At 66.6% G+C, this 42,437-nt stretch carries 44 protein-coding genes and 1 pseudogene; 12 read left to right on the top strand and 33 right to left on the bottom strand.

Annotation, left to right across the window (positions count from 1 at the left end; translation table 11 throughout):
• The 5 genes from HMPREF2924_RS32155 to HMPREF2924_RS32135 form a co-directional block, all read right to left on the bottom strand.
• On the bottom strand, positions 1-667 hold a 667-nt coding region (locus tag HMPREF2924_RS32155; protein WP_177344968.1), incomplete at its 3' end, for a thioredoxin family protein.
• Positions 668-811: 144 nt separating this feature from the next.
• Positions 812-1,375 carry an alkyl hydroperoxide reductase subunit C gene (gene ahpC / locus HMPREF2924_RS32150; RefSeq protein WP_003083828.1) on the bottom strand — a complete coding sequence of 188 codons (564 nt, stop codon included), beginning with the start codon at positions 1,373-1,375 and terminating at the stop codon, positions 812-814.
• Positions 1,376-1,539: 164 nt separating this feature from the next.
• Positions 1,540-2,466, bottom strand: coding sequence for an ABC transporter permease (locus HMPREF2924_RS32145; protein ID WP_003083821.1), 927 nt, complete (start codon positions 2,464-2,466; stop codon positions 1,540-1,542).
• 21 nt (positions 2,467-2,487) lie between these two features.
• On the bottom strand, positions 2,488-3,585 hold the full coding sequence (locus HMPREF2924_RS32140; protein WP_003128344.1) for an ABC transporter permease: 1,098 nt from the start codon (positions 3,583-3,585) through the stop codon (positions 2,488-2,490).
• On the bottom strand, positions 3,585-5,156 hold the full coding sequence (locus HMPREF2924_RS32135; RefSeq protein ID WP_003128343.1) for an ABC transporter ATP-binding protein: 1,572 nt from the start codon (positions 5,154-5,156) through the stop codon (positions 3,585-3,587). The genes HMPREF2924_RS32140 and HMPREF2924_RS32135 overlap by 1 nt, the downstream gene beginning before the upstream one ends.
• Before the next feature lie 1,110 nt (positions 5,157-6,266).
• Here HMPREF2924_RS32135 and guaD point away from each other — a divergent pair.
• Entirely contained in the window at positions 6,267-7,637 is a 1,371-nt protein-coding gene (gene guaD / locus HMPREF2924_RS32125) for a guanine deaminase (RefSeq protein WP_003128340.1), read from the top strand.
• A 112-nt stretch (positions 7,638-7,749) separates the two neighbouring features.
• Here the strand turns inward: guaD and bauR are convergent, their stop codons facing one another.
• Positions 7,750-8,667, bottom strand: coding sequence for an HTH-type transcriptional activator BauR (gene bauR / locus HMPREF2924_RS32120; RefSeq protein WP_003083805.1), 918 nt, complete (start codon positions 8,665-8,667; stop codon positions 7,750-7,752).
• Between the two features lie 135 nt (positions 8,668-8,802).
• On the opposite strand from bauR, the gene bauA reads away from it, so the two are divergent.
• The 4 genes from bauA to gabP all read left to right on the top strand — a co-directional run bounded on the left by bauA (position 8,803) and on the right by gabP (position 13,609).
• The gene (bauA, locus tag HMPREF2924_RS32115) at positions 8,803-10,149 is read left to right on the top strand and encodes a beta-alanine--pyruvate aminotransferase (protein ID WP_003101231.1); all 1,347 of its coding nucleotides are present in this window, start codon (positions 8,803-8,805) and stop codon (positions 10,147-10,149) included.
• Positions 10,149-10,436 (top strand): beta-alanine degradation protein BauB, encoded by a 288-nt coding sequence (gene bauB, locus HMPREF2924_RS32110; protein ID WP_003083790.1) that lies wholly within the window; start codon positions 10,149-10,151, stop codon positions 10,434-10,436. The genes bauA and bauB overlap by 1 nt, the downstream gene beginning before the upstream one ends.
• Before the next feature lie 83 nt (positions 10,437-10,519).
• Entirely contained in the window at positions 10,520-12,013 is a 1,494-nt protein-coding gene (locus tag HMPREF2924_RS32105; RefSeq protein WP_003101230.1) for a CoA-acylating methylmalonate-semialdehyde dehydrogenase, read from the top strand.
• A 168-nt stretch (positions 12,014-12,181) separates the two neighbouring features.
• Entirely contained in the window at positions 12,182-13,609 is a 1,428-nt protein-coding gene (gene gabP, locus HMPREF2924_RS32100) for a GABA permease (RefSeq protein WP_003083784.1), read from the top strand.
• Positions 13,610-13,690: 81 nt separating this feature from the next.
• Here gabP and HMPREF2924_RS32095 read toward each other — a convergent pair whose 3' ends face one another.
• Positions 13,691-14,032 (bottom strand): zinc ribbon domain-containing protein YjdM, encoded by a 342-nt coding sequence (locus tag HMPREF2924_RS32095; protein WP_003101229.1) that lies wholly within the window; start codon positions 14,030-14,032, stop codon positions 13,691-13,693.
• A 72-nt stretch (positions 14,033-14,104) separates the two neighbouring features.
• The gene (locus tag HMPREF2924_RS32090) at positions 14,105-14,605 is read right to left on the bottom strand and encodes an LEA/WHy family protein (RefSeq protein WP_003128336.1); all 501 of its coding nucleotides are present in this window, start codon (positions 14,603-14,605) and stop codon (positions 14,105-14,107) included.
• 100 nt (positions 14,606-14,705) lie between these two features.
• On the opposite strand from HMPREF2924_RS32090, the gene HMPREF2924_RS32085 reads away from it, so the two are divergent.
• From HMPREF2924_RS32085 to HMPREF2924_RS32070, 4 genes are all read left to right on the top strand, one after another.
• Positions 14,706-15,326: a hypothetical protein gene (locus HMPREF2924_RS32085; RefSeq protein WP_003101226.1), complete on the top strand. Its 621-nt coding sequence runs from the start codon at positions 14,706-14,708 to the stop codon at positions 15,324-15,326.
• A gap of 175 nt (positions 15,327-15,501) precedes the next feature.
• Positions 15,502-15,729, top strand: coding sequence for a CopG family ribbon-helix-helix protein (locus HMPREF2924_RS32080; protein ID WP_003083775.1), 228 nt, complete (start codon positions 15,502-15,504; stop codon positions 15,727-15,729).
• Entirely contained in the window at positions 15,726-16,007 is a 282-nt protein-coding gene (parE, locus tag HMPREF2924_RS32075) for a type II toxin-antitoxin system toxin ParE (protein WP_003083773.1), read from the top strand. The genes HMPREF2924_RS32080 and parE overlap by 4 nt, the downstream gene beginning before the upstream one ends.
• A gap of 299 nt (positions 16,008-16,306) precedes the next feature.
• On the top strand, positions 16,307-17,215 hold the full coding sequence (locus HMPREF2924_RS32070) for a LysR family transcriptional regulator (RefSeq protein ID WP_003083769.1): 909 nt from the start codon (positions 16,307-16,309) through the stop codon (positions 17,213-17,215).
• Between the two features lie 31 nt (positions 17,216-17,246).
• Here HMPREF2924_RS32070 and HMPREF2924_RS32065 read toward each other — a convergent pair whose 3' ends face one another.
• The 7 genes from HMPREF2924_RS32065 to HMPREF2924_RS32035 form a co-directional block, all read right to left on the bottom strand.
• A complete protein-coding gene (locus HMPREF2924_RS32065; RefSeq protein ID WP_003110659.1) occupies positions 17,247-17,657 on the bottom strand; it encodes an aegerolysin family protein in 411 nt (136 codons plus the stop codon).
• A 179-nt stretch (positions 17,658-17,836) separates the two neighbouring features.
• Positions 17,837-18,571 (bottom strand): GntR family transcriptional regulator, encoded by a 735-nt coding sequence (locus HMPREF2924_RS32060; protein ID WP_003128333.1) that lies wholly within the window; start codon positions 18,569-18,571, stop codon positions 17,837-17,839.
• A gap of 100 nt (positions 18,572-18,671) precedes the next feature.
• Positions 18,672-19,358 (bottom strand): FadR/GntR family transcriptional regulator, encoded by a 687-nt coding sequence (locus HMPREF2924_RS32055; protein WP_003083762.1) that lies wholly within the window; start codon positions 19,356-19,358, stop codon positions 18,672-18,674.
• A gap of 48 nt (positions 19,359-19,406) precedes the next feature.
• The gene (locus tag HMPREF2924_RS32050) at positions 19,407-20,756 is read right to left on the bottom strand and encodes a C4-dicarboxylate transporter DctA (RefSeq protein WP_003119513.1); all 1,350 of its coding nucleotides are present in this window, start codon (positions 20,754-20,756) and stop codon (positions 19,407-19,409) included.
• A 229-nt stretch (positions 20,757-20,985) separates the two neighbouring features.
• The gene (locus HMPREF2924_RS32045; RefSeq protein ID WP_003128323.1) at positions 20,986-21,573 is read right to left on the bottom strand and encodes a 2-hydroxychromene-2-carboxylate isomerase; all 588 of its coding nucleotides are present in this window, start codon (positions 21,571-21,573) and stop codon (positions 20,986-20,988) included.
• A gap of 24 nt (positions 21,574-21,597) precedes the next feature.
• On the bottom strand, positions 21,598-22,326 hold the full coding sequence (locus tag HMPREF2924_RS32040; RefSeq protein WP_003083755.1) for an SDR family oxidoreductase: 729 nt from the start codon (positions 22,324-22,326) through the stop codon (positions 21,598-21,600).
• Between the two features lie 216 nt (positions 22,327-22,542).
• A complete protein-coding gene (locus HMPREF2924_RS32035; protein ID WP_003128320.1) occupies positions 22,543-23,055 on the bottom strand; it encodes a winged helix-turn-helix transcriptional regulator in 513 nt (170 codons plus the stop codon).
• Positions 23,056-23,186: 131 nt separating this feature from the next.
• On the opposite strand from HMPREF2924_RS32035, the gene HMPREF2924_RS32030 reads away from it, so the two are divergent.
• A complete protein-coding gene (locus tag HMPREF2924_RS32030; protein ID WP_003083750.1) occupies positions 23,187-23,639 on the top strand; it encodes a GNAT family N-acetyltransferase in 453 nt (150 codons plus the stop codon).
• Between the two features lie 39 nt (positions 23,640-23,678).
• Here HMPREF2924_RS32030 and senC read toward each other — a convergent pair whose 3' ends face one another.
• From senC to HMPREF2924_RS32005, 5 genes are all read right to left on the bottom strand, one after another.
• A complete protein-coding gene (senC, locus tag HMPREF2924_RS32025) occupies positions 23,679-24,314 on the bottom strand; it encodes a cytochrome c oxidase copper chaperone SenC (RefSeq protein WP_003083748.1) in 636 nt (211 codons plus the stop codon).
• Positions 24,315-24,339: 25 nt separating this feature from the next.
• A complete protein-coding gene (cyoE, locus tag HMPREF2924_RS32020; protein ID WP_003083746.1) occupies positions 24,340-25,254 on the bottom strand; it encodes a heme o synthase in 915 nt (304 codons plus the stop codon).
• Positions 25,255-25,279: 25 nt separating this feature from the next.
• A complete protein-coding gene (locus HMPREF2924_RS32015; RefSeq protein ID WP_003128317.1) occupies positions 25,280-26,353 on the bottom strand; it encodes a COX15/CtaA family protein in 1,074 nt (357 codons plus the stop codon).
• 64 nt (positions 26,354-26,417) lie between these two features.
• Positions 26,418-26,996 carry a hypothetical protein gene (locus HMPREF2924_RS32010; RefSeq protein WP_003110655.1) on the bottom strand — a complete coding sequence of 193 codons (579 nt, stop codon included), beginning with the start codon at positions 26,994-26,996 and terminating at the stop codon, positions 26,418-26,420.
• Positions 26,971-27,765, bottom strand: coding sequence for an SURF1 family protein (locus HMPREF2924_RS32005; protein WP_003128316.1), 795 nt, complete (start codon positions 27,763-27,765; stop codon positions 26,971-26,973). The genes HMPREF2924_RS32010 and HMPREF2924_RS32005 overlap by 26 nt, the downstream gene beginning before the upstream one ends.
• Before the next feature lie 15 nt (positions 27,766-27,780).
• On the opposite strand from HMPREF2924_RS32005, the gene HMPREF2924_RS32000 reads away from it, so the two are divergent.
• The gene (locus tag HMPREF2924_RS32000) at positions 27,781-27,990 is read left to right on the top strand and encodes a twin transmembrane helix small protein (protein WP_003110653.1); all 210 of its coding nucleotides are present in this window, start codon (positions 27,781-27,783) and stop codon (positions 27,988-27,990) included.
• A gap of 15 nt (positions 27,991-28,005) precedes the next feature.
• Here the strand turns inward: HMPREF2924_RS32000 and HMPREF2924_RS31995 are convergent, their stop codons facing one another.
• From HMPREF2924_RS31995 to coxB, 4 genes are read right to left on the bottom strand one after another with little or no spacing between them, the layout of a single operon-like run.
• Positions 28,006-28,893 (bottom strand): cytochrome c oxidase subunit 3, encoded by an 888-nt coding sequence (locus HMPREF2924_RS31995; RefSeq protein WP_003083728.1) that lies wholly within the window; start codon positions 28,891-28,893, stop codon positions 28,006-28,008.
• Between the two features lie 10 nt (positions 28,894-28,903).
• Entirely contained in the window at positions 28,904-29,458 is a 555-nt protein-coding gene (locus tag HMPREF2924_RS31990; protein ID WP_003110652.1) for a cytochrome c oxidase assembly protein, read from the bottom strand.
• Positions 29,459-29,468: 10 nt separating this feature from the next.
• Entirely contained in the window at positions 29,469-31,061 is a 1,593-nt protein-coding gene (ctaD, locus tag HMPREF2924_RS31985) for a cytochrome c oxidase subunit I (RefSeq protein ID WP_003083723.1), read from the bottom strand.
• A 9-nt stretch (positions 31,062-31,070) separates the two neighbouring features.
• Entirely contained in the window at positions 31,071-32,195 is a 1,125-nt protein-coding gene (coxB, locus tag HMPREF2924_RS31980) for a cytochrome c oxidase subunit II (protein ID WP_003101203.1), read from the bottom strand.
• Positions 32,196-32,566: 371 nt separating this feature from the next.
• Between coxB and HMPREF2924_RS31975 the strand changes: the two genes are divergently transcribed.
• On the top strand, positions 32,567-33,205 hold the full coding sequence (locus tag HMPREF2924_RS31975; RefSeq protein WP_003083705.1) for a hypothetical protein: 639 nt from the start codon (positions 32,567-32,569) through the stop codon (positions 33,203-33,205).
• Here HMPREF2924_RS31975 and HMPREF2924_RS31970 read toward each other — a convergent pair.
• The 9 genes and pseudogenes from HMPREF2924_RS31970 to vgrG1b all read right to left on the bottom strand — a co-directional run.
• Positions 33,192-34,763 carry a SulP family inorganic anion transporter gene (locus HMPREF2924_RS31970; protein ID WP_003128311.1) on the bottom strand — a complete coding sequence of 524 codons (1,572 nt, stop codon included), beginning with the start codon at positions 34,761-34,763 and terminating at the stop codon, positions 33,192-33,194. The two genes, HMPREF2924_RS31975 and HMPREF2924_RS31970, sit on opposite strands and share 14 nt — an antisense overlap.
• Positions 34,764-34,973: 210 nt before the next feature.
• The gene (locus HMPREF2924_RS31965; protein WP_003083701.1) at positions 34,974-35,702 is read right to left on the bottom strand and encodes a carbonic anhydrase; all 729 of its coding nucleotides are present in this window, start codon (positions 35,700-35,702) and stop codon (positions 34,974-34,976) included.
• A gap of 375 nt (positions 35,703-36,077) precedes the next feature.
• On the bottom strand, positions 36,078-37,310 hold the full coding sequence (locus tag HMPREF2924_RS31960) for a TIGR02270 family protein (RefSeq protein WP_003128308.1): 1,233 nt from the start codon (positions 37,308-37,310) through the stop codon (positions 36,078-36,080).
• A 6-nt stretch (positions 37,311-37,316) separates the two neighbouring features.
• Positions 37,317-38,231, bottom strand: a complete 915-nt coding sequence (locus HMPREF2924_RS31955; RefSeq protein WP_003110650.1) for a WD40/YVTN/BNR-like repeat-containing protein — start codon at positions 38,229-38,231, stop codon at positions 37,317-37,319.
• 10 nt (positions 38,232-38,241) lie between these two features.
• Positions 38,242-39,189, bottom strand: a complete 948-nt coding sequence (locus HMPREF2924_RS31950; RefSeq protein WP_003123791.1) for a DUF4150 domain-containing protein — start codon at positions 39,187-39,189, stop codon at positions 38,242-38,244.
• Positions 39,190-40,227: a 3-oxoacyl-ACP synthase gene (locus tag HMPREF2924_RS31945; RefSeq protein WP_003110648.1), complete on the bottom strand. Its 1,038-nt coding sequence runs from the start codon at positions 40,225-40,227 to the stop codon at positions 39,190-39,192.
• On the bottom strand, positions 40,224-41,336 hold the full coding sequence (locus HMPREF2924_RS31940) for a DUF2169 family type VI secretion system accessory protein (RefSeq protein WP_023081672.1): 1,113 nt from the start codon (positions 41,334-41,336) through the stop codon (positions 40,224-40,226). Before HMPREF2924_RS31940 ends, HMPREF2924_RS31945 begins: the two co-directional genes overlap by 4 nt.
• A 16-nt stretch (positions 41,337-41,352) precedes the next feature.
• Positions 41,353-41,802, bottom strand: a complete 450-nt coding sequence (locus HMPREF2924_RS31935) for a DUF6484 domain-containing protein (RefSeq protein WP_003083695.1) — start codon at positions 41,800-41,802, stop codon at positions 41,353-41,355.
• 27 nt (positions 41,803-41,829) lie between these two features.
• Positions 41,830-42,437: pseudogene (vgrG1b, locus tag HMPREF2924_RS31930) on the bottom strand (type VI secretion system spike protein VgrG1b); the annotation flags it as partial.

The raw sequence follows: 42,437 nt of genomic DNA, 5'->3' as shown, positions 1-42,437 counted from the left end.
CGGCCGGGCCGCCGCCGACCACCAGCACGTCGAAGGCTTCGCGAGCGGTCAGCTTCTCGGCGTCGCGGGCGGCGGCGCCGGTGTCGATCTTGGCGAGGATCTCTTCCACGCCCATGCGGCCCTGGCCGAAGACTTCGCCGTTGAGGTAGATGCTCGGCACCGACATGATCTGGCGCGCCTCGACCTCATCCTGGAACAGCGCGCCGTCGATGGCGACGTGACGGATGTTCGGGTTGAGCACGGCCATCAGGTTCAGCGCCTGGACCACGTCCGGGCAGTTCTGGCAGGACAGCGAGAAGTAGGTTTCGAACTCGAAGGTGCCCTCGATTCCCTTGACCTGCTCGATCACGTCCGCGTCGAGCTTGGAGGGGTGGCCGCCTACCTGCAGCAGGGCCAGCACCAGCGAGGTGAATTCGTGGCCCATGGGGATACCGGCGAAGCGCAGGCCGATGTCCGCACCGGGGCGGTTCAGCGAGAACGACGGTTTGCGCGCATCGCTGCCATCGGTCTTCAGGGTGATCTTGTCGGTCAGGCCGACGATGTCTTGCAGCAGGCCCAGCAGCTCGCGGGATTTGTCGCTGTCATCGAGGGACGCGACGATCTCGAACGGCTGGCTGACCTTTTCCAGGTAGGCCTTCAACTGGGTTTTAAGATTGGCGTCCAACATGGTTCAGCTCCTCGAAATTCGGGCAAACGTATCCCCGGCGGATGGGACATCCGCCCTGCACGGCGCGTTGGCTGGGTGAAGGACGGACGATCCGCGAGGGATCGTCCGCCGGAGAGGCTGGCGGCGAATGCCGCCGGCGCGGTCTTAGATCTTGCCGACCAGGTCCAGGGACGGAGCGAGGGTCTTCTCGCCTTCCTTCCACTTGGCCGGGCAGACTTCGCCCGGGTGGGCGGCGGTGTACTGGGCGGCCTTCAGCTTGCGCACGGTCTCGCCGACGTCACGGGCGATCTCGTTGGAGTGGATCTCGACGGTCTTGATCACGCCTTCCGGGTTGATCACGAAGGTACCGCGCAGGGCCAGGCCTTCTTCCGGGATGTGCACGCCGAAGGCGTTGGTCAGCTGGTGGGTCGGGTCGCCGATCAGCGGGAACTGGGCCTTGCCGACGGCCGGGGAGGTTTCGTGCCAGACCTTGTGCGAGAAGTGGGTGTCGGTGGTCACGATGTAGACCTCGGCACCGGCTTTCTGGAACTCGCCGTAGTTGTTGGCGGCGTCTTCGATCTCGGTCGGGCAGTTGAAGGTGAAGGCAGCCGGCATGAAGATCAGGACCGACCACTTGCCCTTCAGGGATTCCTCGGTCACCTCGATGAACTTGCCGTTGTGGAAAGCGTTGACCTTGAACGGTTGGACTTGAGTGTTGATCAGGGACATCAGTCGTTCCTCTCTCAGTTGAATGGGGTGTTTCAAATCGACTGGGAGAATCTTAACGGGGTTCGGCAAAAATGCCCCATTGATTTAGGCCATCAGTGAAATTATCTAAATCTATCGAAGAATATATAAATAGTTAAAACAAATAATCGAAGAACCTGCCCTCGTCAGTGCCCGGCCTTCCACGGCTGGCCCAGGGAAACCGGGGCATACAGCCGGGTGCGCAGGGCATCGCGGGAGAGCAGGACCAGCACCAGGATGGTCGCCGCATAGGGCAGCATCGCCAGCAGGTTGGCCGGAATCGACAGCCCGATCCCCTGGGCCACCAGGTGCAGGATGCTGGCCAGGCCGAACAACCAGGCACCGAGCAGCACGCGGAACACCCGCCAACTGGCGAAGACCACCAGCGCCAGGGCGATCCAGCCGCGTCCGGCGGTCATGTTCTCCGCCCACATCGGCGTGTAGGCCAGCGACAGGTAAGCACCGGCCAGGCCGGCCATGGCGCCGCCGAAGAGCACCGCCAGGGTGCGCACGCGCAGCACCGGCAGGCCCATCGCGCTGGCCGCGTCGGGGTTCTCGCCGACCGCCTGGAGAACCAGCCCGGCGCGGCTGCGCAGGAGCATCCAGGCGACCGCGGCGAACAGCGCCAGGCTCAGGTAGACCAGCGCGTCCTGGGCGAACAGCATGCGCCCGAGCAGCGGCAACTCGCCCAGCACCGGCAGCGCCAGCGGGGCGAACCCTTGCAGCGGCTTGCCGACCCAGGCGGCGCCGACGAACGACGACAGGCCGACGCCGAAGATGGTCAGCGCCAGGCCGCAGGCCACCTGGTTGGCGTTCAGGTACAGGGCGACCCCGGCGAACAGCGCCGCCAGCAGCATGCCGGCGAGCACCGCGAGGAGCACGCCGAGCCACAGGCTGCCGCTGGAGAAGGCGACCATGAAGCCGATCACCGCGCCGAACAGCATCATCCCCTCCTGGCCCAGGTTGAGCACTCCGCTTCTCTCGCAGACCAGTTCGCCCAGGGCCACCAGCAGCAGCGGAGTACCGGTGCGGACCATGGCGAACAGCAGGTTGTCGAGCAGATCGATATCCATCGTGGTTCCTCGGCGGTTCGGTCAGGCCAGGGCGTCGCGCAGCGCCGGGCGCTTGCGCCAGCGTCCGTGCAAACGTGGGCGGTAGAGGATCAGCACGTCGCAGGCGAGGAGGAAGAACAGCATCATCCCCTGGAACAGCCCGGTCAGCGCCAACGGCAGGTTGAGGCTCATCTGCGCGGCCTCGCCGCCGAGGTAGAGCAACGCCATCAGCAGGCTGGCGCAGAGGATGCCGAAGGGATTGAGACGGCCGAGGAAGGCCACGGTGATCGCCGCATAGCCGTAGCCCGGCGAGACCTGCGGCACCAGTTGGCCGATCGGCCCGGCGACCTCGCAGACGCCGGCCAGGCCTGCCAGCGCGCCGGAGAACAGCAGCACGAACCAGACCAGGCGCTTCTCGCGGAAACCAACGAAACCGGCGGCGCGGCGGTCGAGGCCGAGCACGCGGACCTGGAAACCGAGGAAGCTGCGCTGCGCCAGCACCCAGACCGCCGCCAGCGCCAGCAGGCCGAACAATGCGCCGAGGTGCACCCGGCTGCCCTCGAACAGCGCCGGCAGGCGGCTGGCCTCGCCGAACAGCGCCGACTGCGGGAAGTTGAAGCCATCCGGGTCCTTCAACGGCCCGTGCACGCCGTACAGCAGCAGGTTCAGCGCGATGTAGTTGAGCATGATGGTGGTCAGGATCTCGTTGGCGTTGAAGCGCGTTCGCAGCCAGGCGGCGAACCCGGCCCAGAGCGCCCCGGCAGCGGTGCCGGCGAGCAGCACCCAGGCCAGCGCCCAGCGGCTCTGCCAGTCGAGCAACTGGATCGCCACCGCGCTGCCGGCCAGGGCGCCGACCAGCAACTGGCCCTCCGCGCCGATGTTCCACACGCGCGCCTGGTAGGCCAGTGCCAGGCCGAGGGCACAGAGCAGGATCGGCATGGCCTTGACCAGCAGCTCGCCGAGCCCATAGAGGTCGCTGAGCGGCTGTACCAGCACGGTATGCAGGGTCTGCCAGGGATCGTGGCCGAGACAGGCGAACAGCAGCGCGCCGCAGACCAGGGTCAGCAACCCCGCCAGCAGCGGAGAGGCCAGCAGCATCCAGCGCGACTGCCGGCCGCGCGGTTCCAGGGACAACAGCATCACAGGCTCCCTTGGGCAACGGCGCCGGCGACCGCCGCCGGCGCCTCGAATTGACCGGCCATCCAGCCGCCGACCTGCTGCGGCGAAGCGCTAGCGGTGGCGACCGCCGGGCACACCCGACCCGAACACAGCGCGGCGATGCGGTCGCTGAGCAGGAACAGCTCGTCGAGGTCCTCGGAGACCACCAGGATCGCCGTACCGGCATCGCGCAAGGCGATCAGCGCGCGGTGGATCAGCGCCGCCGCGCCGACGTCCACGCCCCAGGTGGGATGCGCCGCCACCAGCAGGCGCGGGGCCTGGAGGATCTCGCGGCCGAGGATGAACTTCTGCAGGTTGCCGCCGGAAAGGCTGCGTGCCGGCGCCCCGGCACCCGGGGCCTTCACGGCGAAACGGCGGATGATCTCCTCGGCCAGCGCCAGCACCTTGCGCCGCCGGACCAACCCACGCTTCACCAGGCCCTGCTGGAAGGCGGTGAGCAGCGCATTGTCCGCCAGGCTCATCTCCGGCACCGCGCCGTGCCCCAGCCGCTCGGCGGGCACGAAGGCCTGACCGGCGCGGCGCCGCGCATCCGGCGCCAGGTGCGCGCCGGCGCAGCCGCCGAGGCGGATGCGCTCGGCCTGGGCGCGCGGCAGGCGCACTTCGCCGCTGAGCAGAGCGAGCAACTCGTCCTGGCCGTTGCCGGCGACCCCGGCGATACCGAGGATCTCGCCGCTACGCACCTCCAGGTCGAGGCCGGCGAAGGACACGCCGAAGGGGTCCGGGTTGCGCCAGTGCAGGTCGCGCACCTGGAGGAAAGGCGCGCCGCCAGTGACCTTCGGATACTCCGCCGCCAGGCCCTCGGCGTCGCCCACCATCAGCCGCGCCAGCTCGAGATCGGAACATTGCGCCGGCACGCACTGTCCGGCCACCCGTCCGCCGCGCAGCACCGTGGCGCACTGGCAGAGCGCACGGACCTCGGCCAGCTTGTGGCTGATGAAGAGGACACTGCAACCCTCCTCCGCAAGACGGCGCAGGGTGACGAAGAGATCCTCGGCCTCGCGCGGGGTCAGCACCGAGGTCGGCTCGTCGAGGATCAGCAGGCGGATGTCCTGCATCAGGCAGCGCACGATCTCCACCCGCTGACGCTCGCCGATGGACAGCCCATGGACCAGCCGGCGAGGCTCCAGCGGCATGCCGTAGCGCTGCGACACCTCGCGAATACGCGCCTCCAACCGGCGCGGGCTGCCCGCCTCGGCGCCGAGGGCGAGCGCGATGTTCTCCGCCACGCTGAGCGTCTCGAACAGGGAGAAATGCTGGAACACCATGCCGATCCCCAGCGCCCGGGCGCGAGCCGGGTCGCGCACCTGCACCGGCTCGCCCTGCCAGCGGATCTCGCCGGCATCGGGACGGGTCACGCCGTAGATGATCTTCATCAGCGTGCTCTTGCCGGCGCCGTTCTCACCGAGCAGGGCGTGGATCTCGCCGGCGTCGATGCACAGGTCGATGCGGTCGTTGGCCAGGCAACCCGGATAGCGCTTGCTGATCCCGCGTAGTTCGAGGCGCGGCGGCGCGAAGGAGGAAGGTGCGGACATGGCGGACCCGGTCGGTTGCTCGACGATGCCGCGGCCGGTGCAAATACCTGGCCAGGAGGTCAGGAAAGCCCTGGAACGCGGCTTGCGCCGGGAGCCACGGGCCAGGCTGCCGCGCCGAGCGGCACCAAGCCGGGGCACGCCTGGGACGCCGCGGCACATTTGCGGGCAACCCTGCGGCGCACCCGCGTGAGCATTTGTCGCAAAACAGTCATCACCACCTTGCTCACAGAGTTATCCACAGCGTGTCGGGAGCCCATCCGGGACCTTGGGAAGCCTCCCGCGCCGACCGTCCCGGCAATTTTCGCAACATCGGCGATGGACAGAAAACAGCCAACCCGGCAGGCCATGAGCGCGACCTGGCAAGGCATTTTCTCCAACACTTTGCCAACAGCTTTATCCACAAGATATCGACAGCCGTTCGGAGGAACCCGGCAGAACGACCTCTCCCGGCCAAGCCATGGCTCGGCCGAATCCCTGGGGCAGCCCCGGCGGCCCGCTTCCGGCACAGTTTGCCAACAGCTTTTCCACAGGAAACCCGCGGAACGGGAATGCCCGTGAAAATGTCTCCAGGACTTCCTCTTTAGACGCCAGGAAGCCCATGAATACTGGGTTTTCCGGCTTTCCAGGAAAGCCCGCGGCGATCGACGGAAGCATGCTCGGCGGCGCCATGGGTGGATCCGCTGTCCACAGTTTCGCGATGCACCGTCGTGGCGCATTCCACAGCACCTTTTCCCTGGCTCTTTCGCCAACCGGGAGAAATCCTGCGGCTCCGTCCAATGCCTTTCCCCCGACCGCCGAAGGCATTTTTTCAACGGGGAATGCGAACAGCTTTTCCACAGACAAACCCACAGAAGCGCCAGTTGCCGACCGGGCATTTCGCAAGGCGGATTCAAGGTGCCGGAACGCTTTCCGCGGATCGCCTGCCGGAAGCCAGATGGGCACATCCCGCAATGGCTCGTGCAATCTTTCCGCACACGCCCTACACACAGACTTATCCACAGCATGCGCACAGTGCATAATGGCGGAAGCGAGATCACGCGCCAAAGACGGGATATTTCCGTCGATTTCCCGGACTAAAGAGGCGAAAGCGCCGTTCCGGCAGCAGAGGAGATGAACGATGCAGTACCTGCTGGCAACTTCGTCCCCCCACTTATCCTGCACTCCGACCACGGCGGGAGCGCGATGAGCAGTTCGGCCCATCGCGGGCGGATCCTGCATTTCCTCGGCGACCCGGCGAAGCTCGGCGACAAGGCCTGGGAGTATTTCGAGGACGGCCTGCTGTGGATCGAACACGGCCACGTGCGCGCGCTCGATCACGCAGCCTACCTTCTGCCGCAACTGCCCGCCGACCTGCCGCTGGAGGAGCATCCGCAGCGCCTGCTGCTGCCCGGCTTCGTCGACTGCCATGTGCATTACCCGCAACTCGGAGTGATCGCCTCCTACGGCACCCAACTGCTGGACTGGCTGGAAACCCACACCTTTCCCGCCGAGCAGCGCTTTGCCGATGCCGGCTACGCCGCCGCCCAGGCCGAGCTGTTCCTCGACGAACTGCTGCGCCACGGCACCACTACCGCGCTGGTGTTCGGCACGGTCCATGCGGTATCCGCCGAGGCATTCTTCCAGGCCGCGCAGAAGCGCCGCCTGCGGATGATCGCCGGCAAAGTTCTGATGGACCGCAACGCGCCGCCGGCGCTGTGCGATACCGCGGCCAGTGGCTACGCCGAGAGCCGCGCGCTGATCGAGCGCTGGCACGGCAACGGGCGCCTGCAATACGCGGTCACCCCGCGCTTCGCGCCGACCTCCTCGCCCGAGCAACTGGCCGCGGCGGCGCGCCTGCTGGACGAGTATCCCGGCGTCTACCTGCACACCCATCTTTCGGAGAACCTCAAGGAAGTCGCCTGGGTCGGCGAGCTGTTTCCCCAGGCGCAGGACTACCTGGACGTCTATCATCGCGCCGGCCTGGTCGGCGAACGCAGCGTGTTCGCCCATGGCATCCATCTCTCCGAACGCGAATGCCGCTGCCTGGCGCACAAAAACGCGGCGCTGGCGCACTGTCCCAGTTCCAACCTGTTCATCGGCTCCGGCCTGTTCGACCTTGGCCGCGCCCAGCAATACGGCATCCGCGTCGGCATCGGTAGCGACGTCGGCGGCGGCACCAGCCTGTCGCTGCTGGCCAACCTCGCCGACGCCTACAAGATCCAGCAATTGCGCGGCACCAGCCTCGATCCGTTCCAGGCGCTCTACCTGGCCACCCTCGGCGGCGCCAGGGCGCTCGACCTGGACGGCCTGGTCGGTAACTTCCTGCCCGGCCGCGAGGCCGACTTCGTCGCCCTCGACCTGGCCGCCACGCCGATGATCGCCCAGCGCATGGAGCATGCGCGCGGCCTGGCCGATACCCTGTTCGTGCTGAACACCCTGGGCGACGACCGCGCGGTGGCGGAGACCTGGGTGATGGGGGAGCGGCGCCATGCGAAGGGGTGAGAGCCTCTTTCCCGCGTTGGCTCGGCCCGTCGCTGCATGCCACCTCCTCGCGCCGTAGAGAAAAGACGCCGTTCGGCGGGCGGCCGAAGCTCGCGTCACTCCATCCGCGCCCTCACGACACCGCCACCGCCTCCAGGAACCGTTCCAGCACCAGGTTCGGCCGGCGTCCCTTGCGGGTCACGATGGTCAGCGCGATGGCGTAGTGGAAACGCTCCGGCAGCAGGGGCCGCAGCATCCCGGCGGCGACCCAGTCGGCAGCGTAGTGCGACGGCAGGTAGCCGATGAAGTTGCCGGTCAGGATCAGGAATGCCATGCCCTCGCGGTCCGAGGCGCTGGCGCTGTTGTTCAGCTCCTGGTGGCGCGCCTGGGCTTCGGCGGGCAGGCGGTAGCTGGGCGCCACGGCGTCCGCGGCGAGCACCTCGTCCACCGCGATATCGCCGTCGGCGCGCTCGAACAGTGCGTGGCCGCGGCTGCAATAGAGCTGCGCGTGCTCGTCATACAGCGGCAGGTACTCGAGCCCCGACAGCGGACTGATCAACGGCACCACGCCGACATGCAGGTGGCCGTCGAGCACGCCCAGTTCGATCTCGTTGGGGGTGGTCATGCCGATGTTGATCCGCACCTGCGGTCCCTGCCCCTTGAGCGCGCTGAGGGCGTGGGTGATGCGCATCTGCGGCAGGGTCACCAGGTTGTTGATGATGCCGATGTTGAGTTCGCCGCGCAGGTGCTGGTGCAGGTCGTTGACCTCGGCGCGGAACCCCTCCAGCGCCGCCAGCAGGGTCTGGGTCGCGCGATAGACCTCGCGGCCCTCGTCGGTCAGGGCGAAGCCGGCGCGGCCGCGCTGGCACAGGCGCATGCCCAGGCGCTTCTCCAGGTCGCCCATGTGCAGGCTGATCGCCGAGCGGCTGAGGCCGAGAGTGCTCTCGGCGGCGGAGAAACTGCCGCACTCGACGATGGTCTTGAAGATGCGCAGCAGGCGGATATCGAAATCGCTGACCTGGCCGAGCGACGGGTTGCGGGATTTGGCCATTATTGTTTTACCCAGTCGAAACTAAACGTGAGAAGAATAAGCTTTATCTAACCTTTCGTCAGGGCCAAGCTTGATCCCAACGCTCCGCCGCCGCGTGCGCGGAACCTTCCAACAAGAAAGCCCGAGGATCGAACGATGAACCAGCCGCTCAACGTGGCCCCGCCGGTTTCCAGCGAACTCAACCTGCGCGCCCACTGGATGCCCTTCTCCGCCAACCGCAACTTCCAGAAGGACCCGCGGATCATCGTCGCCGCCGAAGGCAGCTGGCTGACCGACGACAAGGGCCGCAAGGTCTACGACAGCCTGTCCGGCCTGTGGACCTGCGGCGCCGGCCACTCGCGCAAGGAAATCCAGGAGGCGGTGGCTCGCCAGCTCGGCACCCTCGACTACTCGCCGGGCTTCCAGTACGGCCATCCGCTGTCCTTCCAGTTGGCCGAGAAGATCGCCGGGTTGCTGCCAGGCGAACTGAACCACGTGTTCTTCACCGGTTCCGGCTCCGAGTGCGCCGACACCTCGATCAAGATGGCCCGCGCCTACTGGCGCCTGAAAGGCCAGCCGCAGAAGACCAAGCTGATCGGCCGCGCCCGCGGCTACCACGGGGTCAACGTCGCCGGCACCAGCCTCGGCGGGATCGGCGGCAACCGCAAGATGTTCGGCCAGTTGATGGACGTCGACCACCTGCCGCACACCCTGCAACCGGGCATGGCGTTCACCCGCGGGATGGCCCAGACCGGCGGCGTCGAGCTGGCCAACGAACTGCTCAAGCTGATCGAACTGCACGACGCCTCGAACATCGCCGCGGTGATCGTCGAGCCGATGTCCGGCTCCGCCGGCGTACTGGTACCGCCGGTCGGCTACCTGCAGCGCCTGCGCGAGATCTGCGACCAGCACAACATCCTGCTGATCTTCGACGAGGTGATCACCGCCTTCGGCCGCCTGGGCACCTACAGCGGCGCCGAGTACTTCGGCGTCACCCCGGACCTGATGAACGTCGCCAAGCAGGTCACCAACGGCGCCGTGCCGATGGGCGCGGTGATCGCCAGCAGCGAGATCTACGACACCTTCATGAACCAGGCGCTGCCCGAGCACGCGGTGGAGTTCAGCCACGGCTACACCTACTCCGCGCACCCGGTCGCCTGCGCCGCCGGCCTCGCCGCGCTGGACATCCTGGCCAGGGACAACCTGGTGCAGCAGTCCGCCGAACTGGCGCCGCACTTCGAGAAGGTCCTGCACGGCCTGCAAGGCGCGAAGAACGTCATCGACATCCGCAACTGCGGCCTGGCCGGCGCGATCCAGATCGCCCCGCGCGACGGCGATCCGACCGTGCGTCCGTTCGAGGCCGGCATGAAGCTCTGGCAACAGGGTTTCTACGTGCGCTTCGGCGGCGATACCCTGCAATTCGGCCCGACCTTCAACGCCAGGCCGGAAGAGCTGGACCGCCTGTTCGACGCGGTCGGCGAAGCGCTCAACGGCATCGCCTGATGAGCGGCCGCCCGCAAGCCGTACCCACCGTGCAGGTGGACAACGCCGAGGTGATCGTGACCGAATGGCGCTTCGCCCCCGGCGCGGAAACCGGGCGCCACCGCCACGGACACGACTATGTGGTGGTACCGCTGACCGACGGCACGCTGCTGCTGGAAACCCCCGAGGGCGACCGCCACGCGCCGCTGGTCGCCGGACAGGCCTACTTCCGCAAGGCCGGCGTCGAGCACAACGTGATCAACGCCAGCGCACACGAAGTGGTCTTCGTCGAGACCGAGATCAAGTAATCCGCACCCGCTCCCCAGGGAGCGGGTAAAGGGAAAGGGCCACGGCCCTTTCGTCACCCCTAGCGAAGAGAGAACAAGACAAGATGGGCACCCTCCACCACCTGATCAACGGCGAAATGGTCGCCGACAACGGCCGCAGCGCCGACGTCTTCAACCCCTCCACCGGCGAAGCCATCCACAAGGTCCCGCTGGCCGACGGCAAGACCCTGCAGAAAGCCATCGATGCCGCCAGGGCCGCCTTCCCGGCCTGGCGCAACACCCCGCCGGCCAAGCGCGCACAGGTGCTGTACCGCTTCAAGCAACTGCTGGAGCAGAACGAGGCGCGGATTTCCAAGCTGATCAGCGAAGAGCACGGCAAGACCCTGGAAGACGCCGCCGGCGAACTCAAGCGCGGCATCGAGAACGTCGAGTACGCCTGCGCCGCCCCGGAAATCCTCAAGGGCGAGTACAGCCGCAACGTCGGCCCGAACATCGACGCCTGGAGCGACTTCCAGCCGATCGGCGTGGTCGCCGGGATCACCCCGTTCAACTTCCCGGCGATGGTGCCGCTGTGGATGTACCCGCTGGCCATCGCCTGCGGCAACACCTTCATCCTCAAGCCCTCCGAGCGCGACCCCAGCTCCACCCTGCTGATCGCCGAGCTGTTCCACGAAGCCGGCCTGCCGAAGGGCGTGCTGAACGTGGTGCACGGCGACAAGGAAGCCGTGGACGGCCTGCTCCAGGCGCCGGAAGTGAAAGCCATCAGCTTCGTCGGCTCGACCCCCATCGCCGAATACATCTATGCCGAGGGCACCAAGCGCGGCAAGCGCGTGCAGGCCCTGGGCGGCGCGAAGAACCATGCGGTGCTGATGCCCGACGCCGACCTCGACAACGCCGTCAGCGCGCTGATGGGTGCCGCCTACGGCTCCTGCGGCGAGCGCTGCATGGCGATCTCGGTGGCGGTATGCGTCGGCGACCAGGTGGCCGACGCGCTGATCGCCAAGCTGGTTCCGCAGATCAAGGCGCTGAAGATCGGCGCCGGCACTTCCTGCGGCCTCGACATGGGCCCGCTGGTCACTGCCGCCGCGCAGGCCAAGGTCACCGGCTACATCGACAGCGGCGTGGCCCAGGGTGCGGAGCTGGTGGTGGACGGCCGCGGCTACCAGGTCGCCGGCCACGAGAACGGCTTCTTCCTCGGCGGCAGCCTGTTCGACCGGGTGACCCCGGAAATGACCATCTACAAGGAAGAGATCTTCGGCCCGGTGCTGTGCGTGGTTCGCGTCAACAGCCTGGAAGAGGCCATGCAGTTGATCAACGACCACGAATACGGCAACGGCACCTGCATCTTCACTCGCGACGGCGAGGCCGCCCGCCTGTTCTGCGACGAGATCGAGGTCGGCATGGTCGGCGTCAACGTCCCGCTGCCGGTGCCGGTGGCCTACCACAGCTTCGGCGGCTGGAAGCGCTCGCTGTTCGGCGACCTCCACGCCTACGGCCCGGACGGCGTGCGCTTCTACACCCGGCGCAAGGCCATCACCCAGCGCTGGCCGCAGCGGGCCAGCCACGAGGCCTCGCAATTCGCCTTCCCCAGCCTCTGAAGGCTGACGACAACAGGCATGGTCGGTAACGACCATGCCTTTTTTCTTTTTCCGCAATCAGGAGTCCGCAACGTTCCACCGCCGTGAAACCTCACCCACGGCCGCACCCATGGCGTCGCCCACAAGGCGGCCCAGACCTTGCCCAAGAACAATTAAAGGGTCTCAACGATGTCCAAAGTCGTACTGGCTTCACAACTGCCGAACAAGCGCAACGCCTCGCTCGCGCCCGGCCTGAAACAACGCCACGTCACCATGCTGTCGATCGCCGGGGTGATCGGCGCCGGCCTGTTCGTCGGCTCCGGCCATGCCATCGCCGCCGCCGGCCCGGCCGCCCTGCTCGCCTACCTGATCGCCGGCACCCTGGTGGTGCTGGTCATGCGCATGCTCGGCGAAATGGCGGTCGCCTCCCCCGATACCGGTTCCTTCTCCACCTACGCCGATCGCTCCATCGGCCGCTGGGCCGGTTTCACCATCGGCTGGCTCTACTGGTGGTTCTGGGTGCTGGTGATCCCCCTCGAAGCGATCGCCGCCGCGGCCATCCTCAACGCCTGGTTCCCGGCCATCGACACCTGGATCTTCGCCCTCGCGGTGACCTTCCTGCTCACCGTCACCAACCTCTTCAGCGTGGCCCGCTACGGCGAGTTCGAGTTCTGGTTCGCGCTGCTCAAGGTGATCGCCATCATCGCCTTCATCGTGCTCGGCGCGGTGGCCATCGTCGGCGGCCTGCCGGAACGCGAGGTCAGCGGCCTGTCCAGCCTGATGGCGAGCCACGGCGGCTTCGTGCCGAACGGCTACGGCGCGGTGCTCGGCGCCCTGCTGACGACCATGTTCAGCTTCATGGGCACCGAGATCGTCACCATCGCCGCCGCCGAGTCCAAGGACCCGGCGAAGCAGATCACCCGCGCCACCAACTCGGTGATCTGGCGGATCGGCCTGTTCTACCTGGTGTCGATCTTCATCGTGATCTCCATCGTGCCGTGGAACGACCCGCTGCTGATCCAGGTCGGCTCCTACCAGCGCGCCCTGGAGCTGCTGGACATCCCGCACGCCAAGCTGATCGTCGACCTGGTGGTACTGGTCGCCGTGGCCAGTTGCCTGAACTCGGCGATCTACACCTCGTCGCGGATGGTCTTCTCCCTGGCCAAGCGCGGCGACGCCCCGAGCGTGCTCAAGCTGACCAACACCGCCCACGTACCACGCCCGGCGGTGCTGGCCAGCACCGCGGTGGGCTTCCTCACCACCATCGTCAACTACTTCGCACCGGAGAAGGTCTTCACCTTCCTCCTCGCCAGCTCCGGCGCCGTGGCGCTACTGGTGTACCTGGTGATCGCCGTGGCCCAGTTGCGCATGCGCAAGCAATTGCAGGCCAGCGGCCAGCCCATCGAGTTCCGCATGTGGCTATATCCCTGGCTGACCTGGGCGGTGATCCTGTTCATCGTCGCCGCGCTGAGCATCATGCTGATCATGCCGGAGCACCGTCACGAGGTGTTCGCCACCGCTCTGCTGACGATCTTCACCGTCTGCCTCGGGCTGCTCAACGCGCGACGCAAGCCGCGCCTCGGCGAGGACTACGCCGGGAAGACGGCGCGGGTCTGAGTCCACCACCGGGGGAAGAACCCAGACAGCCCTCCAAAGAAAAGCCCGGCCAATGGCCGGGCTTCTTCAGGCAAGGTCGTCTCAGACCTTCCTGACGAATTCCGATTTCAGCTTCATCGCGCCAATGCCGTCGATCTTGCAATCGATGTCGTGGTCGCCGTCCACCAGGCGGATGTTCTTCACCTTGGTGCCGACCTTCACCACCAGCGAGGAGCCTTTCACTTTCAGGTCCTTGATCACGGTGATGGTATCGCCGTCCTGGAGAACGTTGCCCACCGAATCCTTGATCACCTTGCCATCATCGGATGCCGTAGCGGCCTCGTTCGGCGACCATTCATGGGCGCACTCCGGGCAGACCAGCAGCGCACCATCCTCGTAGGTGTATTCGGAGTTGCATTGGGGACAGGGCGGCAGCGTGCTCACGGCATTCTCTCTTCAGCAGGGGAACGAAAACCGCAGATTATATAGGGTTTATCGCTCCCCTGCCGAACCGCCTCAGAGCCCCTTGGTCTTCGGCGCGCCGACGGCCGGCCCGAAGAAGTCGAGGGTGCCCTTTTCGCTGAAGCGCACGGTGCCGAACAGGCCTCCTGCGAGCTTGCCCTTCACCACGTAGGGCATGCCCCGGGTCGGCGCGTTGTTGCTCAGGCCCCAGGCCTGGCGGAAGGCGGAAAAGGCGGAGACGGTCAGCGGCACGCTCACCACCCGCTCGCCGAAGCGCGGCACCTCGCCGGTCTGGTCGCTGACGCCGCTGGCCAGGGGCTGGCCGTTGACGTCGAGGTCGAGGGCGATGCCGTTGTATTCGATCGGCTCGTCGTTGGGGTTCTGTACCCGCAGCTTGACCATGAAGCGCATCTCCATGCCTTGCCCCGGCAGGGGTTCCAGGCCGACCAGGTCGATACGCAACGGATCGCGCTGGCCGAAGGTGCTGCAGGCGCTCAACAGGACGCCCAGGCACAGGGCCGGCAGCAGGCGGCCGAGGTTCGCAGGCAGGCGCATGGGTTCTCCTCCTTGGGTCGAATGTGCGCCCATGGTGCCACAGCCGCTAGAATTCGCCGCGCAGCCGATCCGGCTGCGCCAATGGACAAAGGACATGCCCATGCCTACACGCGTTCTGCGCGGCCTCGTCGCCGCCCTCCCACTGTTCCTCGCCGCCTGCTCGGACTCCGCTCCGTCCAGCGAGGAGATCGCCCGCCTGCTCGCCGAGCGCGGCTTCGACAAACCCGCCTGCGCCAGCTCCACCCTGTTCAAGACCTTCCCGGTGACGCTCTCCGACAGCTTCTCCGGCCCCGGCCCGGCGAAAGGCAACGCCGCGGTCTACGACGCGCTGGTCGGCGTCGGCCTGCTGCGCCGCGACGGCGATTCCTACGACCTCACGCCCGCCGGCCGCGAGGACTACAAGCCCGAGTCGAAGGCCTTCTGCTACAGCAGCGGCTTCGACGTCAGCGTCCGTTCGGTGGACCCCGCCAAGCCCGACGACTACGGCCCGGCCGTGGAAAAGGGCTGGTTGGTCACCGTCGAGGTCAAGCCACGCGAAGTGAAGGACTGGGCGAAGAACCCCGAGGTGCTCAAGCAGGCCAGCCTGACCACCCTGCAACAGATCACCCAACCGCAGGTCGGCCAGGTCTCGCTGGTCAAGCCACGCGGCGAGGAAGGCTACAAGCTCGTCAACACCCGCTTCTCGCCCAGGCAGGGCTTCCACTTCAACCAGGCCTGGTAATCCCGCGCCACCCTTCCGCCCGCCCCGCTCGGGGCGGGCTCCTCATTCAACCCACTGATCGATAAAGGTTTTTTCGTCGGACGAAACAGCCTGGCGATTGCTCGCCCGAGGGCTTTCGTATACATTCGTTTTCACTGTAAACACCGTATACAACGAAAACGAAGCTGATCAGAAAATGAGCACCGTAGTCTCGTTCCGCGCCGATGACGCCCTGGTCGCGGCCCTCGACGAACTGGCCCGCGCCACCCACCGCGACCGCCCGTATCACCTGCGGCAGGCGCTCGCGCAGTACCTGGAAAGGCAGCAGTGGCAGGTCGCTGCCATCGATGAAGGCTTGGCCGATGCCAATGCCGGTCGCCTGCTGGAACACACCGAGATCGAGAAGCGCTGGGGGCTGCAATGAGCCTGAAGTGGACCCGCAAGGCGGCCGCCGACCTGGACGCCATCTACGACCATTACGTCGTGCTGATCGGCCCGGAAAAAGCCCTGAAAGCCGTCCAGGACATCGTCGAGCAGGTGAAACCGCTGCAGCAGGTAGCCAACCAGGGGGCAGGGCGGCCCAGCGAGGTGCCAGGCGTACGCACCCTGACCCTGGAGCGCTGGCCGTTCAGCGCCCCGTTTCGGGTAAAAGGCAAGGAAATCCAGATTTTGCGCATCGACAGGGTCGAAATTACCCCCTAAAAGTGGACACACGGTTACAAGATGTTTCAAAACGAATATTTACCTTGACTTGTACGTAGTTACTTATTTCGGACAAAACATCCATAACTCACAAGAAATGGACATTTTTCGACCAGACAAATGAGAGCGACCAACTTGCGACCACTGCAACCTGATTAGTTCTTTAACTGACTTATGCTTCGCTCCCATACGCATCCGTATTTTTCCGAAACCCGACGACCTCGCCCGCTGGGCACGCTTTCTCGCGCTTTTTCCGGTGATTTTTTCCCAGACGCAGTCTCCCGCAAGGAGGAACCGGCATGGATTCGCTGAAAGGCATGGCGATCTTCGCCACTGTGGTGGACAAGGGCTCGATGGCAGCCGCGGCCCAGAGCCTGGGCATGACCCCTTCGGCAGTCAGCCAGCAGATCCGCAAGCTGGAGAGCCGCGCCCAGGTCACTTTGCTGCATCGCACCACCCGCCGGCTGACCCTGACCGAGGCCGGCGAGGCGTTCTATCGCAGTTGCGCGCAGATGCTGGCGATCGCCGAGGAAGCCGAGCGGCGGCTTGGCGAATGGCGCGATGCGCCGGTGGGCGAGTTGCGCCTGGCGGCGCCGGTGGGGTTCTCCGGCACGCTGATCACCCAGGCGCTGAAACCGTTGCTGGAGAACCACCGCCAGTTGCGCCTGCAACTGTTCTTCCAGGACGAGCGCATCGATCTGGTCGCCGAGCGCATCGACCTGGCGATCCGCGTCGGCAATCTCGCCGACTCCAGCCTGGTGGCGCGCCACCTCGGCGACTGGAGCAGCGTGCTCTGCGCGGCGCCGGCCTATTTGCGCCAACGGGCGCCCATCAACCGTCCGGAGCAGTTGACCGAGGTCGACTGGATTTCCCTGAACACCTCGAACCACCTCAACCACCTGACGCTCAGCGGGCCGGGCGGGGAAGTCTGCAAACTGCGCCTGGAGCCACGGGTGGCCGCCAACGGGATGCTCGCGGTGCGTCAGTTCACCCTCGACGGACTCGGCGTGTCCTACCAGCCGCTGCCGGAGGTGCGCGACGCGCTGAACGACGGGCGCCTGCAACAGCTATTGCCGGAGTGGAGGATTCCCGGGCTCGGCATCTATGCGGTGACGCCACGGCGCGAGGCCCAGCCGGCCAAGGTGAAGGTCGCCATCGAGGCGCTGCGGCGAGCGTTCGCCACGGACGGGGATGAGCGCTGGAGCTGACCGACGGACTGCCGGCCAGCTCCAGGTACCGTCAGGAGAAGCGGCCGAGGGTCAGGGTGACCTCGCCGATGTCCGTGCCCGTGGCGTTGCCGCCGCTGGTGATGCCGGCATAGTCCGCCGATGCCGGCGTGAAGCCCCAGGTGTTGGTGGCGCCGGATTTCCACGGGTCATCCCAGCTGAAGGTGCCCATCTTGGTGTTGCCGTCGTAGCAGTCGAAGCTGCCCTGGGTGCCGGACGAAGCGTTCTCCCGTCCGCAGGAGGCGATCCATTGCGGGCTGCCGGCCTGCACGTTCATGCTGCTGACTTCCTCGGTGGAAATCTCGTCGTCCTTGTTGGTGTAGCGGTAGAACTTGCCCCATTGCAAGGTGGCGTTGCGGATGCCCACCGTGCCGATGGATTTGGATACCACGACCTTCACTGCGATCCATTCTGCGTATGCCATGTCGATCTCCGTTAACCATGCGTTCACAGCTTCCTGTAGGACGTCACGGACAGGACCGGGCGCTCACAACGGACCCTTGGCTACTTCGACCAGCACGGCGCCATCCCTGACCCGCTTCACTATAGGCTGGCCACCAGCCACCACCGCCTGCCAGATCTGGTAGGCGGCGGCCGGGGAGGTCAGGCCCTCCGGCGTTTTTCCCCGCGAGGGGCCTTCATGCCGAATGCCTCGCGCAGGTCGGTGGTGGGTGGCGGCAGGAAGCGCATGCGGGCGAACAGGCCTCGCAGGTAAGCGTCCATCAGCGCAGCCGCCGTCGCGCTGTCGCCGTCCTCCAGGGCATCGAGCAGGGCGCGCTGCGCGGCGCAGGCCTCGGCGGTATAGACCGCCCCCTTGTTCAGCGCGATGTCCAGCGAGGCGCGTGCCACCAGGCCGCGGACGAAACCCTGCAGCAAGGGATTCTCGGTCAGTTCGGCCAGGCGCAGGTGGAAACGCCCGGCGAGACGGATCAGCCCGGCGCTGTCGCGGGCCGCGAGGCAAGCCTGCTCCTCGTCGACCAGCGCCCGTAGCTCGGCAAGGGCGGCGGGATCCAGCCCCGCGGGCAGTTGCCGCACCACTTCGCTTTCCACCAGCAGGCGCGCGTCCAGCACCTGCCGCGCCTGGCGCTCGTCCGGGCGGGCGACGCTGGCGACCTCCTTCGGCGGCATCACCACCGCGCCGTCCTCGGCGAGACGGGTGAGGGCACGCTGGATGGTGCCGTTGCTGACCCGGAAGATCTGCCCGAGGGTTTCCTTGCTCAGCTTGGCGGCCGGCGCCAGGCGCTTTTCCAGGATTGCCGTGTAGATGCTTTCGTAGACGAAATGGCTGGTGGGGCGCAGCGCGGCGCCCTGCTGGGTACGTGCGTCGAATCCGACCATGTTCACACCTGTCGAGTCGTGCTTGTGGGCCTTCGCAGGCGGCGGACGAAAGCCGTCCGGGCGCCGCGACGGTCCCGGGTTGGAACCCTGGCGCGGGCGATCAGACCTGCGGCAAGCGCAGGTCGATGTTCAGGCGCGCGCCTTCGTTGAGGATGTGCTGGCGCATCGCCTGGCTCGCCCGCTCGCTGTCGTGCTGGCGGATCGCACGGAGAATGGCGTCGTGTTCCTGGAGGATCTCCTCGGCGTATTCCGGCTGGCGGCGGACCAGGTTGTCGCTGCGTTCCAGGGCGCTGCCGATCTGTTCGGAAACGCTGAGGAAGATCGGGTTCGAGGTGAGCTTCACCAGGCGCCGGTGGAAGGCCGTGTAGGCCTCAACCAGAGCCTGCGGGTCGCCATCCTCGACCGCTTCGCGCAGGTCCAGCAGCAACAGCCGCAGTTCGCTGATCTCCGCCGCCCCGGCGCTCTGCGCGACGATGCCGACGATGAACGGCTCCAGCGCATAGCGCAGTTGCAGGACGTCTTCCATGGTCGCCTCGCCGGGCGCCGCGACCTCGCGCAGCGGTTCGCTGCGTTCGAGGACCATCACGCCCTTGCCCGGCAGCGAACGGACCACGCCCAGGGTCTCCAGGACCATGATCGCCTCGCGCAGGCTCGGCCGGCTGATTTCCATCTGCTCAGCCAGCTCGCGCTGGCCGGGCAACATCTGGCCGGCGACCCAGCGACCCTGCTCGATGGTGTCGAGCAGGCGCTGGGCAACCGCGTTGACCAGCTTGGACGAAGAAAACATGTCGCCTCCCTTTACTTGCCAATCGGACGTGCAACGCGCCTCGGCGCGTCAGCCATGCAGCTTGCCTTCCCCGGCCACCGCGCTGCGCTTGAGCGGCTCGCCGTCGGCCTTGGCCGGCGCCTCCAGGCGCCCGTCGAGTATGGCCTGCGCGCGCGGCATATCGATGTCGTTTTCCCAGCGGGCGATGGTCACGGTGGCCACGCAGTTGCCGATCAGGTTGGTCAGCGCGCGGCCGATGCCCATGAACCAGTCCACCGAAAGCACCAGCACCAGGCCGGCCACCGGGATCGCCGGCACCGCGGTGAGGGTGGCGGCGAGGATCACCAGGGCCGAGCCGGGAATGCCGTGGGCGCCCTTGGAGGTCACCAGCGAAACCAGCAGGATGGTGACCAGGTCGGTCATCGCCAGCGGCGTGCCGGTGACGTGGGCGATGAACACCACCGCCAGGGTCAGGTAGATCGAGAATCCATCGAGGTTGAACGAGTAGCCGGTGGGAATCACCAGGCCTACCGTGGAGCTGCGGATGCCCATGTGCTCGAGCTTGCGCATCACCTGCGGCAGCACCGCGTCGGAGGAGGCGGTGCCCATCACGATCAGCAGCTCTTCGCGGAAGTAGCGCAGGAACGGCAGCATGCGCACCCCGGAGAGACGCAGGACGCTGCCGAGCACCGCCATGACGAAGACCAGGCAGGTGGCGTAGAACACCAGCACCAGCGCGCCCAGGTGGCTGAGCGAGTCGACGCCGTAGCGGGCGGTGGTGAAGGCCACCGCGCCGAACACGCCGAGCGGTGCCAGGCGCACGATCATGCCCATGATGCGGAATACGATGTGGCTGAATTCGTTGATCAGGCGGGCCACGCCGCTGGCCTGCTCGCCGACCAGGTTCAGGGCGCTGCCGAACAGCACGGAGAACAGCAGGACCTGGAGGATGTCGTTCTCGGCGAAGGCGCTGAACACAGAGGTCGGGATCAGGCCCATGAGGAATGCCACGGGGCCATGGATTTCCTGGGTGCGCCCGGTATACAGGGCGACGTCGCCGGCGGGCAGTTCGTTGAGATGGATGTTGGCGCCGCTGCCCAGGCCCAGGCTGTAGGCGACCACCAGGCCGAGGACCAGGGCGATGGTGGTGAGGATTTCGAAGTAGATCACCGACTTCAGGCCGATGCGGCCGACCTTCTTCAGGTCGCCGGCGCCGGAGATGCCGTTGACCACCACGCAGAAGACGATCAGTGCGATGAGCATCTTGATCAGCTTGATGAAGCCATCGCCCAGCGGCTTCATCTGCACGGCCAGGTCGGGAATGCCGACCCCGCAGATGACGCCTATCACCAGGCCAATCACGACTTGCAGGAATATCGAGCGGGAACAGCGCTTGATGAACATCGCAGGAGTCTCCATTCGGCGCTTTCATCGGGCCTCGCGGAGGCGGGCGATGAACGCATTTTTATTGTGGTATTACCGGTCTGACCAGTTCAGCCTATACGCAAAGAAGTCGGCCTGACAAGCCGCTATCGGCGGGCGCGACGAATGGCCAGGAACCGCGGCACGCGCGGGCCGCAGCCGGGAGAAGGGCGCTCGGATGGCGCAAGGCGGCGGGCCAGAGCGGCTCGCCGCGGGGAAGGGGAGGTCAGCCGGCAAGGGCCTCGGCGACGAAATCGAGGCGATCCTGGCCGAAGAACAACTGGTCGCCGACGAAGAAGCTGGGCGCGCCGAAGATGCCGCGCCGCACCGCCTCTTCGGTGGTCGCCTTGAGCCCCTCCTTGACCTGCTCGTCGCCAACCAGGCGGAGGAACTCATCCGGATCGAACCCGGCCTCCGCCAACACCTGGGCGACCACCTCGGGCTTGCCGAGGTTCTGCTGTCGTACCCACAACGCTTCGAACACCGCTTTCAGGTAGGGATGGAACCCTTCGCCGCCGAGATAGCCCTGGGCGCCGCGCATCAGCGTCAGGGTGTTGATCGGGAAGGCCGGGTTGAAGGCCAGCGGCACGCCGTAGCGTTTCGCATAGCGCACCAGGTCGTGGAGGGTGTAGCGCCCCTTGGCCGGCACCTCGATCGGCGAATGGTTGCCGGTGGCCTTGAACACGCCGCCCAGCAGCATCGGCCGCCAGGCGATGCTCGCGCCATGGGCGGCGGCGATGCGCGGCAGTTGGGTCCAGGCGAGGTAGGTGGTGGGACTGCCGAAGTCGAAGAAGAACTCGATTTGCTTGCTCATGCGTGGCTCTTTCCGTGGCGGGGATCAGAAGGTTTCCATCCAGGGGCGCAGGTCCAGTTCGTGTACCCAGCAGTCGCGCGGCTGGCAGTGGATCTGCCAGTAGGTCTCGGCGATGTGCTCGGGATCGAGGATGCCGTCCTGCTCCTTGCGCTTGTACAGCTCGGGCAGGGTTTCGCGGATGAAGTCGGTGTCGATGGCGCCGTCGATGATCGGGTGGGCGACGTGGATGCCCTTCGGCCCCAGCTCGCGCGCCATGCTCTGGGCCAGGGCACGCAGGGCGAACTTGGCGCCGGAGAACGCGGCGAAATGCGCGCGTCCGCGCAGCGAGGCGGTGGCGCCAGTGAAGATGATCGTTCCGCGCTGCCGCGGCAGCATCACCCGCGCCGCCTCGCGGCCGGTGAGGAAGCCGCCGAAGGCGGCCATCTCCCAGACCTTGCGATAGACCCGTTCGGTGGTTTCGGTGATCGGGAACCAGACGTTGGCGCCGACGTTGAAGATCACCGCCTCCAGCGCACCGACCTCACCCTCGATGCGGGCGAAGAGGTCGATCACCTGCTGCTCCTGGCGTGCGTCGCAGCCGCAGGCCAGGGCCTCGCCGCCTTGGTCGCGGATGGCCTGCACCAGCGGCTCCAGCTTCTCCGCGTTGCGCCGGGCGACGCACGCCACGTAGCCCTCGCGGGCGAACCGCCGGGCGATGGCGCCACCGGTGGCGTCGCCGGCGCCCATTACCAGAACCGCTTTGCGCTGGGTCATTGCAGAGGCCTCTCTTGTTAGTTCTTTTTTAGAACCCAATAGAGACGATAGTTAGTTCTTAAAAGGAACTTGTCAACTGGCAAGGCCTCGAGTGATATCCGCGCACCAATTACTCTGCCTGTCGCGGCCTGCCCGGCACGTCCTCTCCCTGAAGAGCGGGGACCGGTCGGCGGAGCCTGGTACGACAGCGTCCTTCCTGCCGTAACGCCATCGGCGTTATCCGCCGATTCGCGTCGGCGGCCAGGCCTGGAACGCTAAGCCGCGCCGCAGCAGGCGCCCCTTCCAGAACAGCCCCTCGCGTACCGTCACGTCCCACGCGTGCAGCGGCTCACCGCATTCGGAACAGACCAGCACGCCATGCATGTGCTGGCCGCAATGCTTGTGCACATGCTCGAGTGGCGGCCCCTCGACGCCGGCGAGGTGGCGGTCGCCCCAGTTCACCAGGGAAAGGATGGCCGGGTACAGTTCCATCCCTTTCTCGGTAAGCCGGTATTCCTCGCGCAGCGGCCTTTCCTGGTAGGGCACCTTGGCCAGTATCTCCGCTTCGACAAGGCGCTTGAGGCGGTCGGCGAGGACGTGGCGGGTCACGCCGAGGCTGCGCTCGAAGTCGTCGAAACGGCGCACGCCGAGAAAGCAGTCGCGCAATACCAGCAGGGTCCAGCGATCGCCGAGGATCGCCAGCACCCGCGCCAGCGAACAGGGTTGTTCGCTCAGTTCTTCCCAACGCATGAGACACCTCCAGCCGTTCGGCAAAGGATAGCCGCGTGGGTTCTGAAACGAAACCGACCGGCCACGCCTTTCCAGCGGCCCGCCGCCCATGGCATAACCGCGTTCCTGTCTCCTGTCCCGGAATCCCGACCATGTCGCTCGACTGGACCTGCAAGCACCACGCCGACCTCACCCTGAAGGAACTCTACGCGCTGCTGCAATTGCGCACCGAGGTCTTCGTGGTGGAACAGAAATGTCCCTACCAGGAAGTCGACGGCCTCGACCTGGTCGGCGATACCCATCACCTGATGGCCTGGCGCGACGGCCAGTTGCTCGCCTACCTGCGCCTGCTGGACCCGGTTCGCCACGAGGGCCAGGTGGTGATCGGCCGGGTGGTCAGTTCCTCGGCCGCGCGCGGCCAGGGGCTCGGTCACCAGTTGATGGAACGCGCGCTGCAGGCGGCGGAGCGCCTCTGGCTGGACACCCCGGTGTACCTCTCGGCCCAGGCCCACCTGCAGGCCTACTACGGCCGCTATGGCTTCGTCGCGGTCACCGAGGTCTACCTGGAAGACGACATCCCGCACATCGGCATGCGCCGGGCCTGAGGCCCGGAACGCCGCGGACGGTGGGGGGAGGGTAGGGAATCAGGCCTGCGGCTTGAGCACGCCGGGCAGTTGGGCTTCCAGCTTGGCGTTGTTCAGCGGCGCGCGGATGAAGCCGTGCTGCTCGCCGTCCGGGCCGATGATCACCAGGTTGCCGCTGTGGTCGACGGTGTAGTTGGGCTTGCTGGTGTCGGCGGGGATGTAGGGGATGCTCATGGCGTTGGCCAGCTTCTGGATGTTCTCCGGAGTACCGGTGAGCCCCTGGAAGCCGGCGTTGAAGTAGCCCAGGTATTGCTTGATCTGCTGCGGCGTGTCGCGGTTCGGATCGACGCTGACGAATACCACCTGCAGGTCGTCGCGCACCTCCTGCGGCAGCTTGCCCTGCAATTCGCGGAGCTGGGCGAGGGTGGTCGGGCAGACATCGGGGCAGAAGGTGTAGCCGAAGAACAGCAGGTGCCAGCGACCCTTGAGACTGGCGGTGCTGACCGCCTGGCCGTCCTGGTTGGTGAACTCCAGCGCCGGCACCTTGCGCGTCTGCGGCAGGATCACGATGCCGGCGTCGAGCAGCACGGTGGGATCGGCCTGGCGCTGGGCGGTGAGCACCTTGTGCACGGTGAGGCCGAGGACCAGGGCAACCAGGGCGACGAGGACGAGGACGGTCTTGTTGACTCGAGTCATGGGTGGGCAAGGCTCTAGAGTGGGATCAGAGAAGCAGCTTCAGCGGCAGATAGTGGTCCACCAGCAGCGCCATGAACAGCAGGAACAGGTAGACGATAGAGTACTTGAAGGTCTTTATCGCCGCATGTGGCCGGCTGTCACAGTAGAGCGCCCAGGCCCAGTCGAGGAAGCGCGCGCCCAGGGCCAGGGCGCAGAGCAGATAGACCAGCCCGCTCATGTGGATGACGAACGGCATCAGGCTCACCGCGAACAGCACCAGGGTATAGAGCAGGATGTGCAGCTTGGTGTAGCGCTCGCCGTGGGTCACCGGCAGCATCGGGATGTCGGCCTTGGCGTATTCGTCCTTGCGGTGGATGCATAGCGCCCAGAAGTGCGGTGGGGTCCAGGCGAAGATGATCAGTACCAGCAACAGCGGCTCGGCGCTCAGGTGGCCGGTGATGGCGACCCAGCCGAGCAGCGGCGGCGCCGCCCCGGCGAGCCCGCCGATGACGATGTTCTGCGGCGTGGCGCGCTTCAGGAAGCCGGTGTAGAGCGCCGCATAGCCGAGCAGCGAGGCGAGGGTCAGCCAGGCCGTCAGCGGGTTGGTGAAGGCCAGCAGCACGGCCATCCCGGCCAGCGCCAGGAGCAGCGCGAAGCCCAGCGCCATGCTCGGCGACACCCGGCCCTCGGCCAGCGGCCGCTTGTGGGTCCGCGCCATGATCGAGTCGATGCGCCGGTCCACCACATGGTTGACCGCCGCCGCCGCGCCGGCACAAAGGCCGATGCCGAGGTTGCCGAAGATCAGCACCTGCCAGGGCACGAAGCCATCCAGCGGCGCCTTGGTGGCGAGCAGCATGCCGATCAGCGAGGTGATCAGCATCAGCACCACGACCTTGGGCTTGGTCAGTTCGAGGAAGTCGCGCCAGGTCGGCTGGCTGTGGCGATCGATGACGGTGGCCATATCCTTACCTCCATCCTTCTGTCTGTCAGGCGGCCTTCAGCCGCGAACCTTGCGCCGGCGGCAGCGTGCGGCGCACGCGCTGCGGCAACGGTGCCGGCGCGCGGACGCTGGCCGGCGCGCGCAGGCGATAGTTGACCAGCACCAGGCTGAGCAGCAGCAGGGCGCCACCGCCGTTGTGCGCCACCGCCACCGGCAGCGGCAGGTGCAGCAGCACGTTGCTGATGCCCAGGCCGATCTGCAGCGACAGGCCGAGCAGCATCAGCGCGGTCGGCCAGACCAGGCCGCTGCGCTGCAGGCGCCAGGCGAGCAGCAGGAGGACCAGGGTCACGCACAGCGCGCCGATCCGGTGGGTCATGTGGATCGCCGTGCGCGCGTCGCTGTCGAGCTGGCCGCCGAGGTAGTTGGGGCCGATGTGCTGGGTCAGGTGGAAGCCGTTGGCGAAGTCCATCCGCGGCCACCACTCGCCATGGCAGGTGGGCAGGTCGATGCAGGCCACCGCCGCGTAGTTGCTGCTGACCCAGCCGCCGAGGGCGATCTGGCCGATCACCAGGAGCAGGGCCAGCCCCGCCAGGCCGCGGGTCGCCGCCGGGTAGCGCCGCGCCGCGAAGCGTCCGGAGAGGCGCAGGGCGAGGAGAAAGAGCAGCGCCAGGGTGGTGAAGCCGCCGAGCAGATGGGCGGTGACCACCTGCGGCCAGAGCTTGAGGGTCACCGTCCACATGCCGAAGGCGGCCTGCGCGATCACCACCGCGAGCAGCAACAGCGGCAGCTTCAGCGGTTGGCCGTCGCGCCCGCGGCGGACCAGCGCATGCAACGCCAGGCCAAGGATGAGCAGGCCGAGGGCGCCGGCGAAATAGCGGTGGATCATCTCGTTCCAGCCCTTCTGCGCCTCCACCGGGGCGTCGGGGAAGTGCAGTTCGGCGTGGGCCAGTTGCGCCTCGCTCAGCGGCACGTGGACGAAGCCGTAGCAGCCTGGCCAGTCCGGACAGCCGAGGCCGGCGTGGGTCAGCCGGGTATAGGCGCCGAGCAGGACCACCACGGCGGCCAGCAGGGTCGCCAGCACGGCGACGGTGAAACCGGGTTTGCGGGTTGCGCCTGACATTCGCGGGCCCCTTTTTCTTGTCGTTCTGTCCTCATCGGGCCGGGAACCGCGCCGGCCACGCCGATCAACCGATATGCGAGAGCTTGAGCAGCAGTTGCACGTCCTTCAGCAGCTTCTTGCCGTTAGCCTTGGCGTCGTAGCGCAGCACCAGGTTGCCGTGCGGGTCGACCACCCACAGCAGCGGCCGCTCGCCGCCGCCGGCCTTGTCGTACAGGGCCGGGTCCAGGCCGTAGCGCTGCAGGCGCGGGTAGTCCTGCCTCACCAGGTTGGCGAAGGCCGCCGGCAGCTCGCCGCTGGCGGCCAGGGCGTGGCCGGCGCGCGAGGCTTCGCGGCCGAGGGCGATGTTGACCTGGCGGGCCAGGTAGACCAGTTGCTGGCAGTCCTCGCCGCAAGTGCCCGGCGCGGTCACCAGCAGTTGCCACTGCTCGCCCTGGCTGCGTCCCTGCACGCCGAGGTCGGCGGGGGTCTGGCCGTTGCCGATCAGCGCGCCGCTGTAGCTGCGCCCCTGCGGCACCCAGAAATTCCATTTGTACATGGCGCTGGCGAGCAGCATCGGCCCCACCACCAGGCCGATGATCGCCAGCAGTTGCAGGCGGCCACGGGCGCGGCGCGGACGTTCAGGCATCGGAATCGCGAGACTCATGGTTTTTCTCCCGTGCGCGGCGCACACCGAGGTAGAGGTAGAGGGCGAGCAGGGCCGTCGCCAGGGCGAACCACTGCACGGCGTAGCCGGTGTGCCGCTCCGGCGGCATCGAGACCAGGGGCCAGTCGGTGTCGAAGCTGGCGTCGCCCGGTTCCAGGCGGATTTCCCAGGGCAGCCCGGCGCGACCGAAGGCCTGCCACAGCGCCGGGATGTCGAGCTGGGTCACCAGGCGCGGCCAGCCGCCGGCCGGCGCGTCGGCCAGGTGCAGACCGCCGGGTGGCGGCAGGTAGGTCCAGGCATCGAGCAGGAGGACGCGGTCGGGGGTTTCCAGCGCCGGCGGCGAGCGTCGGTCGCTCCAGGCGACCCAGCCGCGGTTGACCAGCAGCCAGAGGCCGCTGGCCTGGTCGTAGAAGGGTTGCAGCACCTCGACCCCGGCCTGCCCGTTGCGCAGCCGGTTATCCAGCAGCAGCGTATGCCGCTCGTCGAAGCGGCCGTGCAGGCGCACGCGGACGTACGCCGGGTCGCGCAGCCCCTCTAGCTGCCCGGGCGACACCGGCTCGGCGCCGCGCCGGGCCTCGTAGCTGGCCAGTAGGGCGCGCTTCTCGTCGGCCCGCTGCAACTGCCAGGTGCCCAGCCAGAGCAGCACCGGCAGCAGGCCGAGGACTACCAGGGTCGGCAGCAGGCCGGGGCGGAACGCGCCACGCATGCTGCGTCTGTCATTGCGTCCGGCCTCCCCGAGGCGCTGGCTATACTGCATGAATCCCCCCATCGCCGGAGTCCCACCATGTTGAAAGTGGCGATCGTCCTGCTACTGCTGGCTACCCTGGTGAGCCTGTTCAGCGGCCTGTTCTTCCTGGTCAAGGACCAGGGCCATGGTTCCCGCGTGGTCAATTCGCTGACCGTCCGCGTGGTGCTCGCCGCGGCGACCCTGGCGCTGGTCGCCTGGGGCTTCTACAGCGGCGAGCTGAACAGCCACGCGCCCTGGCATTTCTGATTCCCCCGGTGGCGGTCAGATCACGTAGACGAAGATGAACAGGCCGATCCAGACCACATCGACGAAGTGCCAGTACCAACTGGCGGCCTCGAAGCCGAAGTGGTGCTCGGCATCGAAGTGACCGCGCAGGATGCGGATCAGCATGATGCTGAGGATCAGCGCGCCGAGGGTCACGTGGGCGCCGTGGAAGCCGGTGAGCATGAAGAAGGTCGAGCCGTAGATACCGGCGCCGAGGGTCAGGCCCAGCTCGTTGTAGGCGTGCACGTACTCCTCGGCCTGCAGGATCAGGAAGGCGATCCCCAGCAGCACGGTCAACGCCAGCCAGGCCTTGAGCGGGCCGCGCTTGTTCTTCTTCAGGGCGTGGTGGGCGAAGGTCACGGTGAAGCTGGAGGTGACCAGCAGGATGGTGTTGATCAGCGGCAGCTTCCACGGCTCGATCACCGCGCTCGGCGGCGGGAACAGCTTCGGGTCCGGGGTCTGCAGCAGCGGCCAGCTGTACTGGAAGTTCGGCCAGAGCATGTGCGCCACGCCCTTGGCACCCTCGCCGCCGAGCCAGGGACCGGCGAAGTGGCGGACGTAGAACAGCGCGCCGAAGAAGGCGGCGAAGAACATCACCTCGGAGAAGATGAACCAGCTCATGCCCCAGCGGAACGAGCGGTCCATCTGCGCGCTGTAGAGTCCGGCGCGACTCTCGCGGATGACGTTGCCGAACCAGCCGAACAGCATGTAGGCGATGATCAGCCCGCCGACGAAGAAGATCCACGGGCCATGGGATTCCTTGTGGCCGGCGGTGAGGTCGTTGAACCAGGTACCCAGGCCGAACACCGTCACCAGCAGGCCGATGCTGGCGATGATCGGCCACTTGCTCTGGGCGGGGACGTAATAGTGTTCGTGGCTTGCCATGTTGTTCTCCTTATCGTCCCGCAACCGGTACGGGCGGCTTCCGCGCAGTGATATCGAAGAGGGTGTAGGCCAGCGTCACGTGCCGCACATCCTTGGGCAGATCGCGGTCGACGATGAAGCGCACCGGCATCTCGATGCTCTCACCGGGTTGCAGCACCTGCTGGGTGAAACAGAAGCATTCGGTCTTGTGGAAGTAGGCGGCAGCCTCGGCCGGGGCAATGCTCGGGATGGCCTGCGCGGTCATCGGCTTGTCGCTCGGGTTGCGCGCGTAGAACACCATCTGGTTCACCGCGCCGGGATGCACCACCAACTGGTCGCCCGCGGAGCGGAACTCCCAGACCATGTCGATATTGTTCGAGGTCATGAACTGCACCTTCACCTCGCGCCCGACATCCACCTGCTGCTCGCCGTTGTAGGCGCTGCCGGCGGTCTTGCCGTTGATCCCCAGGGCGCGGCACATCACGTCGTAGAGCGGCACCAGGGCGAAGCCGAAGGCGAACATCAGCACGGTCACCAGCAGCAGGCGGCCGACCAGGCGGCGGGTATCGACCTTGGCATCGCTCATGGCGCGCTCCTCACTTGACCTCGGGCGGGGTGCTGAAGGTGTGGTAGGGCGCCGGCGAGGGGATGCTCCACTCCAGGCCCTCGGCGCCGTCCCAGGGCTTGGCAGGGGCCGGCTTGCCGCCGCGGATGCACTTGATGACGATGAACAGGAACAGCAACTGGGTGGTGCCGAACATGAAGGCGCCGATCGACGAGACCATGTTGAAGTCGGCGAACTGCAGGTTGTAGTCGGGGATCCGTCGCGGCATGCCGGCGAGGCCGACGAAGTGCATCGGGAAGAACGCCAGGTTCATGCCGATGAAGCTCATCCAGAAGTGCAGCTTGCCGAGGGTCTCGTCGTACATGTGGCCGGTCCACTTCGGCAGCCAGTAGTAGGCCGAGGCGAAGATGCCGAAGATCGCGCCGGGCACCAGCACGTAGTGGAAGTGGGCGACCACGAAGTAGGTGTCGTGGTACTGGAAGTCCGCCGGGGCGATCGCCAGCATCAGTCCGGAGAAGCCGCCGATGGTGAACAGGATGACGAAGGCCACGGCGAACAGCATCGGCGTCTCGAAGGTCAGCGAACCCTCCCACATGGTGGTCACCCAGTTGAACACCTTCACCCCGGTGGGCACCGCGATCAGCATGGTGGCGTACATGAAGAACAGCTCGCCGGTGACCGGGATGCCGACCACGAACATGTGGTGCGCCCAGACCACGAAGGAGAGGAAGGCGATGCTGGCGGTGGCGTAAACCATCGAGGTGTAGCCGAACAGCGGCTTGCGCGCGAAGGTCGGGATGATCGCACTGACCGCACCGAAGGCGGGCAGGATCATGATGTACACCTCGGGGTGGCCGAAGAACCAGAACACGTGCTGGAACAGCACCGGGTCGCCGCCGCCGGCGGCGCTGAAGAAGCTGGTGCCGAAGTGGATGTCCATCAGCATCATGGTCACCACGCCGGCCAGCACCGGCATCACCGCGATCAACAGGAACGCGGTGATCAGCCAGGTCCAGACGAACAGCGGCATCTTCATCAGGGTCATGCCCGGGGCGCGCAGGTTGAGGATGGTGGCGATCACGTTGATCGCGCCCATGATCGAGCTGATCCCGGCCAGGTGGATGGCGAAGATGAAGAAGGTCACGCTGTGCGGGGCGAAGGTGGTCGACAGCGGCGCGTAGAAGGTCCAGCCGAAGTTGGGGCCGCCGCCGGGCATGAACAGGGTGCTGACCAGCAGGCCGAAGGCCGCCGGCAGCAGCCAGAAGCTGAAGTTGTTCATCCGCGGCAGAGCCATGTCCGGCGCGCCGATCATCAGCGGGATCATCCAGTTGGCCAGGCCGACGAAGGCCGGCATCACCGCGCCGAAGACCATGATCAGGCCGTGCATGGTGGTCATCTGGTTGAAGAACGCCGGCTCGACGATCTGCAGGCCGGGCTGGAACAGCTCGGCGCGGATCACCATGGCCATCGAGCCGCCGAGCAGGAACATCATGAAGCTGAACCACAGGTAGAGGGTGCCGATGTCCTTGTGGTTGGTCGTCAGCACCCAGCGCATCAGGCCCTTGGCCGGTCCGTGGTGGTGGTCGCCGGCATGGTGGTCGGGCGTATCGATCACAGCACTCATGGCGGTCTCCTATTGTTGTTTCTGCTTGTAGGCGACGACGTCTTTCGGGGTGACCATGTCGCCATCGTCGTTGCCCCAGGCGTTGCGCTCGTAGGTGATCACCGCGGCCAGGTCGACCTCGTTGAGCTGCTTGCCGAAGGCCGCCATGGCGGTGCCGGGCACGCCGTTGAAGACCACTTCCAGGTGGTGCTCCTTGGGCCCGGTGACGATCTTCGAGCCCTTCAGCGCCGGGAACATCGGCGGCATGCCCTGGCCTTCGGCCTGGTGGCAGGCGGCGCAGATGGTGTGGTAGACCTTGTCGCCGCGCGCGACCAGTTCTTCCTTGGTCCACTCCTTGCTGGTCAGTTCCTTGACCTTCGCCGCCTCTTCCTTGCGCTTGGCCAGCCACTGGTCGAACTCGGCCTTGGGCTTGACGTCGACCACGATCGGCATGAAGCCGTGGTCCTTGCCGCACAGCTCGGCGCACTGGCCGCGGTAGATGCCGGGCTCGTCGACCTTGGTCCAGGCCTCGTTGACGAAGCCGGGGATGGCGTCGCGCTTGACCGCGAAGGCCGGCACCCACCAGGAATGGATCACGTCGCTGGAGGTGATCAGGAAGCGCACCTTGGTGCCCACCGGCAGCACCAGCGGCTCGTCCACCTCCAGCAGGTAATGCTCGTCCTTCGCCTGCCGGTTGTGGATCTGGTCCTGCGGGGTGGCCAGGTTGCTGAAGTACTCGACGTCCTGGCCCAGGTACTTGTACTGCCACTTCCACTGGTAGCCGGTGACCTGCACGTCCAGCTCCGGCTCGGAAGTGTCGTAGATGTGGATCAGGGTGCGGGTGGCGGGCACCGCCATCACCACCAGGATCACGAACGGCACCACCGTCCAGAGGATTTCCACCGTGGTGCTCTCGTGGAAGTGCGCCGGCTGCTGGCCGGTGGAGCGGCGGTGGACGATCATCGACCAGAACATCGCGCCGAAGACCAGCACGCCGATCACCACGCAAATCCAGAAGATGGTCATGTGCAGGTCGAAGACGGACCGGCTCACCTCGGTAGCGCCCGGGGCCATGTTGACCGTCCAGGCGGCATTCGCCTGGCTGATCGCCGAGAGCAAAAGGAAGCCCATCCAGACTCGTGGATGTCGCAGCATTCGGGTTCCCCTTATCGTTGTTTTTATCCCGCCGGCAGACGCCAACGGCCAAGGGGTGGACCGCCAAGACAACGAACTTTGACCGTCGCACCTCGGCACACAGCAAGGCAGGCCGGGTTCATCAGGTTCAGCATTCGAGTGGGAGTATAGACAGCGGCTGCGACATAACAACGCAGCGTAAAAACGTCGCTGGAAAGTGCCGATTCTTCTCTAAAAGCCGCGAGCGGCGTGGCTTTGCAGGCGAATGGTGGCCGCCTGATATATCATCTTCGCATAACCACGAAGCGATTATGACAATCGCGTCTTAGCCGGCGCGCGCCGCCGGCTATGTTTCTCCTCTTCTTCACCATCCCCGTTGTATGGGAGAACCCATGAACACCGCTGCCCTCCGTGAACTCATCCAGCAGGCGCACCTCAGCGAAGCCCGCCACGGTCACCTGGCTGATCTGATAGCCAGCCGCCTGCCCCGCCTGCATCGCACCATCCAGCCGCAAGGCGAGAACACGGAAGACATACTCACCCGCTTCGTCCACGCCTACGTCGAACAGGTACCGGACCTGCTCGACGCCGCCAACAGCGTGGCCCGCGAAGCCGGCATCGAGGAACGGATCAAGCCGGTGCTGAAGGTCGCCGAGCAGTTCTTCCTCACCCCGCCGGCGTTGCTCGCCGGCCACGACGGCCTCGACGCCCTGCTCGACGAAGCCTACCTGGCGCACCGCCTGGTGGAAGAAGTGAACGACCGCTACATCGCCCACTTCGGCCAGGCACTGATCCCACTGGACACCACCGTAGCCAACCTGGTGGCCCACCAGTTGATCGGCGAGCCCTTCGCCAACCGGCTGGACGAAGCCGTCCACCATGCAGTGGAGAACATGCTCGACGCCACCACCTTCGACGCCGACTCGGCCCGCGCCTACCGCGAGAACCTGAAGAACCCGCGGGTGGTCGCCGCCTGGCAGCAGTGGCCGTGCCTGTCGAAGCAGCTCGGGGTGGAACTCAGCCTGGGCTGACCGCCCCGCCACTGCGCGCGCCGCCCAACCCGACGCTGCCGCGCAGGCGCCCTTCCAGGCGACGCTTCAAGGCGCGCGGTTCGATCACCAGGCGCGAGCCCTGCACCGGTGCCATCCGCCCCCAATCCTCGAGCAGCTCCATGCAGGCATGGTCGACATAGCTGAGGTTATCCATCGGTACGTGCAGGGTGGTCCCCGGCTTGACCTCGTCGAGCACCCGCGACAGCGCCGGCACCTTGAGGAAAGTCGCGGCGCCGCTCAGGCGCAGCTCGGCTTCATGCTCGCCGGTGTAGCGCAGGGCGATCTTCAGCCGCGCCGCCTTCAGCACCAGCTTCAGCAGGGTCAGGGCGAAGCCCACCAGCACGCCGGTCAGCAGGTCGGTGAAGACGATGGCCAGAGCGGTGGCCGCGTACACCAGCATCGGCATCCGGCCGTAGCGAGAGAGGTTGCCGAGGGCCTTGAAATCGACCAGCTTGACCCCGGTATAGACCAGCACCCCGGCCAGGCTCGCCACCGGAATCTGCCGCAGCAGGCTGCCGAGCAGGAGGACGAAGGCGAGCAACCAGAGGCCGTGGAAGATCGCCGAGGCGCGGGTTCGCGCACCGGCGTTGACGTTGGCCGAGCTGCGTACGATCACCCCGGTCATCGGCAGCGCGCCGAGCAGGCCGCAGAGCATGTTGCCGACCCCCTGGGCGGACAACTCGCGATCCATGTCCGAGCGCGGGCCGTCGTGCAGGCGATCCACCGCCGCCGCCGAGAGCAGGGTCTCCGCACTGGCGATGAAGGCCACCACCACCGCCGCCAGCAGCAGGGAGGGATCGGCCAGAGCCAGCAGGTCGGCCGGGCGTAGCCAGTCGATGGCCTCGCCGAGGTTGGCCGGTACCTCGACCCGCCGCACGTCCAGCGCCAGCCAGAGGCTGGCCAGGGTCGCCAGGCTCACGCCGAGCAGCGCGCCGGGTAGGAAGCGCAGGCGTTGCGGACGCAGCTTGTCCCAGCCCCACATCACCGCGATGGTGCCCAGCCCGAGCAGCGCCGCGTCGAGGCCGCTGTCCATGCCCAGCGAACCGAGCGCGGCGAACGCCGCCTGGGGGAATGCCAGCAGGTTGTCGAGGCCGGACGCCTTGGGCGCCAGGTCGAGCATCACGTGCAATTGCGAAAGGACGATGAGGATGCCGATGCCGGCGAGCATCCCGTATACCACCGCCGGCGAGGTGACCCGGAACCAGCAGCCCAGGCGCAGCCGCCCGGCGAGCAGCTGGATGGCGCCGGCGAGCAGCAGGATCGGCCCGAGCATGGCCACCCCGTAGGTACGCACCAGTTCGAAGACCAGCACCGCGAGGCCGGCCGCCGGGCCGCTGACCTGTAGCGGCGAGCCGGCCAGGAAGCCGACCACCAGGCCACCGACGATGCCGGTGAGCAGGCCCTTGGCCGGCGGCATCCCGGAGGCGATGGCGATGCCCATGCACAGCGGCAGGGCGACGAGGAACACCACCACGGAGGCCATCAGGTCCCGCGGCAACGTGTCCCGGAGGGACGGAAACACCTTTGAAACATGCATGGCACAGTTCTCCTGCGAATTTTTTCCACGACGAGGGAGCGACGCCAGGACCAGGCCCGGCGCCGGTTGTGTGTGCGCAGTGTGTTTTTTCTTGTAATAGCGACCCGTTCAGCCCCGGAACGGGGCTTCCCAGAGGTCGTCCATGGCAGGAACGGCGAAAGGTGACGCGAAAACGCTGTTGTTATCCGGCGGCCCGCACGGCCGCCGCTATCACGAGTTCAGGTAGCGCGGCGCGGGCGTGGCCATCGGCACCGGATGCTCGCCGTCGAGGGGCAGGAAGCGACCCTGCTTGGCGTCGTAGGCGCGGATCTGCGCACTCTCTATGTCGTACACCCAGCCGTGGATGAACAGTTGCCCACTGGCCAGGCGCGAGGCCACCGAGGGGTGGGTGCGCAGGTGATCGAGCTGGGCCACCACGTTCTCTTCGGTGAGCACCCCGAGGGTGTCGTGGCTGGCGCCGCAGTCGCAGTTGTCCGCCACCACCGTGCGCGCCACCTCGGCGTGCCGCAGCCAGGCCTTGACCGTCGGCATGCGTTCCAGGGTCTGCGGGTCGAGCACGGCGCGCATCGCCCCGCAGTCGGAGTGGCCGCAGACGATGATGTGGTGCACGCCCAGCGCCAGCACGGCGTATTCGATGGCGGTGGAGACGCCGCCGTTCATCTGCCCGTAGGGCGGCACCACGTTGCCGACGTTGCGGGTGACGAACAGGTCGCCGGGGGAACTCTGGGTGATCAGCTCGGGAACGATGCGCGAATCCGCGCAGGTGATGAACATCGCCCGCGGCCGCTGGCTATTGGCGAGCTTCTTGAACAGCGCCTGCTGCTCGGGAAAGACCTCCCGGCGGAAATGCTGGAATCCATCGACAATCCTTTTCAATGCGTCGTCAGCGCTTTCCTGCTCTGGAGAATCGGACTTAACGCCCCGCATACGGTCTGGCATGGTTCGGAACCTCGATGAATGGATCGATTGAATTTTCCCACGTCTGCCGACGCTTTCCCCATAGGAAAAAGGCACAACAAACGCAGAGCGACCTACGTGACCGGCCGGTCACTTCTGGTGCTCAACGCTAATGCCCGAAGCTTAACCATAAATTAAAAAATCCCTCTATCTCGCACGTTGTCAGCTTTTTTCACGATATTTCCAGAGGATGTCGACAGGCTATCATGGCAAACGAGTGGCATTTCCATTCGCCCCGCATAAGTGGTGAAAGGTTTCAGTCAACCGGTTGGCTACGTGCAGGGAAATTCGTCGAATGGGAAAATCCGGCGCACCGCGCCAGCGGCCATGACCTGGCCGCCCGGCGCCAGCCAGCTATCAGAACAGGTCCAGTTGGCGGCGCACCGGCGCACCAGTGGGGAACAGCGGCAGGTTCGGCACGAAGCGCGCCAGCAGGCACGCCGCAGCCATTCGCTGGCGTTGCTGGCCGTCACGCAGGACCTGGCGGCAGCGCGCCTCGCCCAGAGGTTCGCCGAGCAGGTAGGCGCGCCCGGCGACGAAGCGTGCGCCGTGGTCCCGCCACCAGGCGGTAACCCGCGCCGCGTCCGGCCAGGTGAGGTTCTCATCGTCGTCGAGGGCGACGTCTTCGTCGTCGGGATCGTCGTTGGGGCCAGGGTCGTAGTCGGGCAAGGCCTCCAGCTCCAGGTCGAGCAGCGCCAGGTCGGCGCCGGTGATCAGGCTGAAGGCCTCGCCGGCGACCCGCGCCAGACTCTCGTCGCGCATCTGCTGGATCAGCCAGGGCACCGCCACCGGATCGCCGAACAGGCCGGTGGCCTGGATGCCGATCCGCCGCGTGTCCGCCGCCTGCATCAGTTGGCGAATCCAGGCCATGCTGGTGTCACGCGGCTGCCAGGCGAGCAGCACCCTGGTCGCCGGCAGCTGGAATGGGCCGGGCTGCCCGGCGAACGCACGCAATGGCCCTAACGCCTCCTCGTCGCCCATCTGCGCGGTGGCCCAGTTGGCCCAGAAGCGCAGGCTCGGGTCGTCGTGGGCGCGGTAGGCGCGGATATTCGCCATCAGGTCGCGCCGACGCAGCTCGCCGGCGGTGCGCGCGGCGCGCGCCAGCACCGCCGGGTCGGCGTGGCCAAGGGCGGACAGCAGCGCCGGCCCCGGGTCATGCCGGTGCATGCCGCAGGCGGCCAGGCCAATGGCGCGGAACAGCGGCTCGGGCGAGGCCAGCAGGCGCTCCACCCAGGGCCGCGCCTGGCCCCAGTCGAGCCAGCCGAGGGCTGCGGCGAAGAATCGCGCGCCCTCGGGAAAACGCCGTAGGTGCTCGCACAACTGGGCCAGGGCTGTACCGTTCGTGCCACGAAACACCAGTATCGCAGCGACGAAAACCTCTCCCTCGGCGTTTGTGTCCAGCGCCTTCAGCACCAGGTCCAGGCTCCTCAGTCCACCTATCTGCAACGCATCCAGATGCGCCTCAATCCGATTGTCGAGATCCAGCAGGTGCGCCAGGTCGTAGTGGGGAGCACGCACGGCATGGTCGCGCAGCCCCGCCAGAAAGCCGGCCTCCTCGACGTGCTGGTCGATGACAGCGGCGACATTCATCGTCGATCAGTTCTCCGGGCAGACATGACGCTGCCAGGTGCCGCCGTCGTAGCTGAGCACGCATTCATCGCCCACCACCCACATCACCTCGGGTTTGGCATCGATGGCGTAGTAAGCCTTCTTACCCTGCACTGGCACCTTGGTCTCACTCAGGCGCGTACCGTCGTACTCGAGCAACTGGTCGGTCGCGGTCACATAGAGCTTGCCGGCGAACTCCACCATATTCTCCAGTACCTCCGAGCACAGGTCGCGGTCGCCGATATCGGTCCAGCCGACCTGTGCGCTGCCGCGTAGCAGGATGCCGCCGGAACCGCCTATGTAGACAGTGCCATCGGCGGCGCAGTGCACGCAGTAGAGCGGCAGGTTGGTGGGCGCCGCCGATGCCTGCCAGCCCTTGCCGTCCCAATGCCAGATGGCGCCGGCATCGCCGACGGCATACACATCGTCGCGCGAAAACCCGTCTATACCGTTCAGGCAAGCGGTAACCTCGTCCCCCAGGGGGACATAAAGCCCCTGGTCGATACGCTGCCAAACGCCCTTGTTCTGCCGCAGCACCTGGTTCTGGGTGCCGCAGGCATAGAGCTCACCGTCCACCTCGCAGAGATCCATCAGGTAGACGTTGTCGATGTCCAGCGTGGCATCCGTGCTGGACTGCCCGGACGGGTGTTCACGCAACAGGCCGGCGCGTCCCAGGAAGCAGTAGTCACCTTTCTGCTGCCCGCGCCGCGGACTCCTCTGCAGGGCGCTGTAGACGACTTCGGGGATATCGTAGACGTGGAACCAGTCGTCCTGGTCGATCATCATCACCCGGGTCACGCTGGGTTCCGCGCCCTCCAGGTAGAGGTGCCCGGCGAGCAGCGCCTCTTGAGGCCCGATCGCAATGACGTTGGTGAAATAGAGGGCGGTCTCGCTCTTTGCCATGGTTCAGTTCCTATGGACGTCCCGCAGGTGCCGGCGCGGAACGCGCGGGTGGTATGACTTTTCCCGCCGCGCCCGAGGCGCGGAGGTTCGTGGCGGTGGTGCAGCCCGGCCCCTTCTTGGGCTTGGCCTTGTAGTACTGGTCGAGCTGGAAGGCGACGCACTCCTTTTCTTTTTTCGTCAGCTCGCGCGGCGGGCTCAACGCTCCCCCTGCCGAAGCAGCCGCGGTGTTGCGCGCGGTTTCGTACTTGAACGGCTTGCCTTTGTCGAAGTGGTCCAGTTCGACCGGATCGAACTTCGCGTGACAACGCTTGTGCGAGCCCTGGTGCTGGTTGCCGCGCGACACACAGATCACCGGGGCCTTGGAGTGGCTGTAGCCGGCCTTGCCGCGCATACAGCGACCAGGAATCAGGTGGTGGCCGGTCTGTGCGCCCCCGCCCGCCGTGCTAGGGCACGCCTTGCTGTAGGGCTGCAGGCGCAGGTGCTCCATGCCGGCACACTTGCCGCCCGGCTTGAAGGCCGCCTTCATCTTCGAGGTGTGCGGCCAGGTCGCGGTATTGCCGGGAGAGGGGTTGTGGTTGTGGGTGGTCAGGTCGAGATGGCGGACGACGTTCAGGCCTTCGATCTTCACGTCCATCGACCATGAAGTGAAATAGACCTTGCCGGTATTGGTACTGGTGATGATGCCTTTCTTCGGCGCACGCCCAGCCTCGTCGCCGTAGCTCTTCTTGAAGTGGCTCTTGTTCTTGAGCATCACTTCCTTGCGGGTGATCCTTACGGTCCGGCTACCTCGGGTGGTGTCCTTCGACATGCCGGTATTAGGGTAGGGGACCGGCACGCCCAACGGCGTCGGTGGTGCCTGAGGCGGCGTGAAGCAGACGTCGGGGAACGACGCTATCGATTTCCCCGAGGCCGACTTGCAGGAGAGCTCGCGGCCGTTGGCATAGACCTCGTTGGCCATCTAGTTCGCCCTCACTCGCTGGTAGCCAAGCACCACCGCGGCCCGTTCGCCAGCATCGTTGCCCGAATGACAGAGTACCTGCGGGCCGTGTGCATACCCCTTGCGTGAGGCGGCAAGGGCGATGCACAGCAGCGCGGGGCCTGTCATCGCTCCGCACTCGCCGATGCAATCCGCAGGGCTCCAGAGTTCGACGCGCTCCTTGCGCACCCGCAGGGTTCGACTCAAGGCCAGCGCGGCCTCCTTGAAGTAATACTGCTCGCCGGGGAGGTCTGCCAGGCGATAGTCGACAAGTTCGTAACCGAACCCGCAGTCCGCGAACGCCGCTTTCACCGCCTGGGTGAGGCCGTCCGCCCGCAGCGGCAGGCCCTCGCTTTCGACGGTAGCCTTCTCCACCCCGAACCCCAGCCCCAGGCACAGCAATTGCGGTTCCTCGCTGGCGCACGCGGCCGTCACCAGTACCGCCGCCGCGCCTTCGCCGGGGATGAAGCCATCCTGGCAGTGGCTGCCCAGCAGCCGGTCGCGTTCCTGGTAGGCCGCCAGCGTCGCCGCGGTCAGGTAGGAATCGACTCCGGCGATCAGCACCTTCGAACACCCCTGTTCGATGAGCTTGCGCGCGTTGAGGAGCGCCACCGCGGCGCTCACCCGACCGCGCGGGATGACGCAGGAACGTTCATGGAAGCGGTAACCCAGGCGCTCTTCGATGGCCTGTAGCAAAGGCTGCTCCAACCCCGCCAGTCGTCCGGGCCGGTCGACTTCGGCAACGCCAAGCAGCAACGGCATTTCGCGAATGTCCTCGGCAGGCAACCCGGCCACACATTCGGCGATGGCCATGGCAGCCATCCCCACCAATTGCGCGTAGCCGGAGGACGGCTCGGGCAGCATCACCGGAGCGCCGACCAACCATTCGCCGCCCTGGTCGATGAAACGGGTTTCCTGGAAGTTGTCCAGGGCGCAGCGGATCGCCGCGCAGCTGGCCGGCGCGCTGAGGCCGACCGCACTGACCATGCCGGAGGCGACGATGCTCAGGGCCTGGCTCATGCCTCGTCCTCCTCGGCCTGGCGGCTGCGTACCAGTGCGGCAAGCGAGGGGTAGTAGTCCTTGCCCAGCTCGCGGGCGCGCCACCAGGCGGCGGACTTGCTGCCGACCAGCACCTGGGCGATCTCGAACAGGTTGCGCTTCAACGGCCGGCGGATACGCCAGGTGACTTCCACGCGACGGGCGTCGCAGTCCACCAGCAGGGTATCGATCCGCGCCTGCGCGGTTTCGTGGCCACCCTTTTTCAGGAAGAAGGTCACCGGCACCTCCCTGCGCGGCACGCGGAAGGCCGCGCGCTCCTCGCCGGTGAGGTTGAGCAGCAGGACCTCCTCGCCGCCGCGCAGATGGTCGGTCCACTGGTCGGCCGGCGCGGACTGGAAGTAACGCTCGTCGAAGTCGGCGGGCAGGAACGGGAAGCGCTCGGCCAGCCAGGCGTCGTCGTAGCGGCCGGCGAAGCCGACCCGGGCCTGCCAGTGGCGACCGAGCGGGCCGAGCGCCATCGGCGTGAAGCGGCCGTGGGGGCTGTCCACCGGCTCGCCGAGCTTTTCCGTGGCCGGCATCGGCGTGCCGACGATCTCGGCGGTGTCGGCGCTGCGCGGAAACCAGCCACATCCGGCCGGATTGGCCATGTAGCAATCCATGAAACCGGGGTTGTCCGGCGAGGCATGGCTGCCGCCGAAGGCACTGGCGTAGGAAATATCCTGGCGCTGGAACGGCTGCGCGACGCCCGCGCCGGCACCGAGCAATCCCGGTTCCCACTGGCGCGGCCCATGCACCGTCAGCGCCTTGCTCACCCGGCCGACGCGGATGCCCGCGGTCAACTGCTGTACCGGCCGCCCGCCGGGCGCCCGGGCGCTGCCCAGCACCAGCACATCGCAGAACGGCTTGAAGGGAACGAACTCGCACTCCCGGCGCGGCGCGGAAAGCCCCGGCTCGCCATAGAATTCATCGACCATCAGCAGCGTCTGCTGCTCGTCCAGCAGGCGCGCCTCGCGACCGTCCAGCGGCAGGTCGAAACTGCCCTTGGCGATCACCACCAGCGACTCCCGGCCTTCGGCGTCGAGCCCCTGGTTGTAGGCGGCGGCCAGCGGGGTGGCGTTCAACAGTTCCATGTCGGGCCCGCCGCGCTCAGTTGATCTGCACCGAACCGCCCTTGATCCGGTTGACCCCGGTGGAGCGGCTGGAAAGATAGGCGCCACGGATGATCACCTTGCCGGCGCGGGTCAGGGTGATGCTGGCCTTGCCGCAGCGCAGGACGATCTCGCGTTCGGCGCTGAACTCCAGGCGTTCGCCGTCCAGCCGGGCGGACGCTTCCTGCGGCAGGCGCTGGATACGCCCGATCACCAGTGGCTGGCGCGGGTCGCCGGCGACGAACAGCAAAGCCACCTGGGCGCCGATATCGGCGCGACTGAGCTGGGTGGTGGTGGCCGCCGCCAGGCCGTGCTCGCTCGGGCAACCGGGATAGGCGACCACCGGAGCGGCGGCGTCCGGCACGTCGAGGAGGACGCCGATGACCACGCCGTCCAGGCGCGCGGGAAGGGCCGTCGTGGCCCCAGGTAGATGGATCTCGACACTCATGCGCTGACTCCCTGGCTCTGCGCCGCTTCAGTTCTGGAGGATCTTGCGTCCCTTCACCACCACGTTCTTGTCGGCCTTGACGTTGATCGCCCCGGATCCGTCGATGGTGATGTTCTTGCCGCTGATGACGATGCTGCCGTCCTTCTTCATGCGGATGCTGGCGGCACCGGTGACCAGGGTGATCGAGTCGCCGGCGTTGAGCGTGAAGCTCTTGCCCACGTCCAGGCTATCGTCCTTGCCCACCGAGGTATCGCGGCCCTGGCCGACGCTGCGCGACTCGTTCTTGCCGATGCTGGTGCTCTGGTTGCCGCCTATGTCGATGGTCTCGTTGGCGCCCACCGACTCGCTGCGGTCGGCGCCGATGCTGATCGTCTCGTTGTTGCCCACCGACTCGCTACGGTTCGCGCCGATGCTGATGGTCTCGTCGTTGCCGACGTCCTCGGTGCGATTGGCACCGATGCTGATCTTCTCGTTGCTGCCGACCTTCTCGGTGCGGTCGACGCCGATGCTGATAGTCTCGTTGCTGCCGACGTCCTCGGTGCGGTTCGCGCCGATACTGATCTTCTCGTTGTTGCCGACCTTCTCGGTGCGGTCGACGCCGATGGTGATGGTCTCGTTGTTGTCCACGGTCTCGG

The organism is Pseudomonas sp. HMSC063H08 (genome assembly GCF_001813645.1).
Taxonomy (GTDB): Bacteria; Pseudomonadota; Gammaproteobacteria; order Pseudomonadales; family Pseudomonadaceae; genus Pseudomonas; species Pseudomonas aeruginosa.
Note: the sequence above shows the minus strand (reverse complement) of the source record. Positions and strands in the feature narration are given on the sequence as shown.

Bases quoted from the DNA above. Each gene is read 5' to 3' on its own strand.
- HMPREF2924_RS32105 (WP_003101230.1), top strand. From the start codon at position 10,520: ATGGGCACCCTCCACCACCTGATCAACGGCGAAATGGTCGCCGACAAC.
- HMPREF2924_RS32080 (WP_003083775.1), top strand. From the start codon at position 15,502: ATGAGCACCGTAGTCTCGTTCCGCGCCGATGACGCCCTGGTCGCGGCC.
- HMPREF2924_RS32085 (WP_003101226.1), top strand. From the start codon at position 14,706: ATGCCTACACGCGTTCTGCGCGGCCTCGTCGCCGCCCTCCCACTGTTC.
- coxB (WP_003101203.1), bottom strand. From the start codon at position 32,195: ATGCTGCGACATCCACGAGTCTGGATGGGCTTCCTTTTGCTCTCGGCG.
- HMPREF2924_RS32140 (WP_003128344.1), bottom strand. From the start codon at position 3,585: ATGCTGTTGTCCCTGGAACCGCGCGGCCGGCAGTCGCGCTGGATGCTG.
- HMPREF2924_RS31995 (WP_003083728.1), bottom strand. From the start codon at position 28,893: ATGGCAAGCCACGAACACTATTACGTCCCCGCCCAGAGCAAGTGGCCG.
- HMPREF2924_RS32050 (WP_003119513.1), bottom strand. From the start codon at position 20,756: ATGGAGACTCCTGCGATGTTCATCAAGCGCTGTTCCCGCTCGATATTC.
- HMPREF2924_RS31945 (WP_003110648.1), bottom strand. From the start codon at position 40,227: ATGAGCCAGGCCCTGAGCATCGTCGCCTCCGGCATGGTCAGTGCGGTC.
- HMPREF2924_RS32000 (WP_003110653.1), top strand. From the start codon at position 27,781: ATGTTGAAAGTGGCGATCGTCCTGCTACTGCTGGCTACCCTGGTGAGC.
- HMPREF2924_RS32135 (WP_003128343.1), bottom strand. From the start codon at position 5,156: ATGTCCGCACCTTCCTCCTTCGCGCCGCCGCGCCTCGAACTACGCGGG.
- HMPREF2924_RS31970 (WP_003128311.1), bottom strand. From the start codon at position 34,763: ATGCATGTTTCAAAGGTGTTTCCGTCCCTCCGGGACACGTTGCCGCGG.
- bauR (WP_003083805.1), bottom strand. From the start codon at position 8,667: ATGGCCAAATCCCGCAACCCGTCGCTCGGCCAGGTCAGCGATTTCGAT.
- HMPREF2924_RS32045 (WP_003128323.1), bottom strand. From the start codon at position 21,573: ATGAGCAAGCAAATCGAGTTCTTCTTCGACTTCGGCAGTCCCACCACC.
- HMPREF2924_RS31940 (WP_023081672.1), bottom strand. From the start codon at position 41,336: ATGGAACTGTTGAACGCCACCCCGCTGGCCGCCGCCTACAACCAGGGG.
- parE (WP_003083773.1), top strand. From the start codon at position 15,726: ATGAGCCTGAAGTGGACCCGCAAGGCGGCCGCCGACCTGGACGCCATC.
- HMPREF2924_RS32055 (WP_003083762.1), bottom strand. From the start codon at position 19,358: ATGTTTTCTTCGTCCAAGCTGGTCAACGCGGTTGCCCAGCGCCTGCTC.
- HMPREF2924_RS31975 (WP_003083705.1), top strand. From the start codon at position 32,567: ATGAACACCGCTGCCCTCCGTGAACTCATCCAGCAGGCGCACCTCAGC.
- HMPREF2924_RS32040 (WP_003083755.1), bottom strand. From the start codon at position 22,326: ATGACCCAGCGCAAAGCGGTTCTGGTAATGGGCGCCGGCGACGCCACC.
- bauA (WP_003101231.1), top strand. From the start codon at position 8,803: ATGAACCAGCCGCTCAACGTGGCCCCGCCGGTTTCCAGCGAACTCAAC.
- HMPREF2924_RS32005 (WP_003128316.1), bottom strand. From the start codon at position 27,765: ATGGGGGGATTCATGCAGTATAGCCAGCGCCTCGGGGAGGCCGGACGC.
- HMPREF2924_RS32090 (WP_003128336.1), bottom strand. From the start codon at position 14,605: ATGCGCCTGCCTGCGAACCTCGGCCGCCTGCTGCCGGCCCTGTGCCTG.
- ahpC (WP_003083828.1), bottom strand. From the start codon at position 1,375: ATGTCCCTGATCAACACTCAAGTCCAACCGTTCAAGGTCAACGCTTTC.
- HMPREF2924_RS32015 (WP_003128317.1), bottom strand. From the start codon at position 26,353: ATGTCAGGCGCAACCCGCAAACCCGGTTTCACCGTCGCCGTGCTGGCG.
- guaD (WP_003128340.1), top strand. From the start codon at position 6,267: ATGAACGATGCAGTACCTGCTGGCAACTTCGTCCCCCCACTTATCCTG.
- HMPREF2924_RS31955 (WP_003110650.1), bottom strand. From the start codon at position 38,231: ATGGCAAAGAGCGAGACCGCCCTCTATTTCACCAACGTCATTGCGATC.
- HMPREF2924_RS31965 (WP_003083701.1), bottom strand. From the start codon at position 35,702: ATGCCAGACCGTATGCGGGGCGTTAAGTCCGATTCTCCAGAGCAGGAA.
- ctaD (WP_003083723.1), bottom strand. From the start codon at position 31,061: ATGAGTGCTGTGATCGATACGCCCGACCACCATGCCGGCGACCACCAC.
- gabP (WP_003083784.1), top strand. From the start codon at position 12,182: ATGTCCAAAGTCGTACTGGCTTCACAACTGCCGAACAAGCGCAACGCC.
- HMPREF2924_RS32030 (WP_003083750.1), top strand. From the start codon at position 23,187: ATGTCGCTCGACTGGACCTGCAAGCACCACGCCGACCTCACCCTGAAG.
- HMPREF2924_RS32010 (WP_003110655.1), bottom strand. From the start codon at position 26,996: ATGAGTCTCGCGATTCCGATGCCTGAACGTCCGCGCCGCGCCCGTGGC.
- HMPREF2924_RS32035 (WP_003128320.1), bottom strand. From the start codon at position 23,055: ATGCGTTGGGAAGAACTGAGCGAACAACCCTGTTCGCTGGCGCGGGTG.
- HMPREF2924_RS31935 (WP_003083695.1), bottom strand. From the start codon at position 41,802: ATGAGTGTCGAGATCCATCTACCTGGGGCCACGACGGCCCTTCCCGCG.
- cyoE (WP_003083746.1), bottom strand. From the start codon at position 25,254: ATGGCCACCGTCATCGATCGCCACAGCCAGCCGACCTGGCGCGACTTC.
- bauB (WP_003083790.1), top strand. From the start codon at position 10,149: ATGAGCGGCCGCCCGCAAGCCGTACCCACCGTGCAGGTGGACAACGCC.
- HMPREF2924_RS32065 (WP_003110659.1), bottom strand. From the start codon at position 17,657: ATGGCATACGCAGAATGGATCGCAGTGAAGGTCGTGGTATCCAAATCC.
- HMPREF2924_RS31950 (WP_003123791.1), bottom strand. From the start codon at position 39,189: ATGGCCAACGAGGTCTATGCCAACGGCCGCGAGCTCTCCTGCAAGTCG.
- HMPREF2924_RS32070 (WP_003083769.1), top strand. From the start codon at position 16,307: ATGGATTCGCTGAAAGGCATGGCGATCTTCGCCACTGTGGTGGACAAG.
- HMPREF2924_RS31990 (WP_003110652.1), bottom strand. From the start codon at position 29,458: ATGAGCGATGCCAAGGTCGATACCCGCCGCCTGGTCGGCCGCCTGCTG.
- HMPREF2924_RS32145 (WP_003083821.1), bottom strand. From the start codon at position 2,466: ATGGATATCGATCTGCTCGACAACCTGCTGTTCGCCATGGTCCGCACC.
- HMPREF2924_RS31960 (WP_003128308.1), bottom strand. From the start codon at position 37,310: ATGAATGTCGCCGCTGTCATCGACCAGCACGTCGAGGAGGCCGGCTTT.
- senC (WP_003083748.1), bottom strand. From the start codon at position 24,314: ATGACTCGAGTCAACAAGACCGTCCTCGTCCTCGTCGCCCTGGTTGCC.
- HMPREF2924_RS32060 (WP_003128333.1), bottom strand. From the start codon at position 18,571: ATGGTCGGATTCGACGCACGTACCCAGCAGGGCGCCGCGCTGCGCCCC.